General features: G+C 70.0%; 47 protein-coding genes (1 of these 47 running past the window's edge). 26 read left to right on the forward strand and 21 right to left on the reverse strand.

Going from position 1 to position 56,897, the window contains the following annotated elements; all coding sequences use genetic code 11:
• The 9 genes from I7X39_RS16115 to nosZ all read right to left on the reverse strand — a co-directional run.
• Nucleotides 1–244, reverse strand: a 244-nt coding sequence (locus I7X39_RS16115; RefSeq protein ID WP_198112190.1) for a hypothetical protein, incomplete at its 3' end; no start/stop codon positions are given.
• A gap of 129 nt (nt 245–373) precedes the next feature.
• Nucleotides 374–1,465: a hypothetical protein gene (locus I7X39_RS16120; RefSeq protein WP_198112191.1), complete on the reverse strand. Its 1,092-nt coding sequence runs from the start codon at nt 1,463–1,465 to the stop codon at nt 374–376.
• Entirely contained in the window at nt 1,462–2,058 is a 597-nt protein-coding gene (locus I7X39_RS16125; protein ID WP_198112192.1) for a nitrous oxide reductase accessory protein NosL, read from the reverse strand. Before I7X39_RS16125 ends, I7X39_RS16120 begins: the two co-directional genes overlap by 4 nt.
• On the reverse strand, nt 2,058–2,582 hold the full coding sequence (locus tag I7X39_RS16130) for a nitrous oxide reductase accessory protein NosL (RefSeq protein ID WP_198112193.1): 525 nt from the start codon (nt 2,580–2,582) through the stop codon (nt 2,058–2,060). Before I7X39_RS16130 ends, I7X39_RS16125 begins: the two co-directional genes overlap by 1 nt.
• Nucleotides 2,579–3,394, reverse strand: coding sequence for an ABC transporter permease (locus I7X39_RS16135; protein WP_198112194.1), 816 nt, complete (start codon nt 3,392–3,394; stop codon nt 2,579–2,581). The genes I7X39_RS16130 and I7X39_RS16135 overlap by 4 nt, the downstream gene beginning before the upstream one ends.
• 65 nt (nt 3,395–3,459) lie before the next feature.
• Nucleotides 3,460–4,389: an ABC transporter ATP-binding protein gene (locus tag I7X39_RS16140; RefSeq protein ID WP_198112195.1), complete on the reverse strand. Its 930-nt coding sequence runs from the start codon at nt 4,387–4,389 to the stop codon at nt 3,460–3,462.
• Nucleotides 4,355–5,596, reverse strand: coding sequence for a nitrous oxide reductase family maturation protein NosD (locus I7X39_RS16145; protein ID WP_198112196.1), 1,242 nt, complete (start codon nt 5,594–5,596; stop codon nt 4,355–4,357). Before I7X39_RS16145 ends, I7X39_RS16140 begins: the two co-directional genes overlap by 35 nt.
• A 101-nt stretch (nt 5,597–5,697) precedes the next feature.
• Nucleotides 5,698–8,277: a NosR/NirI family protein gene (locus I7X39_RS16150; protein ID WP_198112197.1), complete on the reverse strand. Its 2,580-nt coding sequence runs from the start codon at nt 8,275–8,277 to the stop codon at nt 5,698–5,700.
• 57 nt (nt 8,278–8,334) lie between these two features.
• Complete coding sequence (gene nosZ, locus I7X39_RS16155) at nt 8,335–10,257, reverse strand: TAT-dependent nitrous-oxide reductase (protein ID WP_198112198.1); 1,923 nt, start codon at nt 10,255–10,257, stop codon at nt 8,335–8,337.
• Between the two features lie 205 nt (nt 10,258–10,462).
• On the opposite strand from nosZ, the gene I7X39_RS16160 reads away from it, so the two are divergent.
• The 6 genes from I7X39_RS16160 to I7X39_RS16185 all read left to right on the forward strand — a co-directional run bounded on the left by I7X39_RS16160 (nt 10,463) and on the right by I7X39_RS16185 (nt 15,238).
• Complete coding sequence (locus I7X39_RS16160) at nt 10,463–10,873, forward strand: c-type cytochrome (RefSeq protein ID WP_198112199.1); 411 nt, start codon at nt 10,463–10,465, stop codon at nt 10,871–10,873.
• Between the two features lie 5 nt (nt 10,874–10,878).
• Entirely contained in the window at nt 10,879–11,874 is a 996-nt protein-coding gene (locus tag I7X39_RS16165; RefSeq protein ID WP_198112200.1) for an FAD:protein FMN transferase, read from the forward strand.
• Nucleotides 11,875–12,154: 280 nt separating this feature from the next.
• Nucleotides 12,155–12,541 (forward strand): GntR family transcriptional regulator, encoded by a 387-nt coding sequence (locus I7X39_RS16170; protein ID WP_310739937.1) that lies wholly within the window; start codon nt 12,155–12,157, stop codon nt 12,539–12,541.
• Entirely contained in the window at nt 12,538–13,437 is a 900-nt protein-coding gene (locus I7X39_RS16175; RefSeq protein WP_198112201.1) for an ATP-binding cassette domain-containing protein, read from the forward strand. The genes I7X39_RS16170 and I7X39_RS16175 overlap by 4 nt, the downstream gene beginning before the upstream one ends.
• A complete protein-coding gene (locus tag I7X39_RS16180) occupies nt 13,434–14,117 on the forward strand; it encodes an ABC-2 transporter permease (RefSeq protein ID WP_198112202.1) in 684 nt (227 codons plus the stop codon). Before I7X39_RS16175 ends, I7X39_RS16180 begins: the two co-directional genes overlap by 4 nt.
• A 2-nt stretch (nt 14,118–14,119) precedes the next feature.
• Entirely contained in the window at nt 14,120–15,238 is a 1,119-nt protein-coding gene (locus tag I7X39_RS16185; RefSeq protein WP_198112203.1) for an acyltransferase family protein, read from the forward strand.
• Nucleotides 15,239–15,256: 18 nt separating this feature from the next.
• On the opposite strand, the gene I7X39_RS16190 is transcribed toward I7X39_RS16185, so the two are convergent.
• Complete coding sequence (locus I7X39_RS16190) at nt 15,257–16,063, reverse strand: SIR2 family NAD-dependent protein deacylase (RefSeq protein WP_198112204.1); 807 nt, start codon at nt 16,061–16,063, stop codon at nt 15,257–15,259.
• A gap of 55 nt (nt 16,064–16,118) precedes the next feature.
• On the opposite strand from I7X39_RS16190, the gene I7X39_RS16195 reads away from it, so the two are divergent.
• The 4 genes from I7X39_RS16195 (at nt 16,119) to I7X39_RS16210 (ending at nt 21,078) form a co-directional block, all read left to right on the forward strand.
• Nucleotides 16,119–17,042 (forward strand): histone deacetylase family protein, encoded by a 924-nt coding sequence (locus tag I7X39_RS16195; RefSeq protein ID WP_198112205.1) that lies wholly within the window; start codon nt 16,119–16,121, stop codon nt 17,040–17,042.
• On the forward strand, nt 17,042–19,642 hold the full coding sequence (locus I7X39_RS16200) for a bifunctional acetate--CoA ligase family protein/GNAT family N-acetyltransferase (protein WP_198112206.1): 2,601 nt from the start codon (nt 17,042–17,044) through the stop codon (nt 19,640–19,642). The genes I7X39_RS16195 and I7X39_RS16200 overlap by 1 nt, the downstream gene beginning before the upstream one ends.
• A gap of 78 nt (nt 19,643–19,720) precedes the next feature.
• Entirely contained in the window at nt 19,721–20,734 is a 1,014-nt protein-coding gene (locus tag I7X39_RS16205) for an ABZJ_00895 family protein (protein ID WP_198112207.1), read from the forward strand.
• 23 nt (nt 20,735–20,757) lie between these two features.
• Complete coding sequence (locus tag I7X39_RS16210) at nt 20,758–21,078, forward strand: HigA family addiction module antitoxin (RefSeq protein ID WP_232352001.1); 321 nt, start codon at nt 20,758–20,760, stop codon at nt 21,076–21,078.
• A gap of 57 nt (nt 21,079–21,135) precedes the next feature.
• Here I7X39_RS16210 and I7X39_RS16215 read toward each other — a convergent pair whose 3' ends face one another.
• Together I7X39_RS16215 and I7X39_RS16220 are read right to left on the reverse strand one after the other, a co-directional pair.
• On the reverse strand, nt 21,136–21,951 hold the full coding sequence (locus I7X39_RS16215) for a CHASE2 domain-containing protein (protein ID WP_198112209.1): 816 nt from the start codon (nt 21,949–21,951) through the stop codon (nt 21,136–21,138).
• A gap of 40 nt (nt 21,952–21,991) precedes the next feature.
• Nucleotides 21,992–23,041 carry an AraC family transcriptional regulator gene (locus I7X39_RS16220; RefSeq protein ID WP_198112210.1) on the reverse strand — a complete coding sequence of 350 codons (1,050 nt, stop codon included), beginning with the start codon at nt 23,039–23,041 and terminating at the stop codon, nt 21,992–21,994.
• A 110-nt stretch (nt 23,042–23,151) separates the two neighbouring features.
• Here I7X39_RS16220 and I7X39_RS16225 point away from each other — a divergent pair, with 110 nt between their 5' ends.
• From I7X39_RS16225 to I7X39_RS16240, 4 genes are all read left to right on the forward strand, one after another.
• A complete protein-coding gene (locus I7X39_RS16225; protein WP_198112211.1) occupies nt 23,152–24,756 on the forward strand; it encodes an FAD-binding oxidoreductase in 1,605 nt (534 codons plus the stop codon).
• A 381-nt stretch (nt 24,757–25,137) separates the two neighbouring features.
• Nucleotides 25,138–26,640 (forward strand): glycerol-3-phosphate dehydrogenase/oxidase, encoded by a 1,503-nt coding sequence (locus I7X39_RS16230; protein ID WP_198112212.1) that lies wholly within the window; start codon nt 25,138–25,140, stop codon nt 26,638–26,640.
• Nucleotides 26,637–28,193: an FGGY-family carbohydrate kinase gene (locus I7X39_RS16235; protein ID WP_198112213.1), complete on the forward strand. Its 1,557-nt coding sequence runs from the start codon at nt 26,637–26,639 to the stop codon at nt 28,191–28,193. Before I7X39_RS16230 ends, I7X39_RS16235 begins: the two co-directional genes overlap by 4 nt.
• 35 nt (nt 28,194–28,228) lie before the next feature.
• Nucleotides 28,229–29,806, forward strand: coding sequence for a GGDEF domain-containing protein (locus I7X39_RS16240; RefSeq protein WP_198112214.1), 1,578 nt, complete (start codon nt 28,229–28,231; stop codon nt 29,804–29,806).
• An 8-nt stretch (nt 29,807–29,814) separates the two neighbouring features.
• Here the strand turns inward: I7X39_RS16240 and I7X39_RS16245 are convergent, their stop codons facing one another.
• The gene (locus I7X39_RS16245; protein ID WP_198112215.1) at nt 29,815–30,189 is read right to left on the reverse strand and encodes a VOC family protein; all 375 of its coding nucleotides are present in this window, start codon (nt 30,187–30,189) and stop codon (nt 29,815–29,817) included.
• Nucleotides 30,190–30,220: 31 nt separating this feature from the next.
• Entirely contained in the window at nt 30,221–30,898 is a 678-nt protein-coding gene (locus I7X39_RS16250; RefSeq protein WP_198112216.1) for a Crp/Fnr family transcriptional regulator, read from the reverse strand.
• Nucleotides 30,899–31,050: 152 nt separating this feature from the next.
• On the opposite strand from I7X39_RS16250, the gene I7X39_RS16255 reads away from it, so the two are divergent.
• Genes I7X39_RS16255 through I7X39_RS16270 form a run of 4 tightly spaced genes read left to right on the forward strand, consistent with a single transcriptional unit; the run spans nt 31,051 to nt 42,829 of the window.
• Nucleotides 31,051–35,280 carry a GAF domain-containing protein gene (locus I7X39_RS16255; RefSeq protein WP_198112217.1) on the forward strand — a complete coding sequence of 1,410 codons (4,230 nt, stop codon included), beginning with the start codon at nt 31,051–31,053 and terminating at the stop codon, nt 35,278–35,280.
• Complete coding sequence (locus I7X39_RS16260; protein WP_198112218.1) at nt 35,273–41,455, forward strand: GAF domain-containing protein; 6,183 nt, start codon at nt 35,273–35,275, stop codon at nt 41,453–41,455. Before I7X39_RS16255 ends, I7X39_RS16260 begins: the two co-directional genes overlap by 8 nt.
• Entirely contained in the window at nt 41,452–41,802 is a 351-nt protein-coding gene (locus I7X39_RS16265) for an Hpt domain-containing protein (RefSeq protein ID WP_198112219.1), read from the forward strand. Before I7X39_RS16260 ends, I7X39_RS16265 begins: the two co-directional genes overlap by 4 nt.
• The gene (locus I7X39_RS16270) at nt 41,786–42,829 is read left to right on the forward strand and encodes an adenylate/guanylate cyclase domain-containing protein (protein ID WP_198112220.1); all 1,044 of its coding nucleotides are present in this window, start codon (nt 41,786–41,788) and stop codon (nt 42,827–42,829) included. The genes I7X39_RS16265 and I7X39_RS16270 overlap by 17 nt, the downstream gene beginning before the upstream one ends.
• Nucleotides 42,830–42,836: 7 nt before the next feature.
• Here I7X39_RS16270 and metW read toward each other — a convergent pair whose 3' ends face one another.
• From metW to sppA, 3 genes are all read right to left on the reverse strand, one after another.
• Complete coding sequence (metW, locus tag I7X39_RS16275; protein ID WP_198112221.1) at nt 42,837–43,403, reverse strand: methionine biosynthesis protein MetW; 567 nt, start codon at nt 43,401–43,403, stop codon at nt 42,837–42,839.
• Nucleotides 43,400–44,533 carry a homoserine O-succinyltransferase MetX gene (gene metX, locus I7X39_RS16280; protein WP_198112222.1) on the reverse strand — a complete coding sequence of 378 codons (1,134 nt, stop codon included), beginning with the start codon at nt 44,531–44,533 and terminating at the stop codon, nt 43,400–43,402. Before metX ends, metW begins: the two co-directional genes overlap by 4 nt.
• A 151-nt stretch (nt 44,534–44,684) precedes the next feature.
• Nucleotides 44,685–46,559, reverse strand: coding sequence for a signal peptide peptidase SppA (gene sppA / locus I7X39_RS16285; RefSeq protein ID WP_198112223.1), 1,875 nt, complete (start codon nt 46,557–46,559; stop codon nt 44,685–44,687).
• A 94-nt stretch (nt 46,560–46,653) separates the two neighbouring features.
• Between sppA and I7X39_RS16290 the strand changes: the two genes are divergently transcribed.
• The gene (locus I7X39_RS16290) at nt 46,654–48,315 is read left to right on the forward strand and encodes an FMN-binding glutamate synthase family protein (protein WP_232352002.1); all 1,662 of its coding nucleotides are present in this window, start codon (nt 46,654–46,656) and stop codon (nt 48,313–48,315) included.
• Between the two features lie 106 nt (nt 48,316–48,421).
• A complete protein-coding gene (locus tag I7X39_RS16295) occupies nt 48,422–49,087 on the forward strand; it encodes a response regulator (protein WP_198112224.1) in 666 nt (221 codons plus the stop codon).
• Nucleotides 49,088–49,095: 8 nt separating this feature from the next.
• Here I7X39_RS16295 and I7X39_RS16300 read toward each other — a convergent pair whose 3' ends face one another.
• Entirely contained in the window at nt 49,096–49,725 is a 630-nt protein-coding gene (locus tag I7X39_RS16300; RefSeq protein ID WP_198112301.1) for a glutathione S-transferase family protein, read from the reverse strand.
• Between the two features lie 253 nt (nt 49,726–49,978).
• Here I7X39_RS16300 and purB point away from each other — a divergent pair, with 253 nt between their 5' ends.
• Together purB and I7X39_RS16310 are read left to right on the forward strand one after the other, a co-directional pair.
• Nucleotides 49,979–51,352, forward strand: a complete 1,374-nt coding sequence (gene purB, locus I7X39_RS16305; protein ID WP_198112225.1) for an adenylosuccinate lyase — start codon at nt 49,979–49,981, stop codon at nt 51,350–51,352.
• Nucleotides 51,349–51,696, forward strand: coding sequence for a translation initiation factor Sui1 (locus I7X39_RS16310; RefSeq protein WP_198112226.1), 348 nt, complete (start codon nt 51,349–51,351; stop codon nt 51,694–51,696). The genes purB and I7X39_RS16310 overlap by 4 nt, the downstream gene beginning before the upstream one ends.
• Here I7X39_RS16310 and I7X39_RS16315 read toward each other — a convergent pair whose 3' ends face one another.
• Nucleotides 51,697–52,611: a GNAT family N-acetyltransferase gene (locus I7X39_RS16315; protein WP_198112227.1), complete on the reverse strand. Its 915-nt coding sequence runs from the start codon at nt 52,609–52,611 to the stop codon at nt 51,697–51,699.
• 42 nt (nt 52,612–52,653) lie between these two features.
• Here I7X39_RS16315 and pyrF point away from each other — a divergent pair, with 42 nt between their 5' ends.
• Genes pyrF through I7X39_RS16330 form a run of 3 tightly spaced genes read left to right on the forward strand, consistent with a single transcriptional unit; the run spans nt 52,654 to nt 55,120 of the window.
• Nucleotides 52,654–53,478 carry an orotidine-5'-phosphate decarboxylase gene (pyrF, locus tag I7X39_RS16320; RefSeq protein WP_198112228.1) on the forward strand — a complete coding sequence of 275 codons (825 nt, stop codon included), beginning with the start codon at nt 52,654–52,656 and terminating at the stop codon, nt 53,476–53,478.
• Between the two features lie 3 nt (nt 53,479–53,481).
• Nucleotides 53,482–54,381, forward strand: a complete 900-nt coding sequence (locus I7X39_RS16325; RefSeq protein ID WP_198112229.1) for a transporter substrate-binding domain-containing protein — start codon at nt 53,482–53,484, stop codon at nt 54,379–54,381.
• Nucleotides 54,382–54,391: 10 nt separating this feature from the next.
• Nucleotides 54,392–55,120 (forward strand): alpha/beta hydrolase family protein, encoded by a 729-nt coding sequence (locus tag I7X39_RS16330; protein ID WP_198112230.1) that lies wholly within the window; start codon nt 54,392–54,394, stop codon nt 55,118–55,120.
• On the opposite strand, the gene I7X39_RS16335 is transcribed toward I7X39_RS16330, so the two are convergent.
• Nucleotides 55,121–55,555, reverse strand: a complete 435-nt coding sequence (locus tag I7X39_RS16335; RefSeq protein WP_198112231.1) for a VOC family protein — start codon at nt 55,553–55,555, stop codon at nt 55,121–55,123. It lies immediately after the preceding gene.
• A 58-nt stretch (nt 55,556–55,613) separates the two neighbouring features.
• On the opposite strand from I7X39_RS16335, the gene I7X39_RS16340 reads away from it, so the two are divergent.
• Nucleotides 55,614–56,585, forward strand: coding sequence for a 2-dehydropantoate 2-reductase (locus tag I7X39_RS16340; RefSeq protein ID WP_198112232.1), 972 nt, complete (start codon nt 55,614–55,616; stop codon nt 56,583–56,585).
• On the opposite strand, the gene I7X39_RS16345 is transcribed toward I7X39_RS16340, so the two are convergent.
• Nucleotides 56,586–56,897, reverse strand: partial view of a fused MFS/spermidine synthase gene (locus I7X39_RS16345; RefSeq protein ID WP_198112233.1) — the final stretch only. Its footprint extends 2,748 nt past the window's final position; the window shows 312 of its 3,060 coding nt (coding positions 2,749–3,060); the start codon falls outside the window, past its right edge; its stop codon occupies nt 56,586–56,588. It abuts the gene before it with no gap.

A 56,897-nucleotide genomic window follows, 5' to 3' on the forward strand; every position in this document is an offset into this window, starting at 1 on the left:
GTGCCGCGGGGGCTGCGGCTGCGGCAGGGGCCGCGGTGGCGGCAGCGCTGGCGGCCGGTGCCGCAGCCGTGGCCTTGGTGGCCGGGGCGGTGGTGGCGGCCGGTGCTGCAGGCGCGGCGGGCGCGGTGGTGGTCGTGGCTGCGACCGGGCTCGTGGCCGGCGTGGCTGCCGCGGGGCTGGTCTGGGCCAGGGCGACACCGGTCGAAACAGTCATCAGCATCGAAAGCAGCAGGGTCTTGGACATCGAATCACCTTGGGTGGACTGGGCTCTGAGGGGCTCCGAGCCGGAGGGAGCGGCCGTGCAGCACGGCATGGGTCCGACAACGGCGGTGGAAGCGCCCCGTTGACCCTCACCCGCAGGGGGCAAGCCCTGTCAACCGAGCAGCTGGCTGGCGGGTTGAGCGCACGCGCGTACGCCCAAGGGGCGCAGGCTGTGCGCGTCCAGCTGGGTCCAGCCCACGGCGCTGCGTGCCCACAGCTGCGTGCCCACCCGGTGCAGCGCGTCGATGCCCGGCAGCGCCTGTTCGGCCTGCGGCTGCAAGCCCGCGTCCAGGCGCAGCAGGCGCGTGCCAACTTGCACGAACAGGGCCTCCTCGTTGCCGAGCAGTTGGGTGATGGGCTCGCTGGGCCGGCCGAGCGCTTGCTGCCACAAGCCTTCGGCGCGTTCGAACGAGACCAACTGCAGCGTGTGGCCCACGCCCAGTACCAGCACCGGCTGGCCCTGCCATTGCCAGCTGCAGGCGGCCTGTGGGGCGGCCTGCAGCGTCAGGCGTCCGGCCGGGCGGCGGGCGTCCAGGTTGAACATTTGCAGCTGCTGCGGCGCCTGCAGCAGGGCCACATGGAAATGCGCCGGGTGCTGCCAGAGTGCCTGCACGGGCGCGGGCAGCGCCATGCGGCGTCGACCGAGAAAGCCGCGCGTGGGCACGCCCTCGCCAAAGCGGAAATCGTGCACCAGGCCTTCGTAGAAATCTTCGGCGCCGGGGTCGAGGTAAAGCTCCCACAGCTCCGCGCGTTCGCGTGGGGCCAGCAGCAGGCTGCGGCGCGCGGGCAGGGCCAGGGCGGGCAGCAGGGCACCGGGGCTGCTGTGGCGCGCTGCCTCACGCAGCGTGGCGGTGTCGATCAGCTGCAGCACTTGTGCGCTGGCGGCCAGCAGCCAGACGCCATCGGCGCTGGGCAGCAGCTGCTGCAGCTCGCCCTCCAGCTGCTGCTGGCGCTGCGTGCCGCGGCGCAGGTCCAGGGCCAGTAGCTCGCCGCTGCGGCGCGCCAGCCAGACCGTCTCACCCTGGCGCTGTGCGGGCAGCTCCGGCCGCCAGGGCAGGGCGTGGCGCTGCAGCACCTGCAAAGTCTCCGGCTGCAGCTGCAGCAGCTCTTGGTCGCACAGCAGCCAAGGCCCTTGGTCGCCGGCCCGCGCTGCGGGTGCCAGGCCCAGCGCGGGCAGGGCCTGCAGCAAGTGCCGGCGCTTCATGCGGCGTGGCGGTGGCTGCGCGTGTCCAGCGCCCGCAGGCGCTCGGGCGCGCGTGCCGCCTCAAAGCCCAGCACCTGGCCGCCGCGCTGGCGCGCGAAGGCCTGGGCGGCGGCGGCACTGGCGAAGGGCGGCAGATTGCCGTTGCGCATGGGCCCCAGTGCGCCCGAACCGGCGACGTAATGCGCGGTCTGGGCGGGCAGCCACTCGCCGCTCAGATGGTCCTGTACCCAGAGCGCACGCACCTCGTCGGCCCGCCGGCCCGGGCTGTGGCGAGGCACGGCCTGCAGCCAGAGCATCAGCATCAGCGGGGAGTCGAAAAACAAGGCGGCGCCATCGTCGAAATGCGCCTGCGCGGCCCAGCGCGGCGCACGCGCCGGGTACATGCCGCAGACGGGGCAGCGAGCCTCCGGCGGCACCGGGCGCGGAGCCTCAGCGGCCAGCCCGCTGGCTGGTTCGTAGGGGAAGGGTGGGGCGCTGACGCAAAGCTCGGCGCCCAGATCCGGCGGCGCTGCCGGGGCGCGGCCCGGCCAGGCACGCGCAGCAAGCACGCCCAGCCCCCCCAGCGCCGCTACGGCGAGCAGACGGCGGCGCATCACATGCGCGTGTCGTGCAGCGCGCCGCCGCTCAGGTCCACCATCTCCACCGTGACCTGCGCAAACGCGTGCACCGAGCCGCCCCATTGCTTGACGAAGGCCTCGGCATCGGCGCGTTGGGCGAAGCTGGCCAGCGTGGGGCCCATTGAGCCGCGGCGTTTGCTCCCGCGCACGAAGAAGGCCTGCTTGGCATCGATCCACTGCCCCACCGGGTGCTCCCAATCGGCCTTGCCCATGTCCTGCACGTACACGGCGCGCACGGGGCGCAGCTGCTCGGGCTTGAGCAGCAGGCTGAACATCTCTACCGTGTCACACAGGAACTGCGGCTCGGGGCGGTCCTGGTAGTGGATCTGGGCCTTCGGCCCTGGGTAGTCGGCCAGCAGCATGCCGTCCAGATCGCAGCTGGTGCCGGCCTGGATCTCCTGCGGGCCGCTGGTGCGGGCGGCCTGCTGGCCGCAGGCGCTGAAGAGAGGCAGGCAGGCCAGGCAGCACAGGCCGCGCCGGCGCGTCATCAATGAAGTCATGGCTTGAACCTCCAGATCGCCAGGCCCAGCGGCAGGGTGATCCAGCCGAGCAGCACGCCACCCATCAGCAGGCTGTTGCCGAAGGCCGGAGGCACCAGCGCACCCAGGCCGAACAAGCCGCCGACCTGGTCGAGCGAGAACACATTGAAGATGCGGAACACGTCCGCGGGATTGAGCAGCAGCAGCCAGGCGAACCAGTCACCGGCCCACTGGCCACCGCTGCCCACCAGCAGGCCCAGCAGCGCCAGGTCGAACACCAGCACGAAGAAGAACCACAGCACGATGGCCAGACCCGAGGCGCGCGTGCGTTCGCGCGCCAGCACCGAGACCAGCAGGGCCAGGCTCAGGAAGGCCAGGCCGAGCAGGGTGGCGCTGAGCACGAAGCCGCCGTAGTGCATGAAGGTGGCGGCGGCACCGAACTGGCGCGCCAGCAGCACGCCCACGAGCAGGAAGCCGGCGCAGGTGGAAATGGAGAGTGCGGCGGCCAGGCCCAGGTACTTGCCCAGCAGCAGCTCCACGCGTGTGAGCGGGTGGGCCAGCAGCAGTTCCAGCGAGCCGCGCTCGCGCTCGCCGCAGATGGCGTCAAAGCCCAGCAGCAGGGCGATCAGCGGCAGCAGGTAGATCACCAGGCTGACCAGCGAGGTGATGGTGTAGCCCAGCGACTGCGCGCCCACCTGCCCCTGCTGCGCCGCGCCGAAGTAGGTGATGAGCAGCGAGAACAGCGTGAACACCGCGGCCACTGCCAGCACCCAGCGGTTGCGCAGGCGTTCCTTCAGTTCCTTGGCGGCCAGGGTGAGGATGGGGGCGTGCATGGGGCGGGGCTCCGGAAGCGCGGGTGCAGCGGCCTGGAGGGCCTCCGCCGCGAGGAGAGCGGCCTTCATGCCGCCACCCCGAAGTACAGGTCTTCCAGCGAGGGCTCGGTGATCTCCAGATCCGCCAGACGCCCGGCCAGCGGTGCCAGACGCGCCAGCAGCTCCATCTTGCGGTGGCGCTCGCAGTGCAGCTGCAGGGCCTCGGGCAACAGCAGGGCGCGCGCGCAGTCGCCCGCGGCCTCGCGGGCGGCCTGCAGCAGCTCGGGCGTGCCGCGCAGGGTCAGCGTCAGCGGCAGGGCCAGCTGCTCGCGCAGGGCCTGCACGCTGCCCTGCGCCACCACCTTGCCATTGGCCAGGATGGCGAGACGGTCTACACGCTGCTGCAGCTCGGCCAGGATGTGCGAGGTGATCAGGATGGTGGTGCCACGCGCGCCCAACGCACCGAGCAGCTCGTAGAACTCTTTGATCGCCTGCGGGTCCAGGCCATTGGTGGGTTCGTCCAGGAACAGCACCTGCGGGTCGCCCAGCAGGGCCTGGGCCAGGCCCAGGCGCTGGCGCATGCCCTTGGAGTACGTGCGCACCGCCCTCTCGGCGGCGTGGCCAAGGCCCACCAGCTCCAGCAGCTGCTCGATCTGCGCACGCGGCGCGCCCTTGAGCTTGGCGAAGAAGGCCAGGGTCTCGCGGCCGCTTAAGCTTTCGTAAAGCGCCAGCTGCTCGGGCAGGTAGCCGATGCGCCGGCGCGCCTCGCGCCATTGCGGGCCGCCCACGGCCACGCCGGCCACCTCCACGCGTCCGCTGTCGGCGTCGGTCAGGCCCAGCATGATGCGGAACAGCGTGCTCTTGCCCGCGCCGTTGTGGCCGATCAGGCCGAACAACTCGCCGCGCGGCACGCGCAGGTCCACGCCGGCCACGGCCTGCAGCGGCCCGAAGGCCTTGCGAACGCCGGCCAGAACGATGGGTTCAGCGGGCGGTACTGTTGATGAAGCGGCGTCCAAACCAGTCTCTCCATTGGGCGTTGCGGGGCTGCATGCGCGGGTGGGCGTCCACCACCGAGGGCGCGCGCAGCACCGGGAATTGCTGCGAAACCAGGCGCAGGGCCTGCACCGAGGGGCTGGCCATCAGCAGCTTCAGCGTGGGGTGGCGCCAGCTCAGGCGGTCCACCAGGTCGTTGGCCTCGTAGGGCAAGTCGCCCACGCCGTCGGCGTTGCGGTCCCAGCCCAGGTAATTGCTGTAGTGGTTGCCCTCGGCCTTGCCGCCGCCCCAGGCCTCGTCGCGGGCGCCCACGTACTTCACCTGCTCGCGGTTGCCGATGAAATCATTGCCCTGCACCTTGTTGCGGGTGGAGAGGGCGGCCAGGTGCACGCCGACCTGGTTGTCGATCACCAGGTTGTTCCGCAGCGTGGCGTACTCGACGTCGTAGATGAAGAAGCCGCGCGCATTGCCGGCGATCACATTGCCTTCGACGACGGAGTCTTGCAGCGTGCGCAGCATGATTCCGTGGTCGCTGTTGCCCCAGGTCAGGTTGTTGCGCACCACGTTGTCGCGCACCTCCATCAGGGCCAGGCCGCCGCGGTTGCGGTAGCTCTCGTTGCCCTCCCAGAGGTTGCGGTAGCTGTTCATGTAATGCGTGCCGTAGCGGCTGTGATGCAGCTTGTTGCCACGAAACACGGCGTCGTGCGAGACGTCCACGTACAGCGCGTCGCGCACGAAGCTGATCTCGTTGTGCAGGATGCGCGCGCCGTGCGTGTTGTAGAGCTGGATGCCATTGCCACGCTGCGGCGAGTTCAGGTCGCGCTTGCCGGTGATGTTGTTGCGCTCGACGCGCACATCGTCGGCCTTCTCGATCCACAGCCCGAACAGGTTGTAGGAGAGCGCGCAGTGCTGGATGACGGCGCGGTGCGCGCCGGGAGCAACGAGCACGCCGGCGTTCTGGTCCACCAGCGAATCACCCGAGTCGGTGATGCGCAGGCCTTCGACGGTGACATCCGGCGCATTGATCTTCAGCGTGTGGCCCTTGCCGCCGCCGCTGAGCAACGGGCGCTCGATGCCGCGCAGCGTCATCGGTTTGGTGATCTCGAAGTTGCCTGGGTAGCTGGCGCGTTCGAGTTCCACCACGTCGCCGGGGGCGGCGCGGTCCAGGGTGGCTTGGAGGTCTTCGCCTGCTCGTACTCGCAGGGTGGCGGCTTGGAGGTTGACGGCCATCAGCAGCGCTGCTGCGGCTAGCAGCTTGTTGTGAGAGCCCCCTGCGGGCTGCAACGCAAAGCAATGCAATAAGCCAGCCGCAAGGCCAGCAGAAGGGGGCTTCACGGCACCAGCCTCCCCAGCGCCTGCAGGCTGAGATACAGCCCGGCACCGATCAGCAAGTTCTTGAATCCCACGTAGGCCACCATGTCCATCCATCCCGCTTGGCGATATTGCGCCTTCCACCACGGGCCGTCCTTGACGAAGCTCATGCCTTGCTTGCGCAGCAGCACTTCGTAGACGCTCCAGCCGATCCACCAGCCCACCACCGCGGCGGCGGAGAGCTTGCTTTGCCAGGCGAACACCCAGGCCAGGGTGGCGGCCACGGCCAGGCCGATGCCGGCGATCTGCAGGGCCTTGGCCGAGCGCCAGCCGTCCACGCTCCAGGGCGAAAGATGGTGGCGCGCTTCGGCAATCAACCAGGCCAGGCTGAACTCGCGCGCCAGGTGCGGCGGTGCCACGGGTTCGGTGGCGGCGCGCGGGTCCTTCGCGGGGGGGATGGTGCGCAACGGCTCCACCGGCACGATGGGGATGAAGTAGCCCTGGCGGTCGATGGCCGTCAGCGGCTGGCCCTCGCGCTCGCGCTGCTTGCGCTCCTTGGCCAGCGGAGGGCAGGCGTGGGTGTCGGTGTAGAGCACCATGCAATCCAGGCAGTGCAGGCACTCGCGGTGGTCGATGCGCCCCGCGGCGTCAATCGCCAGCGAGCCGCAGCCCTTGGCGCAGGCCTTGCAGGAATTGCACTCCGCCTTGCGGCGCAGCCCGAACCAACGGAAGGTGGAGGGCAGGGCCAGCGCGCCGCCCAGCGGGCAGACGTACTTGCAGTAGGGCCGCTCGATGAAGATCGCCACGCCCAGGATCAGCGCCACGAACAGGCCATAGGGCCAGCTGCGGTTCATCACGCCCACCAGGAAGGTGGTCTTGAAGGGCTCCACCTCGGCCAGCATCTCGGCCAGCGTCATCGAGACGAGGGACACGCCGAAGAGGCCGAAGAAGATCCCGTACTTGAGGTTCTTCAGCTGGTCGTGCAAAGGCTTGGGCAGCGCGCGTTGCAGCTTCTTGAGGCCCAACAGGCCGGCCAGCTTGTACAGCCCCTCCTGCAGCGAGCCGAAGGGGCAGAGCCAGCCGCAGAACAGGCCGCGGCCCCAGACGAAGGTGGTGACGATGATGAAGACCCAGAACACGAAGATGAACGGGTCGGAGAGGAACAGCTCCCACTGCCACTGGAACAGCAGCGAGTGGAACCAGGTCAGCACCTGGGTGATCGACGGCTGGGCCAGCAGGCCGAAACCGACAAAGACGATCGACAGCGCCCAGGCCGTGTACTTGAAGGCATTGACCGGCCACTTGTTTTTGTGGGTCGAGAGGCGTGTGAGCCGCTCGCGCTGCGAGTAGACGAGGGCGGTGGCCAGCAGCAGGGCGATGAAGCCCAGCAGCGCGCCGGGCCGTGCGGCCCAGGCCTTCTTCCAGGGCGCCGTCTCTTCCTCGATCTGCGGGCGGCCGCCTTCCAGGCGGGCGTCACTCAGCCAGTAGCGCTGCTCGAAGTTGGCGAAGCTGCGCTGGCCGGTGGCGCGGTCCACGCGGTTGCCCAGGAAGTTCAGCTTCCAGGGGTGGGCAGCCGAGAAGGCCTTGGAGCGCAGGATGAAGATCGCCGCCTCGCTGTACTCGGGCGCGCCCGGCGCCTCCAGCGCATAGAGGTTCAGGTAATCGGTGTCGCGGAAGGTGAAGAGGTCGCGGCCCTGCTTGATCTGGATGCGGTCGTAGATGCCGCCGCGCACGAAGCCCGAGCCCTTGAAGCTCTCCTGGCCGGCGGTGCGCACGATGAAGAGCGCGTGCTCGTGTTCTTTCAGCCGGCTGCGCAGCGACTCGAAGCCGGCTTTGCCCAGCAGCGCCGCGCCGATTTCGGGGTGGTCCAGGCTGCCGAACCACAGCTCGATGAAGGGCTCCGGGCCGGGGGGCAGGCCCACCTGCTGTGGCGTCACCACCAGGCGCTGCACCGCGCCCTCGTCCACCAACTCGGCCCAGCTCGGCGTCTTGCCACTCTTGGCAAAGCGCGCCGGTTCACGCACGGTGGGCGGCAGGATGCCGACCTGCGCGGCCACGGCCTGGCCGGCGGTGGTGATGACCTGGTTCTGCGCAATGACCGTGACGGTGGCGCCCGAGATCGCGTCCAGATGCGTGGCGCCGCTGCCGCCGCCGCCCACCTCCAGGTTCTCGGCCACGCTGTGGCCCTTGTACTGGTCGTGGAATTTGGTGAGCGCCGATTCGGGGATGCCCAGCAGCAGGATGGGCTCGGAGTGCTTCAGCACCTTGAAGCCGACGAAGCGGCCGGCCTTGTCCATGCCGATCAGCGTCACCACCGGCTTGCCCGAGTAGGCGGGCGTGTCGGTGATGTCGGTGGAGAGCATCACGTAGCCCAGCAGCTGGTCCTGCGCGTCGTAGGCCTCCACGAACGGCGGCTGGCCCTTGCGCGCCGAAAAGCGCGTGGCGCCGGGGAAGACGGCATGGCAATCCACCCGCTCGCACAGCGCGGGAAAGCTGCCCAGGTCGTCCGGCAGCTTGGCCTCATAGGCCTGGCCGAAGGCCGACCCGAGCAGAAGAAAAAACGCGGCCACCAGGGCCGCGATGAAGTGCATTACCGGCATCGTTTTTGAGCAGCTGCACCGGTCTCGAGTCGGCACAGCCGCTGCTCCCTGATTGGCTTACGCCTCAACAATCATGCGGGTTCGCATCTCCAAGTGGAGTGCGTGACAGAAGTGCGTGCAGTAGCACCAGTACACGCCCGGGTCACCGGCCGTGAAGGTGACCGAAGCGGTCTCCTGCGGGTTGACGATGAAGTTGACGTTGTGGCCCGGGATGGCGAAGCCGTGCGTCAGGTCTTCCACCTTGTCGAGGTTGGTCAGGATCAGCGTGACCTCGTCGCCCTTCTTGACCTTGAACTCGCGCAGGCTGAAGGCCGGGGCCTGCGAGGTCATCTTCACCGTGACCTTCTTGCCATTGCGCGTGACGCCCGATTCCTTCGGGTCTTTCACGGCGAGCGGGAAGTCGTCCAGGTTGTAGACCTGCTTGGGCTTGAGCAGCTCGCGCTTGAAGATGATGAAGTCGTGCGGCTCGCCGCGCACCGGGTGGTCGGCCATCAGCACCATCTTCTCGCCGCTGATGTCGATCAGCTGCTCGTTCTCGGCATGCAGCGGCCCCACGGGCAGGAAGCGGTCCTTGGAGAACTTGCAGCCCACCGCCAGGTACTTGCCGTCGGCCGCCACGGTCTCGCTCTGCGAGGCGTTGATGTGGCCGGGCTGGTAGTGCACGTCGATGCGGTCCACCACGTACTTGGCGTTCTTGTCACCCTTGTGGAAGGCGATCGCCTTGTCCACATTCCACTTCACCACCTGGCTGTCCAGGAACAGGGTGGTGTAGGCATTGCCGCGGCCGTCGAAGGCGGTGTGCAAGGGCCCCAGGCCCAGTTCCACTTCGGCGGCAATGGCGCCGTCCAGCTTCTCCAGTTTGCCGTCGAACCACTCCAGCACCTTGCTCAGTTCGATCACGGTGGCGGTGGGCGAGAGCTTGCCGGCGCAGATGAAGTACTTCTGGTCCGGGCTGGCGTTCACGCCGTGCGGGTTCTTGGGCACGCTCACGTAGGCGGTCAGCGCGCTCTTGGCGTCGCCATTGGCGGCACGGGTGCCGTCCACCACCGGCACTTTGGAGCTGCCGATGGTCTTGAACTTGCCGGCCTTGACGGCCTCTTCGATGCGGGCGATGTTGAAGAACACGCAGGCGTCGCGCTCAGCGGACATCATGTCCTCGTACTTGGCGCCCATCTCGGTGTTGTACTGATTGGTCGCGGCCAGCTTGCCGTCGTAGCTGGTGGCCACGAGGTCGCAGTTGCCGTCGATCATGACCTGCCAGCGCAGCTCCATCGTTTCGGCGTCCACGCAGCTGAAGAGCGAGTGGTACTGCTTGGCGTCGTCGGTGCCGGCGTTGGGCAGGGGGATGCTGAACTCACCGCCGCAGAACACGCGGGTGGTGTAGTTGATGGCCGGGTCCACCGGGTCGCGCTTGTCCGGGAAGATGCCGTGGAAGCCCTGCACATTGGGCAGCTGGGTGATCTTGTCGCAGACGAAGTAGTCCAGACGGATGCGCGCGATGCGGCTGTTGATCTTGTCGTTGATCCAGGCGTAGCGGCCGTCGTAGTTGCCGTCCTTGTAGGAGGCGTGGGTGTGGTGGGTGTCACCCACCGAGTAGCGCAGGTTGCCGTCGGCCTTCGTGCCCATGATCTTCTTGGACTCGTTGGTGTGGCCCCAGCCCACCAGCGCGTCCGGCACGAAGCAGGGGATGCGCAGCAGCTCGCGGCCCGAGGGCAGGCCGAGCACGCGCATGTCGCCGGTGTGGCCACCGCTCCACAGGCCGTAATAGGTGTCCAGCTCGCCCGGCTTGAGGTGGCTGGCATTGGCCGCGCCATGGCTGCCGGCGGCCGGCGCCGAGGCGGCAGGTGCTCCGCCGCTGGCGGGCTTTTCCGTGCAGGCGGCCAGGCCGGCCAGACCCACCAGCGCGGTGGTGTTGAAGAAGCGGCGACGCCCCAACTCCGGCGTGGCTTCTTGCAGCGATTCAGTCTTCTTGTCAGTCATGGTGTCACCTTGGGTGGGGGTCAGGATCGGTTGGGCGGGCCCCACGATGGGGGGCAACTTGGGTACGCATGCTTCGCTCCTTGGCCCTTGAGCGCCTTGAACCAGTTCAAGACGCGCGCAGCTGGGGCTTTCTTGACCCACTTCATGGCCTGCTCCCCAGAGGCTGCCCAGAATCGCCCGCAATGCAACCGCTGTGGGAGACCCCATGAACAAGTTCCTGAGCGCCAGCCTGCTGGCCCTCGTCGCTGCCGCCGCACTCAGCGCCTGCGGCAAGCAAGAGCAGGCCGCGGCCCCGGCCGCACCGGCCGCCACGCCAGCCCCTGCCGCCGCCCCTGCGCCCGCACCGGCCCCGGCGGCGGACAACGAGCTCGGCAAGTCCGTCTTCAACAAGACCTGCGCGCTCTGCCATAGCGCCGGCGTGGCCGGCGCACCGAAGCCGGGCGACAAGTCCGACTGGGGCCCGCGCATCGCCCAGGGCAATGACACCCTTTACAAGCACGCGATTGAGGGCTTCAACGGCGCCAAGGGCGCAATGCCGGCCCGTGGCGGCGGTGCCTCGCTGACCGATGAACAGGTCAAGGCCGCGGTCGACTACATGGTCAACCAATCGAAGTGAAGACGATGCTCTCGCGCCGCGGTTTTGGTGTCTTCGGTGCCGTTGCACTGAGCCTGCTGGCCCCGGCCACGCAGGCGGCGCTGCGCGCCGCTGAGATGCGGCGCGAGCAGCGCGTGCTGATGGGCACGCGCGTGAGCCTGCTGCTGCCGGGTTCTGCCTCCGAGCTGGCCGACCTGGCCGCGCCGATGGCAGCGGCCTGGGCCGAGATGGCGCGCCTGGAAGCCCTGCTGAGCCGGTACCGCGGCGACAACCCGGTGGCCGCGCTGGCGGCCCAGGCGGGTCGGCGCCCGCTGGTCGTGCCGGCCGAGCTGCGCGAGTTGCTGCAGCAGGCCAAGCGGGTTTCGGAGCGCAGCGGCGGTGCCTTCGATGTGACGGTGGGCGCCTACAGCGACTGGCGTTTCGATGGTGCCCAGAGCCTGCCACCGGCCGAGCGCCTGGCCGTGCAGCGCCGCGCGGTGGATTGGCGCGCCATCGAGATCGACGGCGCGCAGGTGCTGCTGAACCGTCCGGGCATGCGCCTGGATCTGGGTGGCATCGCCAAGCTCCCCATCCTGGCCGCGGGCATGGCGGTGCTGCAGCGTGCCGGGGTGCGCCATGCACTCATCGACGGCGGTGGCGACATCTTTGCCATCGGCCAGAACCAGGGCCACGCCTGGCAGGTAGGCCTGCGCGACCCGCTGCAGCCGCAGCAGCTTCTGGGCAGCGTCCCGCTCGCCGATGGCGGTTGGGTGGTCTCTTCGGGCGACTACGAGCGCTGCTTCGAGCAGGGCGGGCGCCGCTACCACCACATCCTGGACCCCCGCAGCGGCTGGCCCAGTGTTGGCGTGCACGGCGTCAGCCTGCTGGGGCGTGACGTGGCGGCGCTGAACGGACTGGGCACCGCGCTGATGCTGCGCGGCCCCGATCCCAGCCTGTTGCCGGCGGGTGTGGAGGCCTTGCTGGTGCGCGCCGATGGGCGGCGCTGGCATGCAGGGGGTGATGCCATGGTGACTTTGGGCTGAACGCACGGACGTGCTCGCCTAAAGCGCTCCCTGCGGTCCATGGCGCTGAGCCCCAGCGCCTGTTCGCAATATGTCCAAGCTGGCCCGCTGCGCGGGCCGGTTGCGTTGCCAACGTCTGAAGCTTCGATAGCGACGCCTCTGGCGCCGGACCAAGGGTGGCGGTGGCGCTCACGGGTGTGAGTGATGCCGGCCCAGCGGTGGGCATCGGGGCGCGGTGTGCAGGTCTCCAAGGCTCAGCTGTATATACTGTGTATGTCGCATATGCACAGTAGTCGATCCGGTGAGCGCCCAGCTGTTTCTTTCCACCACCTCCGCGACGCCGATGTACCGGCAGATCGTGGACCAGGTCACCGCCAAGGTGCTGGCGGGGGACTGGCTGCCAGGCAGCGCGTTGCCTTCGATCCGCGAGCTGGCGGCGGCCAATGGCGTCAGCGTCATCACCGTGAAGCGGGCCTACCTGGAGCTGGAGCACGCCGGGGTGATCGTCACCCGCCACGGCAAGGGCTCCTTGGTGGCTGAAAGCACCGACCCGACCCGCGCCCACCTGCGCAACGAGCTGCTGGGGCAGATCGACGCCCTCTGGGCCACGGCCGGGCGCCTGGGCTGCACAGCGCAGGAGCTGCAGCAACTGATCACCGAGCGCCAACCCGAAGGAGACCCCTCATGACCCTGGCCATTTCCCTGCAGGGCGTGTGCAAGCGCTATGCGCCCTTTGCCCTCGGGCCGCTGGATCTGGACCTGCCCGAGGGGCAGATCCTGGGGCTGATCGGCGTCAATGGGGCAGGCAAGACCACCTTGCTGCGCCTGCTGGCCGGGCTCACGCTGCCGGATGCCGGGCAGATCGAGGTGCTGGGCCTGCCCATGCCGGCGGAGCAGGTGCGCGTGAAGCAGCAGCTCGGCCTGGCAAGCGAGGACATGCGCCTCTACGGCACGCAGACCCTGGCCTGGCACATGGACTTCATGCGCAGCCTGTACCCGGGCTGGGACGCGGCCTATGCCACGCACCTGCTGCAGCGCTTTGACCTGCGTGCCGAGCAGAAGCTCGTGGGCTGCTCGCATGGTCAGCGCGTCAAGGCCCTGCTGCTGCTCACCCTGGCGCGCCGCCCGCGCCTGCTGCTGCTGGACGAACCCACCACCGGGCTGGACCCGGTGGCGCGCGCCGAGGTGCTGGAGGCCCTGGCCGATGTGCTGCAGGACGAGCGCCGCACCGTGGTGTTCTCCTCGCACCAGACGGCGGAGGTGGAACGCTTGGCCGATGCGATCGGCTTCCTGCACGCCGGCCGCCTGCTGGCCTGCGAGGACCGCGAGAGCTACCTCAGCAGCTGGCGCCGCATCGTGGGCCAGGGGGCCCTGGGCGAACACGTGGCCGCTTGGCCCGAGGTGGCGCAGCTGCGCCGCAATGGGGCGCTGCTGGAGCTGCGTGTGAGCCAGCACAGTGAGGCCCTGCTAGAGCGCCTGATTGCCGAAGGCCTGCAGCCGCACCAGTGCGAGCTCATGAGCTTGGAAGAAATCTTCGTCACCACCGTGCGCCGACCCACGCCAGCCCAAGGAGCCCTCGCATGAAGGCCTCGCTCAACCTCCCGGCCATCCGGGCCCTAGTCGTAAAGGACTGGCAGCTGTTCGAGAAGCAGCTGGCGGCCTATGTCGCGGCGGGTCTGCTGGCGCTGGCGCTGATCGGGCACGCCACGCGCTGGAGCTTCTACCTGGGCTCGCTGTTGCTCATCATCGTGATGGTGGCGGTGTCCTGCTTCGCCATCAGCACTTCGGTGCTGAACGAGCGCAAGGAAAAGACCCTGGCCTTCGTGATGAGCCTGCCGGTGGCGCCGCTGGACTTCTACCTCGCCAAGCTGGTGAGCAATCTGGTGACCTTCGGCGTGCCCTTCGGGCTGCTGGCCGCCGGCGCGGTGGCCGTCACGCTTTGGACGCCCGTGCCCGACGGCCTGCTGACCCTGGTGCTGCTGCTGTGCGGCCATCTGCTGCTGGCCTACTGCGTGGCGCTGTGCGTGGCCCTGCAGGTGGAGTCGGAGGGCTGGAACATCTTCGCCATGATCGCTAGCTCGGCGCTGATCAACCCCTTCATGGCCGGCCTGAGCCAGATCCCCGACATCGCCCGCCACTGGCAGGGCGACACGGTGGTGTGGAGCTGGCAGGCCCTGAGCATCCTGGCGCTGCAGGGGCTGGGCAGCCTGGCCCTGCTGGCCTATGCGGGCTGGCGCCACCTACGCAAGCAGGCCTTTTTCTAACCATGCCCCCGCGCAACCTGGCGCTGGACAACCTGCGCGCGCTCGCCATGCTGGCGGGCGTGCTGTTCCACGCCGCACTGGCGCACAGCCCGCTGATGCAGCCCTTCTTCCCCACGGCCGATGCCGCGCAGCTGCCGTGGCTGGACGCCGTGCTGTGGCCGCTGCACCTGGTGCGCGTGCCCCTGTTCTTCGTGCTGGCGGGCTACTTTGCGGCGCACACCCTGGCGCGGCGCGGCCTGGGCGGCCTGATGCGCGACCGCGCCCGCCGCCTGCTGGTGCCCTTGCTGCTGGGCGTGCCCCTGCTGCACCTTGTGATGGGCGCAGTGGTGCAGCAGGCGGTGATCCATGTGCAGCAGCCGTCCCCGCTGCTGCGCTGGCTGCGCGAGGCCCAGGCGAGCGGCCAGCCGCTGCCGCCGCCGGGCACCGGGCATCTGTGGTTCCTGTACTACCTGCTGCTGTTCACGCTCCTGATCTGGGTGGCACGCCAGCTGCTGGCGCCTGCTGTGGCCGCGTGGCTGCAACGCCTGCCGCTGCGCGCCTGGCTGCTCGGGCTGCCCTTGCTGCTGGCGCCGGCGCTGGCCAGCGTCAGCGCGCCGCATCCGGCCCCGGAGAGCCTGCTGCCGCAGTTCTGGGCCCTCGTCAGCTATGGCGGCTTCTTCGTCTTCGGTTATCTCGCCGGCCCGCATCTGGCGGCGTTGATGCGGGCGCGCGTGCTCGGCCTTCTGCTGGCCGCCGGGGGTCTGGCTTGTGCGGCATTCCTGCTGCTGCTCTGGCCCGTGCGGGCCCAGGCCGGGCTACTGATGGGCCTAGCGTCTGCCTGCGCCAGCGTGTGGCTGACCCTGGCGCTGCTGGGCCTGGGCCAGCGCCTGCTGAACTGCAGCCATGCGCTGCTGCGCCACCTGGCCGACGCCTCCTACTGGATCTACCTGGTGCACCTGCCGGTGCTGTTCGCGCTGCAGTTCGCCTGGATGGACCAGCCCTGGCCGGGCTTCATCAAGCTGCCGCTGGCCGTGCTGGCCACGCTGACCATCGGCCTGCTGAGCTTCGAGATGGGCGTGCGGCGCGGTGCCTTGGGGCGCTGGCTGCTGGGCCGTTCGCCCCGGCCGCAGGCAGTGGCCTGAGGCGCAGCGAAAGCGCGCTCAGGGCTGCAGGCGGCTCAAGCCTTCCAAGGCCCCGCAGGCCAGGCCGATCTGCCCGGGCGGCACCTGCGGCTCGCGCGGGTTGATGCGCACCAGCCGCGCCCCGCGCCGATGCACCAGGGTCTCGCTGAAATGCCGCACGGAGGGCACGGCGGTGCCGGCGCCCAGCTCCACCACCACCATGCGCCGCGCCTCGCGCAGCCGCGCTTCCAGCCGCAGCTGCTGCTGGGCGCTGCGCGCATCCAGCCAGGCGCCGTCGCCAAACATCAGGATGTTGGGCCGCGCCAGCGCGCCACACCAGGGGCAGCGCGGTGGCTCGTTCAGCAGCCGGCAATCGGTCTCGTCCAGCAGCGGCTCGAAGCCTTCGGCGGGCCAGATCGCCTCGCCGCAGGGTGTCGTGCATTGCAGGTGGTGGATCGAGCCGTGGCACTCGTAAACCTCGTCGAAGCCGGCGCGCTGGAACTGCCCGTCCACATTCGAGGTGAACACCGTCACGCCGAGCGGCAGGCGCTCCCCCCACTGCCGCAGCAGGCCAAAGCCCGCGTGCGGTTGCGTGCGCCGGTACAGCGCCAGGCGGTGGCCGTAAAAGCCCCAGGCGCGCGCCGGGTCTTGCGCAAAGCCGCGCGGGTTGGCCGTCTCCACAAAGCTGTGGCCGCGCAACGCGGGGTAAACCTTCCAGAAGCCCTCGTTGCCGCGGAAGTCCGGCAGGCCGGAATCCACCCCCATGCCGGCGCCGGCGGCCACCACCAGCAAGTCCGCCTCGCGCACGCAGGCGGCGGCTTGATCCAAGGCATCTTGTGCGCTCATTCCCACGTCCTCTGTCAGTTTGGTGCAATGCAGCAAGGTCAAGAATGGGCTCACCATGCTGACCGCCTACCTCTCCCACCCCGACTGCGAGCGCCACGTGATGGGCCCCGACCACCCGGAGTGCCCGGAGCGGCTGGCGGCGCTGAATGATCACCTGCTCATCAAGGGCTTGCTGGACTGCGTGCAGCCGGTGGACGCCCCCGAGGCCACCGATGCCCAGCTGCTGCGCGTGCACGACGCCGCTTGGCTCTACCGCCTGCAGGACTTGATCCCCACCGAGGGCTATGCGCGCCTGGACGCCGACACCCTCGTCAACCCCTTCACCCTGCGCGCCGCGCGCCGCGCCGCCGGCGCTGCCGCACACGCGGTGGACCTGGTGCTGAGCGGGCAGGCGCCGAACGCCTTCTGCGCCGTGCGCCCCCCCGGCCATCACGCCGGCCGGCATGGTGGCAGCGGCTTTTGCTTCTTCAACAACGCCAGCGTGGCGGTGGCCCAGGCGCTCAGCGAGCACGGCCTGCAGCGGGTGGCCCTGGTGGACTTTGACGTGCACCACGGCGATGGCAGCGAGGACATCTGGGCCGGTGATGAGCGCGTGCTGCTGTGCTCCAGCTACCAGGCCGATCTCTTTCCCTTCCGCGATGCCAGCCCGCCGGCCGCCAACGTGGTGCTGGCCCCACTGCCCGCGCGCAGCGGCGGGCCGGCCATGCGTGCGGCCATCGAAACGCACTGGCTGCCCGCACTGGCGCGCTTCGCGCCGGAGCTGATCGTCGTCTCGGCCGGCTTCGACGCCCACCGCGAGGACGACATGGGCAATCTGGGCTGGAGCGAGGCCGATTACCTGTGGCTGAGCCAGCAGCTGCTCGCGCAGGCGCAAGCGAGCTGCGGCGGGCGTATCGTTTCCTGCCTGGAGGGCGGCTATTCGCTTTCCGCACTGGCGCGCAGCGCGGCGGCGCATCTGCGTGTCCTCGTGGAGGCTTGATGAATCCCCATCCGCTCACTCCCTTGATGGCACCGCGTTCGCTGGTGGTGCTGACCAGCCCCGAGGGCCAGCGCAGCCCGGCGGCCGAGCTGCTGCTGGCGCACCTGAAGGCGCAGCGCTTCGAGGGCGAGTTCACGCTGCTGGACGTGCAGCGCAGCGGCACCCTGGCCGAGCTGGCCCAGGCCCGCGCCGATCTGGCCGTCCTGGCCCTGCCGCCGGGTGAGCTGGCCGGCGCGCTGGAGCTGGCCAGCCGCATCGGCTGCCGCAGCGCGCTGATCCTGGGCAGCCATTTGGATGTGGCCCTGGCGCGCCAGTTGCACGAGATCGCCGCGCGCGAAGGCCTGCCCCTGCTCGGCCCGAATTGCAGCGGCCTGCAGAACCCGCGCCTGGGCCTGAACGCCAGCCTCATCGGCCCGCTGGTGCGGCCGGGCGGCCTGGCGGTGCTCTCGCAATCGGGCTCGCTCTGCGCCGCCTTGCTGGAAGGTGCCAACGCCAGTGGCGTGGGCTTTTCCAGTGTGGTGGCCCTGGGCCCGCACCCGGGTGTGGACCTGGCCGATCTGCTGATGTACCTGGCCGCCGACCCGCACACCCATTCCATCGTGCTGCACCTGGAAGGCCTGAGCGCGGCGCGGCCCTTCATGAGCGCCCTGCGCCTGGCCGCCCACGCCAAGCCGGTGCTGGTGCTGAAGACCGGCCGGCGCGATGAAGGCCAACGCGTGGCGCAAACCCACAGCGGCGCCCTGGCCGGGCGCGACGAGGTGTTCGACGCCGCCCTGCGCCGTGCCGGCGCGGTGCGGGTGCAGGCCTCGGCCGAGCTCTTTGCCGCCGCCAAGGCCCTGGGTGTGCTGGGGCGGCGCGGCCGCACCGTCGAACACGGCTTGGGCCTGGTCAGCAACGGCGGCGGCGCGGCCGTGCTGGCGGCCGACTGGGCCGAGCGCGTCGGCCTGCAGGTCAGCGCCCTGCACGACCTCAGCCCGGATGGCGGGCCGGACCAGTACCGCGAGGCGGTGCGTGCCCTGCAGAACCGGCCCGACACCGACGCCGTGCTGGCCCTGCACGCCCCGCTGCCCGGCAGCCCCGGCGCGGCCTGCGCCGAGGCCCTGCTGCAACTGCGCCCCGAGCTGGAAAAGCCCCTGCTGGCCTGCTGGATGGGCGAGGGCGTGGCGGCCGAGGCGCGCACCCAGCTGGGCGCGGCCGGCGTCCCCAGCTTCCGCACCCCCGAGGCCGCCGTGGGCGCGCTGGCCCACCTGGCCAGCTACCACCGCAACCAGCACCTGCTGGAGCAGGTGCCCGCCCCCCTCTCACCCTTGCCCGCACCCGATTTGGACGGCGCGCGCCTGCTGATCGACACCGTGCTGGCGCAGCGCCGCAGCCTGCTCACCGAGATGGAAAGCAAGGCCCTGCTGGCGGCCTTCCGCATCCCGGTCACCGGCACGCTCAAGGCCCGCAGCGCGCACGAGGCCATGATGATCGCCACGCAGATCGGCTTCCCGGTGGCGCTGAAGATCGACGACGAGGGCATCACCCACAAGAGCGATGTCGAGGGCGTGCTGCTGGACCTGCGCAACGCCCTGGCCGTGCGCGACGGCTTCGAGCTGCTGCTCACGCGCGTGCGCCAGCACGCCCCGCAGCTGAAGGAGCTGGGCGTCACCGTGCAGCCCATGGCCCGCACCCGCCAGGCGCGCGAGCTGCACATCGGCCTGGTGTTTGAGCCGCCCTTCGGCCCGGTGATCGTGTTCGGCGCCGGCGGCACCCTGGTGGAGCTGATCAACGACCGCGCCATGGAGCTGCCGCCGCTGAACCGCTTCCTGGCCCGCCAGCTCATCGAGCGCGCCCGCGTGGCCAAGCTGCTCGGCCCCTGGCGCGGCGCCAACGCCGTGCAGATGGACGCGCTCGAAGCCCTGCTGATGCGCGTGTCCGAAATGGCCTGCGAGCTGCCGCAGCTGCGCGAGATGGACATCAACCCCGTGCTGGCCGACGAGCAGGGCTGCGTGGCCGTGGACGCCCGCATCGTGCTGGCGGCCGAGCCCACCGCCCCGGTGGGCGCGGCCTACCGGCACCTCGCCATCAAGCCCTTCCCGGTGCAACTGGCGCACACCGTGGCGCTGCGCGACGGCCGCCTGTGCCAGGTGCGCGCCATCCAGCCCGACGACGCCGAACGCCTGCAGGCCCTGGTGGCCGGCCTCTCGCCGGAGAGCCGCTACAACCGCTTCGCCGCCACGCTGACGCAACTGCCGCCCAAGATGCTGGCGCGCTTCACGCTGATCGACTACGAACGCGAGATGGCCCTGCTGGCCCTGCACCGCGCCGCACCCGACGCCGACGAACAGATCGCCGGCGTGGCCCGCTACACCACCCACCCCGACGGCCGCAGCGCCGAGTTCTCCCTGCTGATCGCCGACGCCTTCGCCGGCCAGGGCCTGGGCTCGCGCCTGATGGAGTCGCTGTTCGCCGTGGCGCGCGAGCAGGGGCTGGAGCGTCTGGACGGCCTGGTGCTGAAGGCCAACACGGCGATGCTGAAGTTGGTGAAGGGGCTGGGGTTCAGCGTGGAGGCTTGTGAGGAAGAACCGGATTTCCGAGAGGTCACCAAGGCCCTTTGATTGAAGCCCCCCCGTGCACGACTATCCTGCCGCCCTTTTGGAGCGGGAAGGTCAATGTCAGGCGCATTCAGTCGGTTCGTGGCGATCAATCTGGCAGCGCTCTTGATCGTTGGACTCTTTGCAGCGCCGTTCGGCATCCTGGGGTGCTTGCTCCTGTTGTCAGTTTGCGTGGCATTGGCGGCAAGCGTGGCTGGACGCGCATTTGCGCGCAGCCAGCGCCGTGACCCGAGTGCAAGCGAGGTCCGCAGGTTCGCAGGGATGGCTGTGGTCTCGCAGCTTGGTTTGCTGGCGGCTGCACTGCCGGTACTGCGTGGGTCTCGCTCTGCAATGGGCTACCAATTGAGCTGGCTTTTTCGGGACTCCTCCGGATTGCAGTTGTTGTTGACCTTCCTGGGAATGGCTGGCGTGCTGACGTTTCTCGGTGTGCGCCATTTCTTTGGTTTGTCCGCGCGGCGAAGCGCACTGGCGCCGAATGCCTCACCCAAGAAGGTCGCCGCCCTGAAAAAGTTGCAAGACTGGAAAGACGCAAAGGGCTGGCAAGAGACCCAGCCAGCGGAAGCGGCGAGCGCTGAGCCTGTCACGGCCGCGATCCCTTCGGCTCGTGAGGGAGACGTGCAGCCAAGCAGTGTGCGGTCGGCCTTTCACTTCCTGGCGGCTGCAGTCGCTGTCGCTGTCATGGTGGCCGGTGCGACGGAGCTTTTCGGGCTGCGGACGCGCAGCGCTTTCTGGTTGCCCATGACCCTGGCAGGGAGCTTTTTCGCCGCAGAGCTTTTTGTGCGCCGGCATGGTCGTGCGCCCGATCGGAAGGAAGCGGACAGCTTTGCTTGGCGAGCCAACGCATTGTTGTTGATGACTCTGTTGCTCTGCACCTGGCTTGTGACAACTGGAGTCATGGGTGTGTCGGTCGACCTCAGCCGGTATCTCGGATCGGGCGGCAATGGGTCCACGCTGGGGATCGTGGGGCGGCTGCTCTTCTCCTTTTCGGTGAGCCTGCTCGCCTCAAGTTGGCTGTTCCGTTGGTACGGGAGCAAGCGCGTGGTAGAGCTTGAGCGACGTCGTGCGGGTGGCGCCAGCAGCTTGCGAGCTGAGTGAAGCCCATGACACGAGCAGGATGCATGACCCCTCCTCACCCTGGGCTGACGCTGCGCGACGACCTGCAGCCCGCCCTGGGCCTGACGGTGACCGAAACCGCCCAGGCGCTGGGTGTCACCCGCGCCACGCTTTCGCGCGTACTCAACGGCGCGGCAGCCGTGTCCCCCGAAATGGCGCTGCGGCTGGAGCGCTGGCTGGGCGTGGAGCATGGTGGCCGGGCCGATATCTGGCTCGGGATGCAGGCGGCCTATGACCTGTGGGCGGCCGAGCAAAGGGCTAAGGCGGTGATTCGCAAGGTCAAGCCCCTTGCTGCGCAGCGGCTGGCACTGGTGGATGCAGGCTGATCAGGCCCTTATGGGCGAGAGGCAAGGCTGACACCAGCGACCCTTCGATCTCGCCACTTACCGCAAGTCCTCGTAGATCGTTTTCAGGTACGCGGCGAATGCGCGGTGCAAGCGCAGTGGCCTGGTCGGCGTGCTGACCGTGGCCATGTCTGAACTGTCGTACCCAATGATGATCACGCGCCCTGCGATCTGTTGGGCAGACACCTGGCCTTCGATCAGATCGGCCAGTTCGCGAAAGTTCTCTGCCTCCGAAAAGCGCTTGCGGTCGGTGAACTGGTTCATGTCGTCGACGCGCAGATGTTCCTGGCCGAAATGGAAGGCGCGGCCGTTGCTGACTCGAACCTTTTCATCCGTTGCCATCTCAATGGCACAGGTCACTAGGGACTTCACCGGCAGCCCGCCATAGTGCTCAAGCAAGGGCACCGGGAAGCCGTCGAAGTCCACGAAGCAGATCGAATGCGCTTCCTTGGCAAGAACTGGGGTGGGAATCCAGCCCCGGGTGCCGCTGATTGCCGCATGGAGGCTTGTATCGGCCAATGCGAATCGGGCCTCGAACGGGTTGGGTGCGGCTTCTGCGTCGTCGATGCGGGCCTGCAATGCGACGGGCAGTTTGCGCATGCTCGATGCAAGGGGAAGGTCGTCTTCCATGGACCTTGCTTGGTCCAGGAACAGCTTGATGACCACGCCCCGGGCGTCATGTTGCGCCGCGTGGTCGATCGCCTTGGCAATCAAGGCGCGCGGCAGAGGAAGGGGGCCCAGTCGGGCGAGCGTTTCCTCTCCGGCAAGATAGACGGCGAAGTCTTTTTCGAACTCGCGGGCGAGTGTGGCCTTGGAGGCCAGCACCAAGACGGCAGCGATGGCCAATCGAAGCATTTGAATCTTCACGAGGACTTTCGAATGGGTGCGCCGGCTCTCAACCCGCTACCGCGGCCGTACGCCACTGCTGCGGCGTGCACCCAAACCAAGCCCGGAACGCGTGGTTGAAGCTGCTCTGCTCCGCGTAGCCGAGCAGAAAGGCCGTCTCCGTCAGGCTCAGCGCCGGGTTGCGCAGGTACTGGGCGGCCAGCTCCTTGCGGGTGGCGTCCAGCAGGGCCTGAAAGTTGGAGCCGGCCTCGGCCAGGCGGCGCTGCAGGGTGCGGGGGGAGACGGCCAACGCCGCGGCCACTTCGCCGACGCGGGCGCCGTCCTGGGCCAGGCGTTCGGCGATCTGCGCGCGCACGGCCTGCAGCCAGGCGGCTTCGCTGGGGGCTTGCTGGGCCAGGGCCTGCTGGCGCGCGGCCAGCAGCTGGGCGGCGCGTTGCTCCAGCAGCGGGAAAAGGGCGGGGTCGGCGCCGGGGATGGGTTCCTGCAGCAGCGCCGCGTCGAAGCGCGCGCGGGTGACCGGTGCGCCGTAGCTCACGCGCAGGCCGAACCAGTCGTCCAGGCGGCGGCGCAGCGCGGGGTCGGCGGGTTCGGGGTGCGGGAAGGCGAGTTCGTGCACGGCCAGGCGGCGGCCGGCCAGCCAGGCGGTGAAGGCCAGGATGCTGGCCATCACCGATTCGGGCAGTTGCCGGCTGGGCAGGTTGTGCAGCCAGGGGCAATGCCAGAGGTAGACGGCCTCCTGCCCCTGCAGCACCAGCTCGCTGCGGCCCAGTTCGTGCGCCAGGCCTTCGAAGCGGCGCGTTTGCTGCACGGCGTCGCCAAAGCTCGCGCAGGAAAGCAGCACATGGCCGTAGGCGACGAAATGGCTGGCCTTCATGCGCGCGCCCACGCGTAGGCCGAAGTCCGGCACGGCCGCGCCGCCGCGCTCCAGCAGCTCGATGTAGCTGCGCACCGGCAGGTCCTCGCCGGCGGGCACGCCGGGCTCGATGCCGAGCACCGTGGCCTCGTCCAGCGCCGCCTGCGCGTAGGCGGCGGCCACCCGGGCCTGGGCGAGGGGCGGCAGGCCGAGTTCGGCGGCGCTGTGGTCGGGGGCGTGATGCATGTGGCGCGGGGGGCGGTTTGGCGCGATTTCACAAAGCGCCTTGGCGGCGGCGCGCAAGCTTAATTCGGCCCCGCTGTCTAGCATGCGCTTCCATTTTTGAAGGAGCGGGCATGCGGCGTTGGAACGGCTGGGGCGATGACGGGGTGGTGGCCACGCTGGCACCCGAGGCGCTGGCGTTTTTGCAGGAACGCATCGGCACCGGCCCGGCGCCGCAGGACGCCACGTTGGAGGCGGTGTGCGCGCAGATCCCCGTGAGCCGCCTGCCCGAACACCCGCTGGTGGACCGGAGCCCCGAGGCCCGCCTGCGCGGCAGCTACGGCCAGAGCCTGGGCGACTGGATCGCGCTGCGCTTCGGCCGCATCGGCCGCGTCAGCGACGGCGTGGCCTTCCCCGAAAGCCGCGAGCAGGTGCGCGAGCTGCTGGACTGGGCGGCGGCGCAGAAGCTCCTGGTGATTCCCTGCGGCGGCGCCACCTCGGTGGTGGGCCACCTGAGCCCGGCGACCGAGGAGCCGCGCGCGGTGCTGACGCTGAACCTCACACGCCTGCGCGCCCTGACCCACTTGAACCGCGAGGCCCAGCTGGCCGAGTTCCAGGCCGGCGTGCTGGGCCCGGACCTGGAGGCGCAGCTGCGCGCGCAGGGCTACACGCTCGGGCACTTTCCGCAGAGCTTCGAGTACGCCTCGCTGGGCGGCTGGGTGGTCACCCGCAGCTCGGGCCAGCAGTCGCTGCGCTACGGCCGCGCCGAGCAATGGTTTGCCGGCGGCCGCCTGCTCACGCCGGGCGGCGAACTGAGCATCCCGCCGCTACCGGCCAGCGCCGCCGGGCCGGACCTGCGCGAATGGGTGCTGGGCAGCGAGGGCCGCATCGGCGTGCTGACCGACGTGACCGTGCGCGTGCAGCGCCTGCCCGAGTGCGAGCGCTTCCTGGGCGTCTTCCTGCCCAGCTGGGAAGCCGGCCTGGCCGCCGTGCGCGAGTTGGCCCAGGCACGCGTGCCGCTTTCGATGCTGCGCCTGGCCAATGCGGTGGAAACCGACACCACGCTGCGCCTGGCCGGCCATGCCGGGCAGATCGCCTGGCTGGAGCGCTACCTGGCGTGGCGCGGCTGCGGCGACGGCAAGGTGCTGCTGTTCGTGGGCCTGACGGGCACGGCCGCCCAGGTGAACGCCGCGCAGCGCGAGGCCATCAAGCTGCTGCGCGGCTTCGGCGGCGTTTCAACCGGCCAACTGCTGGGCAAGAAGTGGGCGGCCAAGCGCTTTGCCGGTGTGTACCTGCGCAATGCGCTGTGGGAGGCCGGCTACATGGTGGACACCATGGAGACCGCCATTCCCTGGGGCGGCACGACAGCCATGGTGGAGGCGATCGAATCAGCCGGCCGTGAAGCGCTGGCTCGCTTCGGCGAGCGCTGCCATGCGTACACCCATCTCTCGCATGTGTATGCCAGCGGGTCTTCGGTGTACTCAACCTTCGTGTTCCGCATCGGCGCGTCGGCCGAGGAGAGCCGGGCGCGCTGGCTGGCCTTGAAGGCGGCGGTGTCGGAGGCGATCGTGGCGCAAGGCGGCACGATCAGCCACCAGCATGGAGTGGGGCGGGACCATGCGGCCTACCTACCGGCCGAGAAGGGCGCGGCGGGATTGGCGGCGATCGCTTCAATGGTTCGCCACTTCGATCCGGCCGGCGTGCTGGACAGTGGGAATTTGGTGGCGTCGGGTGAGTGAGTTGCTGATCGGTGCTGCCCGCCGGGTCTCGGGCCGACAGTTGAAGTCCGGGCTGTTCGGTATTCGGCTGTTGGCTGTTGGGGTCCCCTATGCCAAGCCGAGGAGCGCAGAAGAGCGGGCCCGCGCGCGTCAGCGCGCCTCGTGCTCTGACTTGGCGCAACTGTCTGAACGGAGTGAGCGAAGCGAACGTAGTGAGTTTTGCGCCTGGGCCCGCTCTTCGAGCACCGCAGGGCACCCCCGGCGCAGCCGGGGGCGCAGGCATCGGGGTCGCCTTTCTCTTGCCTACTTCTCTTTGGCGAAGCAAAGAGAAGTAGGTCGCCTGCCGGGGCGAAATCCCGGCGGGGTCTTTCGATCAGATCAAGCCCGTCAAGGTCGAACCGAATGAAGTTCGACCTCCTCATCCTCGGCGGCGGCATCACCGGCGCCGGCTGCGCCCTTGAAGCCGCGCGCCGAGGCCTCAAGGTGCTCCTCATCGAGCCGAACGATTTCGCCTGGGGTGCCAGCAGCCGCAGCAGCAAGCTGGTGCACGGCGGCCTGCGCTACCTGAAGCGGGGGGCGCTGCACCTCACCCAGGAGTCGCTGCAGGAACGCGAGCAACTGCTGCAGGACGCCCCCGGACTCGTCGAGCCCCTGCGCTTCCTGATGGCGCACAACCCCGGCGCCAAGCCCGGCCCGCGCACGATGCAGGCCGGCCTGTGGCTGTACGACCGCCTGGCCGGTCGCCGCACGCGCGCCTTTGCCGACGCGCACACCACGCAATGGCTGGCCCCGGGCCTGCGCGCCGAGCAAGGCGCCAGCCTGTACGAAGACGCGACGGCGGATGACGCCCGCCTGACCCTGCGCGTGCTGCAGGAAGCCCAGGCCCATGGCGCGCAGCTGCGCAACCGCACCGAACTGGTTGAGCTGCTGCGCGATGCACAGGGCCAGGTGCGGGGCGCGCGCCTGCGCGGGCCCGGTGGCGGCGAGCAGGTCATTGACTGCCAGGCCGTCATCGCCGCCACCGGTGCCTACCTCGGCCCGCTCGCGGCCCAACTGGGTCTGCCCGCGCCGCGCCTGCGCCCGCTGCGCGGCTCGCATCTGCTGCTGCCGCTGTGGCGCCTGCCGCTGGCCTGCGCCGTGGCCTGGAGCCACCCCGAGGACGGCCGCCCGGTGTTTGCCTACCCCTGGCAGGGCGCGCTGCTGGTAGGCACCACCGACGAAGACCACCCCGACCTGGCGCAGGCGCCGCAGCTCACCCGGCCCGAGCAGGGCTACCTGCTGCGCGGGCTGAACGCCCAGTTCCCGCGCGCCGGCCTGCGCGCGGCCGATGTGCGCAGCAGCTGGGCCGGCATTCGCCCGGTGATCGCTAGCGGCGCGGGCCGCAAGCCCTCGGACGAAAGCCGCGAGCACCTGGTGCTGGCGCATCAGGGCCTGGTGGCGGTGGGCGGCGGCAAGCTCACCACCTTCCGCGTCATGGCGCGCCAGGCCTTGCAAGCGGCGCGGCCCTGGTTGCCGGGGCTGCGGGCGGAGACGGGCCCCGAGATCCTGATGCCCGCCGGCGGCGCCGCGCTGCCACTGGAGCCCGCCCAGGCCCGGCGCCTGCGCGGCCGCTTCGGCGCCCTGGCCCCCGCCGTGCTCGCGCAGGGCCGCACGCCCTTGCCGGGCACGCAAACCCTGATCGGCGAGATCCGCCACAGCCTGCAGCATGAGCAGGTGCACCACCTCGACGACCTGCTGCTGCGCCGCACCCGCCTGGGTCTGCTGCAACCCGATTTCGCCGCCGGCCTGCTGCCGGCCCTGCGGCTCCATTGCCAGGAGCTGCTGGGCTGGGACGCCGCGCGCTTCGCGCAAGAAGCTGAGAGCTACCTGGCGCTGACGCACGCCCAACATGGAGTGTTCGTTTGAAAGATCTGCTGCTCTCCATCGACCTGGGCACCCAGTCCGTGCGCGCCCTGGTGTTCGATCTGCAGGGCCAGCTGCTGGGCCGCCAGCAGCAGGTCTTCACCGACTACCAGCGCGAACACCCGGGCTGGATGACGCATGACGGCGAGGCCTTCTGGCTGGCCGCCGCCAGCTGCTGCCAGCGCCTCTGGGCCGAGCAACCGCAATGGCGCCAGCGCCTGGCCGGCGTGTCCGTCACCACCCAGCGCGGTTCGCTCGTGCCGATGGACGCCGACGGCCGCTGCCTGGCCCCGGCCATCATCTGGCTGGATCAGCGCCGCGCCGATCAACTGCCGCGCATCGCGCCCTGGTGGCGTGCCGCCTTCGCCCTGGCCGGCGTGGCCGGCACCATCGACGGCTTCCAGCGCGCCGCGCCCGTCAACTGGTGGGCCCAGCACGAGCCCGCGCTGCACCAGCGCACGCACAAGTTCATGCTGCTCAGCGGCCTGTTGAACCAGCGCCTGAGCGGCCGCTTTGCCGACAGCATCGGCTCCCAGGTGGCCTACCTGCCCTTCGACTACAAGCGCCACACCTGGGCGCCGGGCAGCGACTGGAAATGGCAGGCCCTGGCCGTGCGGCCCGAGCAACTGCCCGAACTGCTGCCGGTGGGCAGCACCCTCGGCCAGGTGACGCCGGCCGCGGCCGCGGCCAGCGGCATCCCCGCCGGCACACCCGTGCTGGCCGCCGCGGCCGACAAGGCCTGCGAGATCCTCGGCTCGGGCGCGCTGGCGCCCGAGGTGGGGGCGCTGAGCTACGGCACCACCGCCACCATCAACCTCACCAGCCCGCGCTACCTGGAGCACACCGCCTTCGTGCCGCCGTATCCGGCCGCGGTGCCGGGGCACTACAGCGTCGAGGTGCAGATCACGCGCGGCTTCTGGCTGGTGAGCTGGTTCAAGGAGCAGTTCGGCCACCCCGAACGCGCCGCCGCCGAATCCCTGGGCGTGGCGCCCGAGGCCTTGTTCGACGAGCTGGTGGCCCAGGTGCCGCCGGGCTCGCTGGGCCTGACGCTCCAGCCCACCTGGAGTCCGGGCATCCGCGAGCCCGGCCCCGAGGCACGCGGCGCCATCATCGGTTTCAGCGAGCAGCACACCCGCGCGCACCTGTACCGCGCCATCCTCGAAGGCCTGGCCTATGCGCTGCGCGGCGGGCGCGAGCGGCTGGAAAGGCGCGCCGGGCTCACGCTCAAGGAGCTGCGCGTCAGCGGCGGGGGCTCGCAAAGCAATGCCGCCATGCAGCTCACCGCCGATGTCTTCCGCCTGCCCGTGGCGCGTCCGCACACGCACGAAACCTCGGGCCTGGGCGCGGCCATGGACGCCGCCGTGGGCCTGGGCCTGCACGCCGACTTCCCCACCGCCGTGCGCGAGATGACGCGCGTGGCGCGCTGGTTCGAGCCCAACCCGGCCGCGGCCGATCTGTACGACCAGACCTACGGCTCGATCTATCGCCCCATGTACGGTCGGCTCAAGCCGCTGTACCGGCAGATGCTGCGCATCGGCGGCGGCCCCGCGGGCTGAGAATCCGCGCCTGGCTGCAGAACACCGAGGGAGCGATGGACGAACAGGCGACGGAGGCCCTGCGCGAGGCCGTGCTGGCGCGTGCCCAGGCCGGCGATGTGGCCGGCGCCGCGCAGGGTTGGCAGGCCGCCACCCCAGCCTCCACGCCGCTGAACCAGGCCCTGGGCGTGGCGCTGCAGGCGGTCGTCGCCATCCAGCAGGGCCATGTGCAGGATTCGTTGCAGCGCCTGGTGCCCTGCCTGCACGAGCTGGAACACAGCGCGCTCGCGCCGCGGCTCGACTGGGTCTACACCGGCCTGGCCTATGCGCTGGGCATGCTGGGCGATGCCGAGCGCGGCCTGGGCTGGGCGGCGCGCGCGCTGGCGCTCACCGAAGACGCCCCCCGCTCCCCCGGCCGCCGCAAGGCCCTGGGCACCCAGGGCACGCTGCTGGCCATGCTGGAGCAGTTCGAGCCCGCGCGCGTGGCCCTGCAGGCCTGCCTGGAACTGGCCGAGGAGCAGGCCGACCCGCGCGGCGTGGTGGTGGCCCTGGTGAACCTGGCCTATGCCTGCGTGGACGAAGGCTGGCACCGCGACGAGGCCGAGCAGGCCGAACGCCGCGGCGTGCTGGCCCGGCTGGCCATGGCGTACGCCGAGCGCGCGCTGCCGTTGGCGCTGCAGGCCGGGCTGCAGGCCCACGCCGGCTTTGCCTGCAGCAGCCTGGGCTTCGGCCTGCTGGAGCTGGGCCGCGTGGAAGAAGCTCTGCCGGTGTTCGAGCGCGCCGAGGCACTCACCGCCGCCCACCCCTCCATGCATGCCGAGGCCCTGTTCGGCACCGCCGTGGCACTGCGCCGCCTGGGCCGGCTCGACGAGGCGCGGGAACATCTGCAGCAGGCCGAACAGCTCGCCACCCAGGCGCAACTGCCGCATGTGCGCGGGCGCATCCTGGACGAAGGCGTGCACCTGGAACAGGCCGCCGGCCAGGCCGAGGCCGCGCTGGACTGGGCGCGCCAAGGCGTGCGGCACTGGAAGCGCCAGCTGGCCCAGCGCGTGCAGCTGCTGACGCGCAGTGCCAGCCTGTTCGAGGAGCTGGAGCGCAGCCGCCGCGAGGCCGATGGCCTGCGCGACCGCGCCCGCGCCTGGGAAGACGCCGCCCTGCACGATCCGCTGACCGGCGCCCTGAACCGCCTGGGCCTGCAGCAGGCTTCCGTGCCGCTCTGGGGCCAGCGTGAGGCGCCGCTGGCCCTGCTGCTGGTGGACGTGGACCACTTCAAGCAGGTCAACGACCAGCATGGCCACCCCGTGGGCGACGCCGTGCTGCGCCAGCTGGTGCAGGTGCTGGGCGCGCAGCTGCGCCAGGGCGATCTGCTGGCGCGCCTGGGGGGCGAGGAGTTCGTGCTGCTGCTGCCCGGGGCCGAGGGGCCCGCGGCGCTGGCGATTGCCGAGCGCCTGCGCCAGGCCGTGATGGCGCAGGACTGGGCGGCGCTGGCGCCCGGCCTGGCACCAGTGCGCGTCAGCGTGGGCCTGGCCCAGCGGGCGCCGGGCGAGGACTTCAGCGCGCTGAGTTCACGCGCCGACGCGGCGCTCTACCAGGCCAAGCAGCAGGGGCGCAACCGCGTGGTGCGTGCACCCTGAGGGGGTGTTCAGGGCTTGACGATGCAGAACACGTTGAGCTTGTTGCCGTCCAGGTCGCGGAAGTAGCCGGCGTAGAAGCCCTCGCCGCGAAAGCCCACCGCGCCCTCGTCCTTGCCGCCCAGTTCCAGCGCCTTGGCGTGCACGGCGTTCACCTTGTCTTGGCTGTCCACCACCAGGGCCACCATGGTGCCGTTGCCGGCAGTGGCGGGCTGGCCGTCGAAGGGCTTCATGACCCCGAAGCCCGGCTTGTCCATGCCCGTGCCCCAGGCGTAGCCGCGGCCGAAATCCATGATGCGCTGGATGCCGAGCACGCCGAACAGCGCGTCGTAGAAAGCGGTGGCGCGCGGCAGGTCGTTGGTGCCAAGGGTGGTGTAGCCGATCATGCGGTGCTCCCGTTGTTTGGATGAGGGGCAGCTACTGTGGCACGGCCGGCATCGGTGCCCGGCCCGGGCCGGGCGGGCGCGGTGCCGCGTGCACGGCGGCTCGGGCCTTGGCCGCGGCCTTCTCCACGTCGTGCATCAGGCGCGACACGATCAAGCGCATCACGTGGTAGCCCAGCTTGGGGCTCTGGAAGTAGAGCTGCTGCAGCATCTCGCCGGACATCGTGTAGACCACGCAATCGGTCTTGCAGCGCAGGCTCAGGGTGCGGCGGTTGTCGGGTGCGAACAGACCGATCTCGCCCACCAGGCTGTCCGGCCAGAGCGTCTCGTCATGCTCCACCAGCAGCAGCTCGCCCTGGGCCAGGTAGAGCATCTCGTCGGCGTGGTCGCCCTTGTTCCAGAGCAGCTCGCCGGCCTTGTGCTCGCGCCGCTTCATGTGCGGCAGCAGCCAGTCGGCCACCGGGTCGTCGACGCGCGTGGCCTCGATCTCGCGCACCAGGCGGCGCATATGCAGCACCTTCTTGATGTTGATCGGCACCAGGGCTGCATACAGCAGCAGCGTGGGCAGGGCCTTGAACACCGCCCCGTAGGCCAGCAGGCACACGCAGGCCAGCAGGGCCACGATGCGCAGCGGCATCATGCTCTTCATCAGGTAGCTGGCCAGCATCAGCACCGCGCCCAGCCCGCCCAGCACATAGCCCAGGATTTCCATCGAAGTCCTCCGTGCCCAACAGCCCGGCGACTGTAGCCGTGACTTTTCTCAGGGTTCCTGCTGTGCAGGCCGCGCCGGGCCAGGAATAGGCTGCCCGGCTGGCGACCCGCCGCTGCCTTCGCGCCCGGGCCGGCCTGCGCAGGGAGCTGAGAATGACTCTGGCCGACCCCGTACCTGCCGCCGCCCCGCAGCTTTCGCGGGACGAGGCCTTGCAGCAATTGCACCAGGCCCGTGCCGAGCTGGCGGTGCTGAACACCGTGCAGCAGGCCCTGACCGACCGGCTCGGCCTGCCCGCTCTCTACGAGCGCGTGGGCGACCAGCTGCGCGAGATCTTCGGCGGCCGCGACCTGAATATCCGGATCCTCGACCCCGTGGCCCGCCGCGTGCACTGGGTCTATGTGGTGGAAGGCGGTGAGCGCCTGCATCTGCAGCCCACGCCGCTGCTGGACCGCGGCTACTTTGCGCATGTGCTGCGCACCGGCGAGTGCATCGTCGTCAACGAGGACATCGAGGCCGCCGACCGCCGCTACAGCGGCGCCACCCAGCCGGGCACGCAGAGCGAGAAGGCCCTGGTGTTCGTGCCGCTCCGGAGTGGCACGCAGGTCTGCGGCGTGCTCAATCTGGCCGACCTGGAGCGCGAGCACGCCTTCAGCGAGGCCGATGTGCGCCTGCTGCTGAGCCTGGCCGGCGCCATGGGCGTGGCGCTCGAGAACGCCCGCCTGTTCGACGAGACCCAGCGCCTGCTGAAGGAGACCGAACAGCGCAACGCAGAGCTGGCGGTCATCAACAGCATTCAGCAGGGCATGGCCGGCTCGCTGGATTTCCAGGGCATCGTCGAGATGGTGGGCGCGACCCTGTGCCGCGTGCTGCACAGCGAGGACATCGCCATCCGTTGGTTCGACCCCGTGCGCGGCGAGATGCACTGCCTGTACGAGATCGAGCATGGTCAGCGCCTGCAGATCGCGCCGGCCCCGCCGATCCCCGGCGGCACCTGGGACCAGATCTCGCGCAGCCGCCAGCCCTATGTGCGCAACTCGCTGAGCGAGGGCCTGGGTCTGGGCGTGATGCCGGGCACCGACCGGGCCAAGTCCGCCGTCTATGTGCCCTTGATGGCGAGCGACCAGGTGCTTGGCCTGCTCGGCATGGAGAACCACCAGCGCGAGCAGGCTTATGGCGAGGCCGAGGTGCGCCTGCTGCAGACCGTGGCCGCCTCCATGGCCGTGGCGCTGCAGTCGGCCCAGCGCTTCGACGAGACCCAGCGCCTGCTCAAGGAAACCGAGCAGCGCAACGCCGAGTTGGCGGTCATCAACAGCATCCAGCAGGGCATGGCCGGCAGCCTGGATTTCCAGGGCATCGTCGAGTTGGTGGGCGACAAGTTGCGCGAGGTGCTGAAGACCGAGAACCTGGGCATCGTCTGGTACGACCCGGCGGCCAACCAGTTGCAGCACCTCTATGTGGTGGAGCACAACGAGCGCTTGCACCTGGAACCGCTGACGCCGGGGCCCGGTAGCAGCTGGTGGCGCATGCAGCAGGACCGGCGGCCGATGGTCATCAACAGCCTGGCCGAGATGGCCGCCCAGGGGGTGGCGCTGGTGCCGGGCACCGACCAGGCCCTGTCCGTGATCAAGGTGCCGGTGATCGTCGGCGATCGCATGCTCGGCGTCATCGACACCGAGGACCATGAGCGCGAGCATGCTTATGGTGAGTCCGAGGTCCGCCTGCTGCAGACCATTGCCACCTCGATGGGCGTGGCGCTGGAGAACGCGCGCCTGTTCGACGAGACCCAGCGCCTGTTCAAGGACAGCGAGCAGCGCGCCGCGGAGCTGGCCGTCATCAATGGCGTGCAGCAGGGCCTGGCCAACAAGCTGGACGCGCAGGCCATCTACCACCTGGTGGGCGAGCGCCTGCGCGAGCTGTTCGACTCGCAGAGCATCAGCATCGCCAGCTTCGACATCGAGGGCGACCGCCGCCACTTCGAGTTCCTGATCGAGCGCGGGCAGCGCCACAGCGTGCCGGACGGCCCCATCTCCACGCTGGCCTGGCATGTGATCCGCAGCCAGCAGCCGCTGCTGATCAACGAGGACATGGATGGGCGCATGCGCGCGCTCGGCATCGAGCGCCTGACCATCCCGGGCACCGCCAGTTCGCAGAGCCTGCTGCGCGTGCCGGTGCTGCTCGGGGGTGCGGTGGTGGCCATGATCGGCCTGGACAACGTGGACCGTGAGCACGCCTTCAGTGACGCCGACGTGCGCCTGCTCACCACCCTGGCCGGCAGCATGAGCGTGGCGCTGGAGAACGCGCGCCTGTTCGAACAGACCCAGCAGCGTGCCAACGAGCTGGCCACCGTCAACGCCCTCGGGCAGGCGCTCACCAGCAGCATCGAGTTGGGCGATCTGATCCGCAGCGTGGGCGAGAAGATGCGCGAAACCTTCAAGGCCGACATCGCCTACATCGCGCTGCTCGACGAGGCGGCCGGCCGCATCCGCTTCCCGTACGCGCATGGCGAGGAACTGGACGAGCAGGCGGTGGGCGAGGGCCTGACCGGCAAGATCATCGAGACCGGCCAGCCCCTGCTCTTGAACGAGGACGTGGATGCCGCCGCCGATGCGATGGGCGCCGAGCAGCTCGGGGTCGAGGCCGCCAGCTACCTGGGCGTGCCGATCCGGGTGGAGGAGCGTGCCATCGGCGTGCTCAGCGTGCAGAGCACGCAGCGCGAGGGGCGCTTCTCGCTGGCGGATCAGAACCTGCTGGACACCCTGGCCGCCGGCGTGGGCGTGGCCATCCGCAATGCCCAGCTCTATGCCGAAGCCCGTGAGGCGCGCAAGCAGGCCGAAGGCGCCAACGAGGCCAAGAGCGCCTTCCTGGCCACCATGAGCCACGAGATCCGCACGCCGATGAACGCGGTGATCGGCATGAGCGGGCTCCTGCTGGACACACCGCTCAGCGCCGAGCAGCGTGACTACGCCAGCACCATCCGCGACAGCGGCGATGCGCTGCTCACCATCATCAACGACATCCTCGATTTCTCGAAGATCGAGGCTGGTCGCATGGACATTGAGCAGCAGGCTTTTGACCTGCGCGAGTGCGTGGAGTCCGCGCTCGATCTGGTCGCCAGCCGCGCTGCCGACAAGCAGCTGGACCTCGTCTACCTGTTCGAGGGCGAGGTGCCGCCCGTGGTGCGCGGCGATGTGACGCGGCTGCGCCAGGTGCTCCTGAACCTGCTCTCCAACGCGGTCAAGTTCACCGAGGCCGGCGAGGTGGTGCTGACCGTCCGCGCCGACGGCCCGACCCTGCATTTCTGCGTGCGCGACACCGGCATCGGCCTCAGCCCCGCCGGCCTCTCGCGCCTGTTCCAGAGCTTCAGCCAGGCCGACAGCTCCACCACCCGCAAGTACGGCGGCACGGGCCTGGGCCTGGCCATCAGCAAGCGCCTGACCGAGCTGATGGGCGGCCGCATGCGCGCCGAAAGCGCCGGGCTGGGGCAGGGCGCGGCCTTCCACTTCAGCATCCGGGCCGAGCCCGCCACGCTGGCGGCGCCGGTGCGGCGCGAGCTGCTGGGCGCCCAGCCGGCGCTGCAGGGCCGCCGGCTCCTGGTGGTGGACGACAACGCCACCAACCGCCGCGTGCTGGCCTTGCAGGCCGCCAAATGGGGTCTGGTGCCGCAGGACTATGAGAGCGGCGCCGCGGCACTCGCGGCACTCGCGGCGCTGGCGGAAAGCCCCTGCGACCTGGCCGTGCTCGACATGCACATGCCCGGCATGGACGGCCTGGAACTGGCCCGCCGCCTCAAGGCCCAGCGCCCCACGCTGCCCTTGGTGCTGTTCAGCTCGCTCGGGCGCAAGGAGGTGGGCGATGCCGACGGCCTTTTTGCCGCCTACCTGCACAAGCCGCTGCGCCAGAGCCAGCTGTTCGACACCTTGGTGACCCTGCTGGACCACCACGCCGCACCACGCCCCGATGCCGAGGCCAAGCCCCAGCTCGACGCTCGCCTGGCCGAGCGCCATCCGCTGCGCATCCTGCTGGCCGAGGACAACGTCGTGAACCAGAAGCTGGCGCTGCGCCTGCTCAGCCAGATGGGCTACCGCGCCGACCTGGCGGCCAATGGCATCGAGGCCATCGAAAGCCTGGCGCGCCAGCCCTATGACGTGGTGCTGATGGACGTGCAGATGCCCGAGATGGACGGCCTGGAGGCCAGCCGCCACATCACTGCCAAGTGGGGGCCCAAGGAGCGTCCGCGCATCGTGGCCATGACCGCCAATGCCATGCAGGGCGACCGCGAGGCCTGCATCGCCGCCGGCATGGATGACTACGTGACCAAACCGATCCGCGTCGAGGCCCTCGTCCACGCGCTGACTCGAACCCCTGCTCGCCAAGATGCCTGACACCTTGATCCCCCGCATCGCCGCACTCGCCTGGGCCGGCCAGCACGAACAAGCCCTCGCCCTGTGCGAGCAGGCCCTGGCCCGGCCGCGCGGCGCCGCCGCCGAACGCGGCCCCTTGCAGCGGCTGCGCAGCGAAAGCCTGCTGGCACTGGGCCGGCTGGACGAGGCGCTGAGCGCGGCCGATGCAGGCCTGGCCGTGCCCGGCCGGGCCGCCAAGAGTGAGCTGCATGCGCAGCGCGCCTGGGTGCTGATGCGCCAGGGCCGCCTGAGCGAGGCCGGCCGCGCCGCCGACGAAGCCGTGGCCCAGGCCGGCCGCCAGAGCGCCCCCTTGGTCTTGGCGCTGTGCTGCCGCGCCGAGCTGCACTTCCGCGCCCGGCGCACGGAGCCCGGCCTGGCGGATGTGGACCGCTGCGACGCGCTGCTGGCCGGGCGGGACGACCCTTCGGCCCAGGCCCGATCGCTTTGGCTGCGCGCCGTCCTGCAGTTGGCCTGTGGCCAGCTGGCCCCGGCCCAACAAGCCGCCGCACGCGGCCTGGCGCTGGCGCGTGCCTGCGGCGACACCCTGGCCGAGGGCAATCTGCTCAATGTGCACACCTTCTGGGAAGAGGACCTGGCGGCCAACCTGCGGCTCTCCCGCGCGGCGTTCGAGGCCTTCGAGCGCGCGGGCTACCGCGAGCGGCAGACCATGGCGGCCGGCAACCTGGGCGAGACCTATGCCCGGCTGGGCTTGCTGGAGCGTGCAGTGCAGCAATACGAGCAGGCCGCCCGCCATGCCCGCAGCATGCAGGCCCTGCCGCAGTTGCTGGTTTCGTTGGGCAACCTGGCCAGCGCCCAGGTGACCCTGGGCCGGCTGGATGCCGCCCGCGTGGCGCTGGACGAGGCGCGGGAGCTGCGGCAACGCCTGCCCGGCAGTGGCATCGAGTTGGTCTCGCCGGAGGCCGAATGGGGCCTGGCCGCGGGCCGCCCGGCGCAGGTTGCGCGCGCCCTGGCGGCGCGGGCCAAGGCGGTCGATGCGGAATCCGAACCGGGCTTTGCGCTGGGCCTGCAGGCCTTGTGGGTTCGGGCCCTGCTGGCGCAGGGGCAGGCCCGCGCCGCGCTGCGCCACAGCCAGGCCGCCACCGCCCAGCACCGTGCCGCCGGCCTGGCCGTCCTGAACGGCCTGCACCCGCCCAGCCTGTGGTGGCAGCACCACTGCGCGCTGGCCGCCTGCGGCCAGCCGGATGCCGCCTGGGCCGCACTGCAGCAGGCCCACGCCCTGCTGCTGGCCCAGGTGCGCGAGCTGCGCGACGCCGGGCTGCGCCGCAACGTGCTGAACAAGCACGCCGACCACCGCGCCATCGTGCACGCCTGGCTGAACGAGGCGGCGGCGCGGGGCCTGCCCGAGGCCGAGCGCCTGGCGCATTTGCGCCTGCCCGTGGCCGAGGCCGAACCCTTCCAGCGCCTGCTCGACACCGGCCTGCGCATGAACGAATGCCCGGGCAGCGCCGAGCTGCAGCAGTTCCTGGTGGACGAGCTGACCGAGCTCAGCGGCGCCCAGCGCGTGCTCTGGGTGCGGCTGGATTCCACGCCAGAGGCACCGCAGGACGAGGTGCTGCAGATTGCCGCCCACCGCCTGCCCCTGCCCGAACAGGACGAAGCCGGCCAGGCCGCGCTGCTGCGGGCCATCACCCCCTGGCTGCATGACGCCCGGCGCAGCGGCGCCGTGAGCCTGCGCCACGGTCCCCCGGGCGCGCCGCCCGAAGCGCAGCGCAGCTGCCTGGTGGCGCCGCTGCGCGCCCAGCATGAGCTGCTGGGCTTCCTGTACGCCGATCTGGACGGCGCCTATGGCCGCTTCGAGGCCGCCGACACCCAGCTGCTCGGCCTGCTGGCCGCCCAGGCGGCGGTGGCGCTGAGCAATGTGCGCCGCGCCGAGGGGCTGGAGGCGGCCGTGACTGCTCGTACGGCCGAGGCCCGCGCCGCCCAGCAGCAGGCCGAGGCGCGCGCGGCCGAGCTGGCCATCGTCAACGCGGTGCAGGCGGCCCTGGCCGGCAACCTCCACATCCAGGGCATCTACGAGGCCGTGGGCGAGCAGCTGCACCAGATCTTCGGCGGGCGCGACCTGAGCATCCGCGTGTTCGACCTGGAGCGGCGCACCCAGCACTTCGCCTACCTGGTTGAAAACGGCCAGCGCCTCGCGTTGGAGCCCGGGCCCATCCCTTCGGCCGGCTACACCGCCCACATCCTGCGCACTGGCGAGACCATCGTGGTCAACGAGAACGCCGCCGAGGCGGACCGCCGCTACGGCAGCTACACGCTGCCGGGCACCACCACGGAAAAGGCCTTCGTGTTCGTGCCGCTGAAGGTGGGCAGCGAGGTACGTGGCCTGCTCAACCTGATGGACATGGAGCGCGAACACGCCTTCAGCCCGGCGGACGTGCGCCTGCTCGAAACCCTGGCCGGTGCCATGAGCGTGGCGCTGGAGAACGCCCGCCTGTTCGACGAAACCCAGCGGCTGTTCAAGGAAAGCGAGCAGCGCGCCGCCGAGCTGGCGGTCATCAACAGCGTGCAGGCCGCGCTGGCCGGCCAGCTGGACCTGCAGGGCATCTATGAGGCCGTGGGCGACAAACTGCGCGAGGTGCTGGGCCAGCGCGACATCGGCATCCGCATTTTCGATCCGGTGGCGCGGATCACGCATTTCCCCTACCTGGTCGAAGGGGGGCAACGCATCCATGTCGATTCGGACCCCTTTGCCGAGCGCGGCCTGGAGGCTCACATCCGTACGACGCGCGAGCCGGTGCTGATCAACCGGGACCTCCCGGAGGAGTCGGCGCGCTACGGCTCTTACACGATGCCCGGCACGGTGGCGGAGAAGGCCCTGCTGATGGTGCCGATGTTGGTGGGCGAGGAGGTGCGGGGGCTGATTTCCGTTAGCGATATGGAGCGGGAGAACGCCTTCAGCGAGTCCGACCTGCGCCTGCTGCAGACCCTGGCCAACGCCACCAGCGTGGCGCTGGAAAACGCCCGGCTGTTTGCCGAAACCCAGCGCCTCCTGAAGGAAACCGAGCAGCGCAACGCCGAACTGGCGGTGATCAACAGCATCCAGCAGGGCATCGCCGGCAGCCTGGAGTTCCAGGGCATCGTGGCCCTGGTGGGCGACACCCTGCGCGAGGTGCTGAAGGTGCGCGACCTGAGCATCGAATGGTTCGACGAGAAGAACGCGTTGCTGCAGGCGCTGTACGCCTACGAACATGGCCAGCCTCTGCAACCGGAGGCGCCCTGCCCGCTGAGTGAACGACCTGGCTTCATGCGCATGTTGCAAAGCCGCGCGCCCTCGGTGTTGAACAGCGTCGCAGAGCAGGAGCAGGGCGGGGTCATCGTGCTGCCCGGCACCGACCGGTCGCTCAGCGTGGCCTTCATCCCCATCATTGCCAGCGACCGGGTGATCGGCCGGCTGACGGTCGAAAACCATGAGCGCGAGAACGCCTTCGGCGCGGCCGACGTGCGTCTGCTGCAGACGGTGGCGACGTCGATGGGCGTGGCCCTGCAAAGCGCGCGTCTGTTCGACGAAACCCAGCGCCTTTTGAAGGAGACCGAGCAGCGCGCCGCCGAGCTGGCGGTGATCAACAGCATCCAGCAGGGCATTGCCGGCAGCCTGGACTTTGCCGGCATCGTCGAGCAGGTGGGCGAGCGCCTGCGGGAGGTGCTGCGCACGACCGACATGAGCATCAGCTGGTACGACTGGGAGAGCCGGTCCTATCAGACCTTGTACATGATCGAGCACGGCCAGCGCCTGCGGCAGTTGGAGGGTGACCTGCAGCCGATGCGGCCGGGCGGCATTGCCGAAACCCTGGTGACCACCCGCCGGCACATCGTGCTGGGCGAGGCTGACATGGTCCAGTCCACCGCGCCAGGCACGGACATCGCGCGTTCCGGCCTGTGCATGCCGCTGATCGTCGGCGAGCAGGTGGTGGGCGACATCATGCTGGAAGACCACCAGCGCGCCGACGCCTTTGGCGAGTCCGAGGTGCGGCTGCTGCAGACCGTGGCCACGGCCCTGGGCATGGCCCTGCAGAACGCGCGCCTGTTTGCCGAGAACCAGCGCCAAGCCCGCGAGAGCGCGGCGCTGGCCGAGGTGGGCCGCGACATCTCCTCCACGCTGGACCTGGGCACCGTGATGCAGCGCATTGCCGAGCACGCCCGCGAGCTGCTGGGGGCGGACGACAGCGCGATCTTCCTGCCCGAGGTCGATGCGGACAGCGGGACCGAGTGCTACCGCGCCATCGTCGCGGTGGGCGGCATCGCCGAGCAGATCCGCCACACCGTGGTGCGGCCGGGGCAGGGGGTGATCGGCAGCATCATCCAGAACGCCCGCGCCGAGTGCATCAACGACACCAGCGCCGACCCGCGCGCGGTGCAGATCGAGGACACGCCGCAGAACGCGGACGAACGCCTGATGGTGGCGCCGCTGATTGCCCGTGGCGCGGTGCGCGGCGCCATGGCGGTGTGGCGCACCGGGGGCGAGCCCTACAGCCCGCAGGCGCTGGAGTTTCTGCAGGGGCTTTCCTTGGCGGCGGCGGTGGCGCTGCGCAACGCCCAGCTGTTCGAGGAGGCGGCGGCGGCCAAGGCGCAGGCGGAAAAGGCCAACGAGGCCAAGAGCGCCTTCCTGGCCACCATGAGCCACGAGATCCGCACGCCGATGAACGCGGTGATCGGCATGAGCGGGCTCTTGCTGGACACGCCGCTGAACGCCGAGCAGCGCGACTTTGCGCAGACCATCCGCGACAGCGGCGACGCCCTGCTGACCATCATCAACGACATCCTGGACTTTTCGAAGATCGAGGCCGGGCACATGGAACTGGAGACCCAGCCCTTCGAGCTGCGCGAATGCGTGGAGTCGGCGCTGGATCTCGTGGGCGCGCGGGCGGCCGAGAAGCATCTGGACCTGGCCTACGTGTTCGAGGGCGAGCTGCCCCTGGCCGTACGCGGCGATGTGACGCGGCTGCGCCAGATCCTCTTGAACCTGCTGTCCAACGCCGTGAAGTTCACCGAGTCCGGCGAGGTGGTGCTGAGCGTGCGGGCGGTGGACGGGGGCCTGCACTTCACGGTGCGCGACACCGGCATCGGCCTGAGCCCCGAGGGCAAGGCGCGCCTGTTCCAGAGCTTCAGCCAGGCCGACAGCAGCACCACGCGCAAGTACGGCGGCACCGGCTTGGGCTTGGTGATCAGCAGGAAGATGGCCGAGCTGATGGGCGGCGCGATGTGGGCCGAGAGCCCGGGCTTGGGGGCGGGGGCGAGCTTTCACTTCACCGTGAAGCTGCCGGCGGCCCAGCCGCCCAAGGAAGCGCGCCGCGAGCTGCTGGGCCCGCAGCCGGCGCTCAAGGGGCGGCGCCTGCTGGTGGTGGACGACAACGCCACCAACCGCCGCGTGCTGGCCCTGCAGGCCGCCAAATGGGGCCTGGTGCCACAGGACTTCGACGGCGGTGCGGCGGCGCTGGCGGGCCTGGGCGATACGCCCTTTGACCTCGCCATCCTGGACATGCACATGCCGGGCATGGATGGTTTGGTGCTGGCCCAGCGCCTGAAGGCGCTGCGCCCGGCGCTGCCGCTGGTGTTGTTCAGCTCGCTCGGGCGCAAGGAAGTGGGCGAGCAGGCGGGGCTGTTTTCCGCCTACCTGCACAAGCCGCTGCGCCAGAGCCAGCTGTTCGACACCCTGGTGACCCTGCTGGAGGGCCAGGGGGTGCGTGTGCCGGCGGTGGCCGAGCGCCCGCAGCTGGACCCGAAGATGGCGCAGACGCACCCGCTGCGCATCCTGCTGGCCGAAGACAACGTGGTGAACCAGAAGCTGGCGCTGCGCCTCTTGAGCCAGATGGGCTACCGGGCCGACCTGGCGAGCAACGGCATCGAGGCCATCGAAAGCCTGGCGCGCCAGCCCTATGACGTGGTGCTGATGGACGTGCAGATGCCCGAGATGGACGGCCTGGAGGCCAGCCGCCACATCACCGCCAAGTGGGGGCCGCAGGAGCGGCCTCGCATCGTGGCCATGACCGCCAACGCCATGCAGGGCGACCGCGAGGCCTGCATGGCGGCGGGGATGGATGATTACGTGACCAAACCGATCCGGGTCGAGGCCCTGGTGCAGGCCCTCGGGCGCTGCTCCCCGGCCCGGCCCGCCACCCAGGAGGACGACCGGCCATGAGTGACACGCGAGAACTGATCGACGGGGAAACGTTTGCCGAGCTGCAGCAGACGGCCGGTGCGGAGTTCGTAACCGAGCTGGTGGGCACCTTCCTGGAGGAGGCGCCGCGCATGCTGGCCGCGCTGCGCACGGCCCTGGCCCGGGACGACGCCCAGACCTTCCGGCGCACCGCGCATTCCATCAAGAGCAACAGCCTGTCCTTCGGCGCCCAGCCCCTGGCCGAGGCGGCGCGTGCGCTGGAGCTGGGCGGCCTGCCGGTCGAGCCCGCGGCGCTGGACGCGCTGGATGCGCTCTACCAGCGCAGTGCGGCCGCCCTGCAGGAGCTGCGCCATGGCCGCCGGCCTTGAGGGGCGGCCGGCGCGCCTGCTGCTGGCCGAGGACAACAAGGTCAACCGCCTGCTGCTGACGCGCAATCTGGAGATCCAGGGCCATCAGGTGACCTGCGCCGAGAACGGCCGCGTGGCGCTGGAGCTGCTGCAGCGCGAGCCCTTCGACCTGCTGCTGCTGGACATGGAGATGCCCGAGCTCGACGGCTTCGGTCTGCTGGAGCGCCTGCGCGCCGACCGCCAGCTGCGCGACCTGCCGGTCATCATCACCAGCGCGCTCGAAGGCCTGGCCCATGTGGTGCGCTGCATCGAGCTCGGAGCAGAGGACTACCTGCCCAAGCCCGTCAACCCCGTGCTGCTGAAGGCGCGCATCGGCTCCAGCCTGGAGAAGAAGCGCCTGCGCGACCAGCAGAAGGAGCTCATCCGCCGCTTCGCCACGCGCGAGGTGGCCGAGGACCTGCAGGACAGCGGTTTTTCACTCGGCGGCCGTCATGTGCAGGGCACGGTGATGTTTGCCGACATCCGCGGCTTCACACGCATGGTGGACACGCAGGCGCCCGAGGAAAGCATCGAGCTGCTGAACACCTACTACACGCTGATGTTCGACGCCATCAGCGGCCAGGGCGGGGTGGTGAACCAGATGATCGGCGACGGCCTGATGGCCATCTTCGGCGCGCCCCTGCCGCTGGCCCAGCCGGCACGCGCCGCCGCGCGCGCCGCGCAGGACATGCTGGAGCTGATCCAGCTCTACAACGCCGAGCGCGCGGCCGAGGGCAAGGCGCCGATCGCGATCGGTATCGGCATCGCCAGCGGCGCCATGATTGCCGGCTACACCGGCACCCAGCAGCGCGCCACCTACACCTGCATCGGCAGCACCGTGAACCTGGCCGCGCGCCTGGAGGCCCATACGAAGCAGACCGCCTTCAGCGTGCTGCTGGACGCACCGACCGCCCAGGCCCTGGTGCCGGAGTTCCGCACCGAGGAGCTCGGGCCGCTGGCCTTCAAGGGCCTGGCCGAGCCGGTGCCGACGTTTGCGCTGCTGCTATAGACCGTGATCAGGCGCGCTGGATGACGAACACGGCGACCGGGCAGCGCCAGTTGGCGCCGCGGTCGATGCGCTGCTCGCCCTGCAGGCCGAAGCTGTCCAGCACGCGGATGCCCAGGCGCTCGCACAGCAGCGCGAAGTCGGCGTGCGTGCCGACGCGGATGTTGGGGGTGTCGTACCACTGGTAGGGCAGGGTGCGCGTCACCGGCATGCGGCCGGCCAGCACCTGCAGGCGGTTGGGCCAGTGCGCGAAGTTGGGGAAGCTGACCACGCCGATGCGGCCCACGCGCACGGTCTCGCGCAGCATCGCTTCGGCATGGCGCACCTGCTGCAGGGTCTGCAACTGCAGCACGACGTCGAAGCTCTGGTCCTTGAACATCGCCAGGCCTTTTTCCAGGTCCAGCTGCAGCACATTGACGCCGCGCTCGGCGCAGGCCAGCAGCTTGGCGTCGTCCAGCTCCACGCCATAGCCGCTGCAGGCCTTGTCGCGGATCAGGCGATCCAGCAGCTCGCCGCTGCCGCAGCCCAGGTCCAGCACGCGGCTGCCCTGGGGCACCAGATCGAGGATGGCTTTCATGCGCGCACCTCCCGGGCGATGTGGTTGAAGCGGTGGCGCAGCAGCTGGTGGTAGCGCGGGTCTTCGAGCAGGAAGGCATCGTGCCCGTGCGGGGCGTCGATCTCGGCGTAGCTGACGTCCAGGTTGTTGTCGAGCAGGGCCTGCACGATCTCGCGCGAGCGCGCCGGCGAGAAGCGCCAGTCGGTGGTGAAGCTGGCGACCAGGAATTTGCAGCGTGCCTGCGCAAAGGCAGGCGCGAGCGCGCCGCCGAACTCGGCCGCGGGGTCGAAGTAGTCGAGCGCGCGCTGGATCAGCAAATAGCTGTTGGCGTCGAAGTAGCCGGCGAATTTGTCGCCCTGGTGGCGCAGATAGCTCTCGATCTGGAACTCGACCTCCTGGGTGGAGAACAGCGGCGTCTCGGCGCGGCGTTCGCGGCCGAACTTGGCGTCCATCACGTCGTCGCTCAGGTAGGTGATGTGGCCCAGCATGCGCGCCACCTTCAGGCCGCGCGCCGGCAGCACGCCGTGCTCGTAGTAGTGGCCGCCGTGGAAGTCGGGGTCGGTGACGATGGCGCGCCGCGCCACCTCGTTGAAGGCCAGGTTCTGCGCCGAGAGGCAGGGCGCGGTGGCGATGGCCAGGCAGTGGCGCAGGCGCTCGGGGTGGCGCATGGCCCAGGAGAGGGCCTGCATGCCGCCCAAAGAACCCCCCAGCACGGCGGCGAGCTGCGTGATGCCGAAGTGATCGACCACGCGGGCCTGGGCATCGACCCAGTCCTCCACCGTCACGACCGGGAAGTCCGCCCCCCAGGCCTTGCCGGTGGCGGGGTTGGCGTGCATGGGCCCGGTGGAGCCGAAGCAGGAGCCGAGGTTGTTGACGCCGATGACGAAGAAGCGGTCGGTGTCGAGCGGCTTGCCGGGGCCGATCAGGTTGTCCCACCAGCCGATGGCGCCGTCTTTCGCCACACCGGCCACATGGTGGCTGGCGTTCAGCGCGTGGCAGACCAGCACCGCATTGCTCTTGGCGGCGTTGAGCTGGCCGTAGGTCTCGACCTTCAGTTCGTAGGGGCCGAAGGCGCTGCCGCCGCGCAGCGGCAGCGGGGTGTCAAAGCGCAGGGTTTGTGGCTGCACCTGGCCCAGGGAGGCTGAGGGCATGGGGAACTCCAAAAACAAAACCGGCGCCGCTGGTCGAGATGCGGACGCCGGTTTCGGAGTCCCTCTTTAGCGGCATTTATTGAGCGCCCGCAATCTGGTTCAAATCGGCGCTGAAGGGCGGCATCTTAACGAGGCCGCCCGGGTTTGGGGCTCAAGGGGCCGTGCACAGGCAGTGCACATGCACGCTGCCGGGCAGCTTGGCGTGCCCCGGCGCGGCCTGCTGGGCCTCGGTGAGCCAGCTCAGCTCGGCCGCCGCTTCGCGCATCGGCGCGGGCAGGCGTGGCAGGTCCAGCGCCGTGCGCACCCAGGCGGCGGCGTGGGCGGCCTGGCTGCTGCCGAAGTCCTCCACCACGCGGGCCATGAAGCTGCGTTCCTTCTCCACATACTGCACTGCCGGCTTGCCCTCCAGCTTGGCGCGCTTGGCGGCGGCGGCAATGGCATCGTCCAGCAGGCCCAGGCGGTCCACCAGGCCCACTTCCAGCGCCTGCTGGCCCGTCCACACACGGCCCTGGGCCACGGCGTCGATCTGCTCGGGCGTTTTCTTGCGCGCCGCGGCGGTCTTGGCGACGAAGTCGATGTAGATGCGGTTGATGCCGGCCTGCACGGCCTGGGCCACACGCGGGTCGAGCGGGCGGCGCGGGTCGCCGGCGCCCACCAGCCAGGTGGTGGCCACGCCGCCGGTGTGCACGGGCAGCTTCTCGAGCAGCTTGTCGGCGGTGGGCAGCATGCCGAACACGCCGATCGAGCCGGTGATGGTGCTGGGGTGGGCGATGACCTCGTCGGCATCCATGCTGACCCAGTAGCCGCCCGAAGCGGCCACGTCGCCCATCGAGATGACCACCGGCTTGCCGGCCTTGCGCGTCAGTTCCAGTTCGCGGCGGATCAGGTCGCTGGCGAAGGCCGAGCCGCCGGGCGAGTTGACGCGCAGCACCACGGCGGCGACGTTCTTGTCCTCGCGCGCCTGGCGCACCAGGGCGGCGGTGCTGTCGCCGCCCACGCGGCCGGGGTTGGCGCTGCCGTCGACGATCTCGCCCTCGGCCACCACCACGGCCACATGCTTGCCGTGCACCGGCTTTTCCTTGGCGTGCGCCAGGTATTGCTTGAAGTCGACGCGGCGGAAGCTGTGGCCCTTCTCGTCCTTGGCGCCGCGCTCCATCAGCAGGGCGCGCACTTCGTCGCGGTTCTTGATGCCGTCCACCAGCTTGGCCTGCAGGGCCAGTTGGGCGGTGTCGCCCTTGAGCTCGGTCATGCGCGCCGGGAGGGTCTCGATGTAGGTGGTGACGGCACCCTTCTCCAGCTTGCGCGCGGCCTCCACGCCGGCCAGGTAGCGCTGCCACAGGTCGCCATAGAGCGCGCCTTCGCTCTCCTTGGTGGCGTCCGAAGGCCCATTGGTGAAGTAGGGCTCGCCGAAGTTCTTGTACTTGCCCGCGCGCAGCACATTGGCGCTGACGCCGACGCGCTCGAACAGGTCCTTGTAGTAGTTGCGGTAGCGGCCGAAGCCTTCCAGCAGCACCATGCCCATGGGGTGCAGGTAGATCTCGTCGGCTTGGGACGCGAGCTGGTAGCCGCGCTGGTCGAAGCCGTCGCCATAGGCCACGATCTTCTTGCCGCTCTTCTTGAACTCGGTCAGTGCGCGCTGCAACTCGTGCAGGCCGGCCTGGCCACCGCCGGCAAAACCGTTCAGGTCCAGCAGCAGCTGGCTGATCTTGGCGTCCTGGGCGGCATGCTTGAGCACGCGCAGCACGTCGCGCAGCTGGGTCTGGTCGGTGTCGCTGCCGCGCAGCTCGGCCTCCAGGCGCTCACGCGGGCTGCCGGAATGCTGCTCCACCAGGCGGCCTTGCAGGTTCAGTACCAGCGTGGTCTTGTCCTGCAGCGGCTCGGGGTCGCGCTTGAGCAGGGCCGAGACCAGCGCGATGAGGATCAGCAGCCACAGCAGGTTGAAGACGAAGCGGCGGCTGGTGTCCAGCCAGGCCCAGGCGCGGGCGATGAAGCGCCCGACGGGCGCGAGTACGGACTTGATGGCCATGGGAATCCCTTGGAAGCGGCGCGGGATTCTAGGGAGCGGGCGCCCTGCGGCCGCGGCCTAGCATCCGCCGCACCCCCGCGCCCGGAGCCGCCCCATGCAGCAGTTGCTGAAGTCCCTGAACCGGCAGTTCCCGCTGCGCTACCTGGCCTGGTTGGGCTGCGGCTTCGGGCTGGCCTTCACGGCCTTCACCTGGGTCATTGGCGCGCAGGGCAGCTGGCTGGCGCTGACCTTCGCCGCACTGGTGCTGCTGGGCCTGCGCGACGTGCTGCAGACCAAGCGTGCGGTGCTGCGCAACTACCCGGTCATCGGCCACCTGCGCTTCTTCCTGGAGTTCATCCGCCCGGAGATCCGCCAGTACTTCATCGAGAGCGACAACGAGGCCGTGCCGTTCTCGCGCCAGCAGCGCTCGCTCGCCTACCAGCGCGCCAAGGGCGACCCCGACAAGCGCCCCTTCGGCACCCAGCTGGACGTGAGCGCCGGCGGCTACGAGTGGATCAATCACTCGCTTCTGCCCACGGCGATCGCCTCGCACGACTTCCGCATCACCGTGGGCGAGGGCCGTGCGCAGCCCTACTCGGCCTCGGTGTTCAACATCTCGGCCATGAGCTTCGGCTCGCTCTCGGCCAATGCCATCAAGGCGCTCAACGCGGGCGCCAAGAAGGGGGGCTTTGCGCATGACACCGGCGAAGGCTCGATCAGCGTGCACCACCGCGTGCATGGCGGTGACCTGATCTGGGAGATCGGCTCGGGCTACTTCGGATGCCGCAACGATGACGGCACGTTCAACGCCGAGAAGTTCAGTGCCAATGCGCGCGAGCCGCAGGTCAAGATGATCGAGATCAAGCTGAGCCAGGGCGCCAAGCCCGGCCATGGAGGGGTGCTGCCGGGGGCGAAGGTGACGCCCGAGATCGCCGCCGCGCGCGGCGTGCCGGTGGGGGTGGACTGCAACTCGCCGGCCGCGCACTCGGCCTTCGGCACGCCCAGCGAGCTGATGCACTTCATCCAGCGCCTGCGCGACCTCTCCGGCGACAAGCCGGTCGGCTTCAAGCTCTGCATCGGCCACCCCTGGGAGTGGTTTGCGCTGTGCAAGGCGATGCTGAGCACCGGCATCACGCCGGACTTCATCGTCGTGGACGGCGGCGAGGGCGGCACCGGCGCGGCGCCGCTCGAGTTCACCAACCATGTGGGCACGCCGCTGCAAGAGGGCCTGCTGCTGGTGCACAACACCCTGATGGGCCTGAATCTGCGCGACCGCATCGCCATCGGCTGCGCCGGCAAGGTGGTGTCGGCCTTCGACATCGCGCGCCTGATGGCCCTGGGCGCGGACTGGTGCAATGCCGCGCGCGGCTTCATGTTCGCGCTCGGTTGCATCCAGGCCCAGCACTGCCACACCGGCCACTGCCCCACCGGTGTCACCACCCAGGACCCGCTGCGCCAGCGCGCCCTGGTGGTGGGCGACAAGGCCGAGCGCGTCTACCGCTTTCACCACAACACCCTGTTCGCGCTGAAGGAGCTGGTGCAGGCGGCCGGCCTGAAGCACCCCAGCGAGATCACGGCAGCCCACATCGTGCGGCGCGTCAATGGGCAGGACGTGCGTCTGCTGGCCAATCTGCTGCCCTTCCTGGCGCCCGGCTGCCTGCTGCATGGCGATCTGCCGCATGCCGTCTACCAGGCCTACTGGCACCTGGCGACCCCGGACAGCTTCGCGCCCCAGGGCGCCCTGCCGGCCCAGCTGCACGGCCGGGCGCATTCCTGACAGCCAGCTGACGCGGGCGGGCATCCCCCAGGCCGGGTGGGCCCCCGGCTTGTGGGGTAGGGCGGCGCGGCCCCGCCGCACACAATCGCGCACCCACCCGCCCACCATGCGATCCGTCTTCCTCCTGCGTCACTCCGACTCGCCCATGCAGATCAGCAAGGGCGAGCTGCTGGAAGGCATGGAGTGGGAGCTGGCGGGCCATGCGCAACGCTGGCGCGAGGCGCGCGAGCGCATCCCCCTGCTGCAGCCCGATGTGCTGGTGACCGACCTGCGCGTGCTCGACGGCGCGGTGCCGCGCCTGATCCAGCAGCTGCGCGGCCGCCGCATCCGCACCCTGGTGCTGGTGCCCGGCGCAGACGAGCCCCTGCTCATCGACGCCCTGCTGGCGGGTGCACGCGGCTACCACGTCGAAGGCCCCAAGGGTGGCGGCCTGCTGAATGCGCTGGAAGACCTGATGGAAGGCCGCATGCGCCTGAGCCCCGCGCTGGCGCGCCAGCTGCTGGAGCGCCTGGGCGCACCGCGCCTGACGCCCTCGGTGGCCTGTCTGCGCTCGCTGGCCCTGGATCCGAAGCCGGCCACCGGCTCCGGCGTCATCAGCCAGGCCCAGCAGGCCCTGCTGAGCCTGCTGGCGCATGGCTGGCTGGCGGTGGAGATCGCTCGCGCCTGGTGGCTGGAAGTGGCCGAGGTGGAGCGCCGCACCGCCCAGGTGCTGCGCCTGGCGCAGCGCTGCACGGCCGATTGGGCCGCGCGCGAGTTGCTCGACGCCGCCTGAGACGGCGCTCAGAGCGCCGGGGCGGTGTCCTGGAAGCTCTGGCGTTGCGACAGCTTGTCCAGATGCCGCGCCAGGTTGGCGTGCTGCTGCTGCCAGGCCAACTCGGGGAATCGGAAGCTCAGCCAACCCAGGCAGCAGCCCACGGCAATGTCGGCCAGCGTGAAGTGGTTGCTGGCGCACCAGCTCTTGTCCGCCAGGGCCTGGTCCATCGCCGCCAGGCCGGCGTGCACCTTGCCCATCTGGCGCTCGATCCAGGCCGCGCTGCGCTGCGGCTCGCTGCGGCCACTCCAGGTCTTTTCCAGGCGCACCAGGATGCCGGCATCCAGCACGCCATCGGCCAGCGCCTCCCAGGTGCGCACCTCGGCGCGCTCGCGGCCCTTGTCGGGGATCAGCTTGCCCACCGGCGAGAGGTTGTCCAGGTACTCGACGATGACGCGCGAGTCGAACATCGAGCCGGTGATCGAGTCCTGCCCGCCTTCCATCACCAGCGCCGGCACCTTGCCCAGCGGGTTGATCTTCTGGATCTCGTCGCTGGCCCAGACGTCCTCCAGCACGAACTGGTAATCCAACTTCTTCTCGGCCAACACGACACGCACCTTGCGGGCGAAGGGACTGGTGGTGGAGCCGATCAGTTTCATGGAGGACATAGAGGACAGCGAGGTCGGCGCAGGGCCGGTCGCGGCGATTCTATGCAGGGGGTTTTGGGGCCCCGCCCCTAGAGCGCCCACCTGTTTGGGGGCCGCAACGCGCTGTCATCAAAGGGTCTTGGCGAAGCTGTGCTGGTGTTCAGAATGCTCGGCCGCGGCTTATCGTCCCGGCGGCCGGCGCCAGGGTTCTCCCTAAAATCGCGGGCTTTGCCCTCACCAGCGGCCTTCAGCGGCCGTGCGCGCCATGGAACTCTCCGCCCTGACTGCCCTGAGCCCCCTGGACGGCCGCTATGCCGGCCGCATGACCGGTCTGCGTGGCCTGCTGTCCGAGTTCGGGCTGATCCACCGCCGCGTGCAGGTGGAACTGGCCTGGTTCACGGCGCTGAGCGACGCCGGCCTGCCGGAGTTCCCGCCCCTTTCCGCCGCCGCACGGGCCTGGCTGAACCAGCGCGTGGCGCAGTTCAGTGCGGCCGATGCCCAGGCCATCAAGGACATCGAGAAGACCACCAACCACGATGTGAAGGCGGTCGAGTACTGGATCAAGCAGCAGTTCGCCGCCTCGGGCCTGCCCGAACTCACGGCCAAGGGCGAGTTCGTGCACTTCGCCTGCACCAGCGAGGACATCAACAACACCAGCCACGGCCTGATGCTCAAGGCCGCGCGCCAGCAGGTGATGCTGCCGGCGCTGGACGGCATCGTGGCCAAGCTGCAGGCCATGGCGCATGAGCTGGCCGAGCTGCCGATGCTGAGCCGCACCCATGGCCAGACCGCCAGCCCGACCACGGTGGGCAAGGAGATCGCCAATGTGGTGGCGCGCCTGCAGCGCGGCCGCACGGTGATCGATGGGGTGCAGCTGCTGGCCAAGATGAACGGCGCGGTGGGTAACTACAACGCGCACCTGAGCGCCTACCCGGACGTCGATTGGGAAGCCTTCAGCCGCCGCGTGATCGAGCAGGAGCTGGGCCTGGCCTTCAACCCGTACACGATCCAGATCGAGCCGCACGACTACATGGCCGAGCTGTTCGACGCCTTTGCGCGCGTCAACACCATCCTGATCGACCTGAGCCGCGACATCTGGGGCTACATCTCGGTGGGTTACTTCAAGCAGAAGACCAAGGAAGGCGAGGTCGGCAGCTCGACCATGCCGCATAAGGTCAACCCGATCGACTTCGAGAACGCCGAGGGCAATTTCGGTCTGGCCAACGCGCTGCTCACGCACCTGAGCCAGAAGCTGCCCATCAGCCGCTGGCAGCGTGACCTGACCGACTCCACCGTGCTGCGCAATATGGGCGTGGCCCTGGGCTACACCCTGCTGGGCTACGACAGTCTGGCCAAGGGCCTCGGCAAGCTGGAAGCCCACCCGGCCAATCTGGCCGCCGACCTGGATGCCGCCTGGGAAGTGCTGGCCGAGCCGGTGCAGACCGTGATGCGCCGCTTCGGCCTGCCCGAGCCCTATGAGCAGCTGAAGGCCTTCACGCGTGGCAAGGTCATCACCCAGCAGCTGATGCAGGACTTCATCCACAGCCTGGCCCTGCCGGACGCCGAGAAGCAGCGCCTGCTGGCGCTGACGCCGGGCGGCTACACCGGCAAGGCCGCCGCGCTGGCCGCCCGCATTTGAGCGCCTCCCGCCCCGTCTACAGCACCGAGCTCGGGCGCCTGTGCCCGGGCTGCGGCAAGCCCGTGGCCGTCTGCGCCTGCAAGAAGGGTGGCGCGCCGCTGGGCGACGGCCAGGTGCGCGTGCGCCGCGAAACCGGCGGCCGCGGCGGCAAGACCGTGACCACGGTGCGCGGCCTGCCGCTGGCCGAGGCCGCGCTGCAGCAGCTGGCCAAGCAGCTCAAGGCCGCCTGTGGCACGGGCGGCACCTGCAAGGGCGGCGTGGTGGAGGTGCACGGCGACCACGTGGAGCGTGTGCTCGCCTGGCTGACTCAGCAGGGCTACAAGCCCAAGAAGGCTGGGGGCTGATCAGTCGTCCTTCCAGCTCAGGCTGGCGATGCGCCAGCGCCCCTCGCCGTCCTGCGCCAGGTCCAGCTGCTTGCTCCCCTGGCCGCCATAGGGCTGGCCATCCAGTAGGCCCTGCTTGGCATAGCGCAGCTCGCGGCGGGCGTTTGAGCCGTCGACCACGGTCTGGTGCGCCAGCTCCCATTCGTGGAACTCACGCAAGCGGCCGCCCTGCACCAGCAGTGCGCGCGGCTCGACGAATTCGCGCACCGAGCAGGGGGCCTGGCCGGGCGCCGTGACGAGGGCCTCCGGTAGAAAGAGCGCCGGCAGGGCGGCCACCGGGGCGATGGCGCCCTGGCGGTTGTCGAAGGCGGCAAAGAAGCGCCGCACCAGGGCGTCGATCTGCGCCTGCGCATCGGTCGCCGCCCGCGGCGTGGCGCACCAGCGCCAGTTCAGCGTCGGGCCATCGGGGCCGCCCTCGGTCACGCCTTCCTCGGCAAAGCCCAGATCGCGCAACAAGCGGTTGCTGGCCTCATTGGTAGGGGAGGTGATGGCCAGCAGTTCGTCGCGCCCCAGCACGCGCCGCGCATAGTCCAGGCAGGCGCGCGCCGCCTCGCGGGCATACCCCTGGCCGGCATGGATCGCCCTCAGGCCATAGCCGAGGTCGGGCAGGGGCAGGGTGTCGCGCTTGAAGATGCCGCACATCCCCAGGGGCTCGCCGTCGGCCTTGCGCTCCACCATCCAGAAGCCGTGGCCGAGACGCCAGTAGGGGTCGAGCAAGCGGCCCTGCATCCAATCCCGCGCCGCTTCCTCGGTGCGCACGCCGCTGTCGCGGATGCCGGCAATCCAGGCGGGTTCGTTGATCAAGCCGAGCAAAAAGCCCGCGTCTTCGGGGCGGAACCAGCGCAGGCGCAGGCGTTCGGTGTCGAGGATCTGCATGGGGCCGGACAATACCGAACCTCCACCCCGCCGCCATTCCTCATGAGCTTCTTCGAGCGCCTGCAAGCCGCCACCCGCCACTCCCTGCTCTGCGTGGGCCTGGATCCGGACCCCGCCAAGTTCCCGGGCGCGTGGCAGGGCGATGCCAGCCGCATCGAAGACTTCTGCCGCGCCATCGTCGACGCCACGCACGACCTGGCGGCCGCCTTCAAGCCGCAGATCGCCTACTTCGCCGCCCAGGGCGCCGAAGACCAGCTGGAGCGTGTGATCGCCTACATCCGCCAGGTGGCGCCGCAGCTGCCGATCGTGCTGGATGCCAAGCGCGGCGACATCGGCGCCACCGCCGAGATGTACGCCCGCGAGGCCTTCGTGCGCTACGGGGCGGATGCCGTGACGCTCTCGCCCTATATGGGCTACGACACCATCGAGCCCTATCTGGACTACGCCGACCGCGGCGTGTTCGTGCTCTGCCGCACCAGCAACCCCGGTGGGGACGACTGGCAGATGCGGCCGCTCGCCGATGTGGAGGGGCAGCCGCGCCTGTTCGAGGAGCTGGCGCGGCGCGCGCAGCATGAGTGGGCGCGCATCCCAGGCCAGATCGGCCTGGTGGTGGGTGCCACCTACCCGGCCGAGATCGCCCGAGTACGGGCGCTGGCCCCCACCGTGCCGCTGCTGATTCCCGGCGTGGGCGCGCAGGGCGGTGACGCCGAGGCCACGGTGCGCGCAGGCTGGCGCGCCGATGCGCCGATCCTCGTCAACAGCTCGCGCGCCATCCTCTATGCGGGCAAGACGGTCGAGGGCCTTGGCGCGGCGGCGCGGGCCGTGGCGCAGCGCACGCAGGCCGAGCTGGCCCAGGCGCGTGGCTGAGCGATGACGCTCGGGCACCTGAGCCGTCGCACCTGGCTGGGGGCGGCCGCCGCCTGCGGGCCGTGGGTGCAGGTGCGCGCTCAGGCGGTGGAGCGGGTGTTGTACCCGGCCATGGAGTCACCCCGCGACCTGCGCTTTGCCGACATGGTGGCGCTGCTGCGCGCCGCCCTGGAGCGCACCGTGCCCACGCACGGCCCGTTTGAGCTGCAACCCAGCCTGCAGTTCATGACGCAGCCGCGCCAGCTGCTGGAACTGGAGCGCGGGCACAACCTGCGGGTGCAATGGTCTGCCACCACGCTGGAGAAGGAGCAACGCCTGCTGCCCGTGCGCTTCCCCACGCGGCGTGGCCTGCTGGGCTTCCGGCTGGCGCTGATCCGGCGCGACCGCCAGCCGGAGTTCAGCAAGGTGCGCAGCCTGGCGGATCTGCAGCGCTTCGTCATCGGACAGGGCAGCACCTGGGTGGACACGGACATCTTGCGCTCCCAGGGCCTGAACGTCAGCGGCGGCCACTACGAGGGCCTGTTCACCATGCTGAGCAACCGGCGCATCGACCTGTTCCCGCGCGGCGTGAACGAGGTCTTCACCGAACTGGAGGCCCGTGTGGCCGACGTGCCCGAGCTCGCCATCGAGGACAGCTTTGCGCTGCACTACCCGATGCCCTACTACTTCTTCTTCAACCGCGCGGACGGCAAGCTGGCAGCGCGGGTGGAGAAAGGCCTGGTCGCCATGGCGAAGGACGGCAGCTTCGAGCGCCACTTCTGGCGCCACCATGGCACCGCCGTGCGCGCCGCCCGGCTGCATGAGCGCCGCCTGATCCGCCTGCAAAACCCCTTGCTGCCCCCCGAGACCCCGCTGCAGCACCAGGCCCTGTGGTTCGACCCCGAACGCATGCCTGCGCCTTGAAAGCCGACCCGTGACGACACCCATTTCTGACCCCAGCGCCGAACCCCTGCTGCCCGCCAGCGGAGCGGTGGAGCTGCTGTTCCTGCTGTTCCACGGCGCCGGCGCCGATCGCAGCCAGATGCAGGCCCTGGCGCAGACCCTGCACACGGCCTATCCGCAGGCCGCCGTGCTCAGCCTGAACGCGCCGCAGCGCCTGGGCAGCGAGGTGCTGCACGGCTACCAGTGGTTCGACGAACAGCACTTCGGCATGGTGGCCGGCGTGGCCAGCGCGTTGCCTGCCTTCGTGGCCTGCGTGCGCGCCTGGGCGCAGCACTTCAACCTGGCCTGGCCGCGCGTGGCGCTGGCCGGCTTTTCACAAGGCGGGCTGATGGCGCTGGAGGCCGTGCAGAGCGAACCCGAGCTGGCCGGCCGGGTGCTCAGCTTCGGCGCCGCCCCGCTGCGCCGCCCCAGCCAGGCCCCCGAGGGCGTGTGCCTGCACCTGCTGCATGGCGTGCTGGACGAAGAGATCAGCTACCGCCATGTGGTGGACGCCGCGCAGGCCTGGGTGGAGTTGGGAGCCGACGTGACGGCCGATGTGCTGCCCGGCGTGCACCACGAGATGGACCCACGCCTGGTCGAACGCGCTCTGCACCAGCTGCGAACCTTCATCCCGGCGCGGCTGTGGCGCGAGGCGGTGCAGACGGCGGCGGAGATGGATCAGGCGGACCAGCAGGCGCTGCAGCGCCCGCAGCGGCACTGATCACCAGCTGCCCGTGTTCGGCATCGACACCCAGGGTTCGGCCGGCGGCAACGCGGCGCCGTTCTGCAGCAGCTCGATCGAGATCTGATCGGGCGAGCGCACGAAGGCCATGCGGCCGTCGCGCGGCGGCCGCAGGATCGTGACGCCATGCTGCTGCAGGCGCGCGCACAGGGCATAGATGTCGTCCACCCCGTAGGCGATGTGGCCGAAGTTGCGTGCGCCGCCGTAGTCCTCGACCTGGCCGTTCTCATCCGGCCAGTTGTAGGTCAGCTCCACCTGGGCCTGCTCGTCTCCGGGGGCGGCCAGGTAGACGAGGGTGAAGCGGCCGGCCGCATGCTCGCTGCGCCGCACCTCGTGCAGGCCCAGGGCATCGACATAGAACTTCAGCGACGCATCCAGGTCGCGCACGCGCACCATGCTGTGTAGGTATTTCATGAAGGCTCCATCAAGGGGATCGCGGAAACTGGCGCGCATTGTCCGAAGGAGTTGAGCGATGCGTGTGGCCGTGGTGGGTTGTGGGGCGATTGGTGGCTGGCTGGCAGGGCGGCTGGCCGATGCGGGGGTGGCCGTTTCGGTGCTGGCGCGTGGGGCCACCTTGCGTGCGCTGCAGCAGCGCGGCCTGCGCATCCAGGAAGCGGGCGTGGAGCGCAACCTGAAGCTGCCGGCCAGCGATCGGCCCGAGGAACTGGGTCTGCACGATGTCGTCATCCTGGCCGTCAAGGGCCAGGCGGCGGCGCAGGCGGTGCCGCTGGCGGCGGCCTTGCGGGCTCCTGAGGGCAAGGTTTGGACCGCCATGAATGGCGTGCCCTGGTGGTTCGCCGACGGCTTGCCGGCGCTGCAGAACAAGCCGCTGCGTAGCCTGGACCCCGAGGGGCGTCTGCTGGCCCAGCTGGGTGCTGCCGAGGTGCTGGGCGGCGTGGTGCACGCCAGTTGCCAGAACCCCGAACCGGCCCTGGTGCGCCATGTCATGGGCCAGGGCCTGTTGGTGGGCGACCCGCATGCAGCCGGCAGCGCGGCCGAGGCCGGGCTGGTCAGTCTGCTGCTGCAGGCAGGCTTCGAAGCCAAGGCCAGCGCCAACATCCGCCAGGACCTTTGGTACAAGCTGTGGGGCAACGCCACCACCAATCCGATCTCGGCCCTGACCGGCGCCACCACCGACCGCATCCTCGACGACCCGCAGGTGCTGGCGCTGACGGACGCGGCGATGCACGAACTGGCGGCCGTGGGCGCGGCCATCGGCTGCCCGGTGCCGCACACGCCCGAGGAGCGCCACGCCATCACGCGGCGCCTGGGCGCCTTCAAGACCTCGATGCTGCAGGACCGCGAGGCCGGCCGGCGCCTGGAGATCGATGCCCTGCTGGCGGCACCCCGCGAGATCGCGGAGCGCGTGGGAGTGGCCACACCGATGCTCGACGCCCTGCACGGGCTGGCCAGACTGCTGGATGGGAGCCTGGCGGCGGCTTGATCACTTCGCCGGCTGGCATCGGGGCTCGTGGCGGGCCCAGGTCAAGGTGAAGTCGGCCAGCCCGCGCCATTCGGGATGGATGTAGTGCTGGCGATGTCGATCGTGCCAGGCCGAGGCCCCGCTCAAGTCGCCCTGGGCCGCGAGGCTCAGCAAACCGAGTGTGAGCACGAGATCTCTGGCGGACGCCTGCAGGCCACTGTTGGGTCCGCTGACCAGTGACTGCGCGGCGGCATGCGCAGCTGCCCAGTCCGAACGGCTCACAGTGCCGAAGAGGCGGAGCAGGGTCTGCGTGGCTTGGTCAGGTTGCCACTC

The organism is Inhella proteolytica, assembly GCF_016093275.1.
Classification (GTDB): domain Bacteria; phylum Pseudomonadota; class Gammaproteobacteria; order Burkholderiales; family Burkholderiaceae_C; genus Inhella; species Inhella proteolytica.

Coding starts and splice junctions, on each gene's coding strand:
- I7X39_RS16210 (WP_232352001.1), top strand. CDS start 20,758: ATGACCCCTCCTCACCCTGGGCTGACGCTGCGCGACGACCTGCAGCCC.
- I7X39_RS16185 (WP_198112203.1), top strand. CDS start 14,120: ATGCCCCCGCGCAACCTGGCGCTGGACAACCTGCGCGCGCTCGCCATG.
- I7X39_RS16220 (WP_198112210.1), bottom strand. CDS start 23,041: ATGCATCACGCCCCCGACCACAGCGCCGCCGAACTCGGCCTGCCGCCC.
- I7X39_RS16245 (WP_198112215.1), bottom strand. CDS start 30,189: ATGATCGGCTACACCACCCTTGGCACCAACGACCTGCCGCGCGCCACC.
- I7X39_RS16290 (WP_232352002.1), top strand. CDS start 46,654: ATGCAGCAGTTGCTGAAGTCCCTGAACCGGCAGTTCCCGCTGCGCTAC.
- I7X39_RS16265 (WP_198112219.1), top strand. CDS start 41,452: ATGAGTGACACGCGAGAACTGATCGACGGGGAAACGTTTGCCGAGCTG.
- I7X39_RS16270 (WP_198112220.1), top strand. CDS start 41,786: ATGGCCGCCGGCCTTGAGGGGCGGCCGGCGCGCCTGCTGCTGGCCGAG.
- metX (WP_198112222.1), bottom strand. CDS start 44,533: ATGCCCTCAGCCTCCCTGGGCCAGGTGCAGCCACAAACCCTGCGCTTT.
- I7X39_RS16165 (WP_198112200.1), top strand. CDS start 10,879: ATGCTCTCGCGCCGCGGTTTTGGTGTCTTCGGTGCCGTTGCACTGAGC.
- I7X39_RS16230 (WP_198112212.1), top strand. CDS start 25,138: ATGAAGTTCGACCTCCTCATCCTCGGCGGCGGCATCACCGGCGCCGGC.
- I7X39_RS16295 (WP_198112224.1), top strand. CDS start 48,422: ATGCGATCCGTCTTCCTCCTGCGTCACTCCGACTCGCCCATGCAGATC.
- I7X39_RS16180 (WP_198112202.1), top strand. CDS start 13,434: ATGAAGGCCTCGCTCAACCTCCCGGCCATCCGGGCCCTAGTCGTAAAG.
- I7X39_RS16135 (WP_198112194.1), bottom strand. CDS start 3,394: ATGCACGCCCCCATCCTCACCCTGGCCGCCAAGGAACTGAAGGAACGC.
- pyrF (WP_198112228.1), top strand. CDS start 52,654: ATGAGCTTCTTCGAGCGCCTGCAAGCCGCCACCCGCCACTCCCTGCTC.
- I7X39_RS16145 (WP_198112196.1), bottom strand. CDS start 5,596: ATGGCCGTCAACCTCCAAGCCGCCACCCTGCGAGTACGAGCAGGCGAA.
- metW (WP_198112221.1), bottom strand. CDS start 43,403: ATGAAAGCCATCCTCGATCTGGTGCCCCAGGGCAGCCGCGTGCTGGAC.
- I7X39_RS16200 (WP_198112206.1), top strand. CDS start 17,042: ATGAATCCCCATCCGCTCACTCCCTTGATGGCACCGCGTTCGCTGGTG.
- I7X39_RS16250 (WP_198112216.1), bottom strand. CDS start 30,898: ATGGAAATCCTGGGCTATGTGCTGGGCGGGCTGGGCGCGGTGCTGATG.
- I7X39_RS16160 (WP_198112199.1), top strand. CDS start 10,463: ATGAACAAGTTCCTGAGCGCCAGCCTGCTGGCCCTCGTCGCTGCCGCC.
- I7X39_RS16240 (WP_198112214.1), top strand. CDS start 28,229: ATGGACGAACAGGCGACGGAGGCCCTGCGCGAGGCCGTGCTGGCGCGT.
- I7X39_RS16225 (WP_198112211.1), top strand. CDS start 23,152: ATGCGGCGTTGGAACGGCTGGGGCGATGACGGGGTGGTGGCCACGCTG.
- I7X39_RS16130 (WP_198112193.1), bottom strand. CDS start 2,582: ATGACTTCATTGATGACGCGCCGGCGCGGCCTGTGCTGCCTGGCCTGC.
- I7X39_RS16335 (WP_198112231.1), bottom strand. CDS start 55,555: ATGAAATACCTACACAGCATGGTGCGCGTGCGCGACCTGGATGCGTCG.
- I7X39_RS16255 (WP_198112217.1), top strand. CDS start 31,051: ATGACTCTGGCCGACCCCGTACCTGCCGCCGCCCCGCAGCTTTCGCGG.
- I7X39_RS16150 (WP_198112197.1), bottom strand. CDS start 8,277: ATGCCGGTAATGCACTTCATCGCGGCCCTGGTGGCCGCGTTTTTTCTT.
- I7X39_RS16190 (WP_198112204.1), bottom strand. CDS start 16,063: ATGAGCGCACAAGATGCCTTGGATCAAGCCGCCGCCTGCGTGCGCGAG.
- I7X39_RS16195 (WP_198112205.1), top strand. CDS start 16,119: ATGCTGACCGCCTACCTCTCCCACCCCGACTGCGAGCGCCACGTGATG.
- sppA (WP_198112223.1), bottom strand. CDS start 46,559: ATGGCCATCAAGTCCGTACTCGCGCCCGTCGGGCGCTTCATCGCCCGC.
- I7X39_RS16300 (WP_198112301.1), bottom strand. CDS start 49,725: ATGAAACTGATCGGCTCCACCACCAGTCCCTTCGCCCGCAAGGTGCGT.
- I7X39_RS16340 (WP_198112232.1), top strand. CDS start 55,614: ATGCGTGTGGCCGTGGTGGGTTGTGGGGCGATTGGTGGCTGGCTGGCA.
- I7X39_RS16175 (WP_198112201.1), top strand. CDS start 12,538: ATGACCCTGGCCATTTCCCTGCAGGGCGTGTGCAAGCGCTATGCGCCC.
- I7X39_RS16215 (WP_198112209.1), bottom strand. CDS start 21,951: ATGCTTCGATTGGCCATCGCTGCCGTCTTGGTGCTGGCCTCCAAGGCC.
- purB (WP_198112225.1), top strand. CDS start 49,979: ATGGAACTCTCCGCCCTGACTGCCCTGAGCCCCCTGGACGGCCGCTAT.
- nosZ (WP_198112198.1), bottom strand. CDS start 10,257: ATGACTGACAAGAAGACTGAATCGCTGCAAGAAGCCACGCCGGAGTTG.
- I7X39_RS16325 (WP_198112229.1), top strand. CDS start 53,482: ATGACGCTCGGGCACCTGAGCCGTCGCACCTGGCTGGGGGCGGCCGCC.
- I7X39_RS16120 (WP_198112191.1), bottom strand. CDS start 1,465: ATGAAGCGCCGGCACTTGCTGCAGGCCCTGCCCGCGCTGGGCCTGGCA.
- I7X39_RS16315 (WP_198112227.1), bottom strand. CDS start 52,611: ATGCAGATCCTCGACACCGAACGCCTGCGCCTGCGCTGGTTCCGCCCC.
- I7X39_RS16125 (WP_198112192.1), bottom strand. CDS start 2,058: ATGCGCCGCCGTCTGCTCGCCGTAGCGGCGCTGGGGGGGCTGGGCGTG.
- I7X39_RS16260 (WP_198112218.1), top strand. CDS start 35,273: ATGCCTGACACCTTGATCCCCCGCATCGCCGCACTCGCCTGGGCCGGC.